Origin of the sequence: Pseudomonas sp. YQ_6 (assembly GCF_043103245.1) — a bacterium.
In the GTDB taxonomy this organism is placed as follows: Bacteria; Pseudomonadota; Gammaproteobacteria; order Pseudomonadales; family Pseudomonadaceae; genus Aquipseudomonas; species Aquipseudomonas alloputida.
This window is the reverse complement of sequence record NZ_JBICJR010000002.1, coordinates 1-55854: the sequence shown is the minus strand read 5'-3', so window position 1 is coordinate 55854 and position 55854 is coordinate 1. Positions and strand designations below refer to the sequence as shown.

Below are 55854 nucleotides of genomic sequence, written 5' to 3'. Positions count from 1 at the left end.
GCGACAACGCGCCTATGGCGTACGTCGAGCTGGTTGATCGTCCGGTCGGCGGTGCTGTAGAAGCTGCTGAGTAAGACGTTCTGTCTGCTACAGAAAACCGGGCCTAGTGCCCGGTTTTTTGTTTGTACATCTATTGTTTATCTCTATTGATGTAAGTCATGTAATGAATTTGTCCCTGTAATCTTGCTCGTCAATACTCTTTCTACAGCCGATTAGCCGGCCCTTGAAGAACGAAAAGGAGAGCCCATGAGCAAGATTCTCACCACCGCTAGCGGTGCACCTGTAGCCGACAACCAGAACTCCCGCTCCGCCGGCCCGCGCGGTCCGCTGCTGCTCGACGACTTCCACCTGATCGAGAAGCTCGCCCATTTCAACCGCGAGAACATTCCTGAGCGCCGCGTCCATGCCAAAGGCTCGGGCGCCTACGGTACCTTTACCGTTACTCACGATATCACCGGCTATACCAGCGCCAAGCTGTTCGAAGAGGTCGGTAAACAAACCGAGACTTTCTTACGGTTCTCCACCGTTGGTGGCGAGCGCGGCTCTGCAGATACCGAGCGTGACCCGCGTGGCTTCGCGGTGAAGTTCTACACCGAAGAAGGTAACTGGGACATCGTCGGTAACAACACGCCAGTGTTCTTCATTCGTGATCCACTGAAGTTCCCGGACTTTATCCACACCCAGAAGCGCCACCCGCAGTCCAACCTGAAGAATGCTCAGATGATGTGGGACTTCTGGTCGCACTCCCCAGAAGCGCTGCATCAGGTCACCATCCTGTTTTCCGACCGTGGCATTCCGGACGGCTACCGTCACATGCATGGCTTTGGCAGCCACACCTACAGCCTGATCAATGCAAAGGGTGAGCGCACTTGGGTCAAGTGGCACTTCAAGACCCAACAAGGCATCAAGAACCTCACCCCGGCAGACGCTGCACGCCTGGCAGGTACCGACCCGGACTACGCTCAGCGCGACCTCTTCGAGGCCATCGAGCGTGGCGACTACCCGCGCTGGACTGTCTGCATTCAGGTGATGAGCGAAGCCGAGGCTGCCAGCCGCGATGAGAACCCATTCGACGTGACCAAGACCTGGTCGCAGAAGGATTATCCGCTCATCGAGGTGGGTGTACTGGAGCTCAACCGTAACCCGCTCAACTATTTTGCGGAGGTCGAGCAGGCCGCGTTCGGGCCGAGCAATATGGTGCCCGGCGTCGGTCTTTCGCCGGACCGCATGCTGCAAGGCCGTGTATTCGCCTACGCCGACGCGCACCGCTATCGCGTGGGTACCAACCACCAGCAATTGCCAGTCAACGCGCCACGCTGCCCGGTGAACAGCTACCAGCGTGACGGCTCGATGGCCACCGGCAGTTACGGTAGTGCACCGAACTACGAGCCAAACAGCTACAGCGATGCCCCGAAACAGTCGCCACGTCATGCTGAGCCAGCATTGGCCATGAATGGTTCGGCTGATCGCTACGATCACCGCGAGGACACCGACTACTTCAGCCATGCCGGCGCTTTGTTCCGTTTGATGAACGATGAGCAGAAGGCCCTGCTGATCAGCAACATCGCCGGTACCATGGCGGGCGTCAGCGAAGACGTGATCCAGCGTCAGTTACAGTACTTTTTCAAGGCGGATCCGGCCTACGGCGAAGGAATTGCCAAGGCTTTGGGCATCAATCTCGCCTAAGTCGAAGTGATAAGAAGAACCGCCCTCATTTGGGCGGTTTTTCAATGAATATCACTACTGTTTAACCGATTTTTTGCGTCTAATTGCGCGTTTTTCAGTGACCATAGACAAAAGCTGGTTCACACTATGTGGCATAGACGTTTTCACATGGAGAATCAGGGCGATGCAAGGCCACCCGGATGTAATCAACTATCTCGTCACGCTGCTGAAGGGCGAACTGGCGGCACGCGACCAGTACTTCATTCATTCGCGCATGTACGAAGACTGGGGCCTGTCCAAGCTCTACGAGCGCATCAACCACGAGATGGAGGAAGAGACGCAACACGCCGATGCCCTGATGCGCCGTATCCTCATGCTCGAAGGGACCCCTGACATGCGAGCGGATGACCTGGAGGTCGGCAGCACCGTGCCGGAAATGATCGAGGCGGACCTCAAGCTCGAATACAAGGTGCGCGGTGCGCTTTGCAAAGGCATCGAGCTGTGCGAATTGCACAAGGACTACGTCAGTCGTGACATCCTGCGTGCGCAGCTGGCCGACACCGAAGAAGATCACACCTACTGGCTTGAGAAGCAGCAGGGCCTGATCAAGGCCATCGGGCTGGAAAACTACCTGCAGTCGCAGATGTAAGTTATCCACAGACTCAAGTAAAAGCCCCTGGCACCATCGGTACCAGGGGCTTTTTCATTGCGCTGGCAATACTCAGGCCCTATCCCGCTCCAGCAATGGTTTCAGGTAATGGCCGGTATATGACTGCTTCATCTCGCTCAGCTCTTCTGGTGTACCGCAGGCAATGATCTGCCCACCCTTGGAGCCGCCCTCAGGCCCCAGATCAACCAGCCAGTCGGCGGTCTTGATCACATCCAGGTTATGCTCGATCACCACCACGGTATTGCCGTGGTCGCGCAGGCGATGCAACACGTCCAGCAGTTGCTGGATATCGGCAAAGTGCAGGCCGGTGGTAGGTTCGTCGAGGATGTACAAGGTCTTGCCGGTATCGCGCTTGGACAGTTCGCGCGACAGCTTTACCCGCTGCGCCTCACCGCCGGACAACGTGGTCGCTGATTGCCCCAGTTTGATGTACGACAGGCCCACATCCATCAATGTTTGCAGCTTGCGCGCCAGCGCCGGCACTGCATCGAAGAACTCGCGGGCATCCTCGATGGTCATTTCCAGCACCTCGTGGATGTTCTTGCCCTTGTACTTGATCTCCAGGGTTTCTCGGTTGTAGCGCTTGCTCTTGCACACGTCACACGGCACGTAGATGTCCGGCAGGAAGTGCATTTCCACCTTGATCAGGCCATCGCCCTGGCAGGCCTCGCAACGGCCACCCTTGACGTTGAACGAGAAACGCCCCGGGCCATAACCACGCGAGCGTGACTCCGGTACACCGGAGAACAGCTCGCGGATCGGCGTGAAGATGCCGGTGTAGGTGGCCGGGTTGGAGCGCGGCGTGCGGCCGATCGGGCTCTGGTCGATATCCACCACCTTGTCCAGGTGCTGCAGGCCGTCCATGCTGCTGTGCGGTGCGGCTTCCAGGCTGCTTGCGCCATTGAGGGCGGTGGCGGCCAAGGGGTAAAGGGTATTGTTGATCAGCGTCGATTTACCCGAGCCGGATACACCGGTCACGCAGGTCAGCAGGCCGATCGGTACTTCCAGGTCGACGTTCTGCAGGTTGTTGCCACGTGCGCCCTTGAGCTTGAGCTGCAGCTTCTTGTTGCGCGGTGTGCGCTTGGCCGGCACGACGATCTTCTTGCGCCCGGACAGGTACTTGCCAGTCAGCGAATCGGGATGGTCCATGACCTCCTGGGGCGAGCCCTCGGCGACGATCTGCCCACCGTGAACACCGGCGCCCGGGCCGATATCGACCACGTAGTCGGCCAGCCGAATGGCGTCCTCGTCGTGTTCCACCACGATCACCGTGTTGCCCAGGTCGCGCAAATGGTTAAGTGTGGCCAACAGGCGGTCGTTGTCGCGTTGATGAAGGCCGATGGACGGTTCATCGAGGATGTACATCACCCCCACCAGACCGGCACCGATCTGGCTGGCGAGTCGGATACGTTGCGCTTCGCCACCGGACAGGGTGTCGGCGCTACGATCCAGGGTCAGGTAGTCGAGGCCGACATTGACCAGAAACTGAAGTCGTTCGCAGATTTCCTTGAGGATTTTTGCCGCGATTTCGCCACGTCGGCCAGTAAGGGTCAGTTGACCAAAGTAGTTGCTGGCTTCACCGATCGGCATATTGGTTACAGCCGGCAGGGTCTTCTCGCCCACCCACACATGGCGCGCCTCGCGGCGCAGGCGCGTACCCCGGCAATCCGGGCACGGTTGCGTGCCAAGGAATTTGGCCAGTTCTTCACGCACGGTGGCCGATTCGGTTTCGCGGTAGCGACGCTCAAGGTTTGGCACAATGCCTTCGAACGGGTGCGATCGCTTGACGATGTCGCCTCGGTCGTTGAGGTACTTGAAATCGACACTCTGCTTGCCGCTGCCCTGCAGGATCACTTTCTGGTGTTCGGCTGACAGCTCGCCGAAAGGCTCCTCCAGGCTGAAGCCGTAGTGCGCAGCCAACGAACCGAGCATCTGGAAGTAGTACACGTTACGCCGGTCCCAGCCGCGGATCGCGCCTTCGGCCAAGGTCAGTTCGGTGTTGACCAGGCGTTTGGTGTCGAAGAACTGCTTGACCCCCAGGCCGTCGCAGGTCGGGCAGGCGCCAGCCGGGTTGTTGAAGGAAAACAGCTTCGGTTCCAGCTCGCTGATCGCGTGGCCGCACACCGGACAGGCGAAGCGCGCGGAGAAGATCGTCTCTTCGCCTTGTTCGTCGTCCATCGGTGCCACCAGGGCAATACCATCGGCCAGCTTCAACGCGGTTTCGAACGATTCGGCCAGGCGCTGTTGCAGGTCGGCGCGGACTTTGAATCGGTCCACCACCACATCGATGCTGTGCTTCTTCTGCTTGTCCAGCTTGGGCAACTCATCAAGCTCGTAGAGCTTGCCGTTGACCCTGGCCCGCACGAAGCCCTGGGCGCGAAGCTCGTCAAACACCGCCAGGTGCTCGCCCTTGCGCTCGCGCACTACCGGCGCAAGCAGCATCAGCTTGCTGCCTTCCGGGCGCTCCAGCACCAGGTCGACCATCTGGCTGATCGTTTGCGCCTCCAGCGGGATATCGTGGTCCGGGCAGCGTGGAGTACCGACGCGGGCGTATAGCAGGCGCAGATAATCGTAGATTTCGGTAATGGTGCCGACCGTGGAGCGCGGGTTGTGCGAGGTCGACTTCTGCTCGATCGAAATCGCTGGCGACAGGCCTTCGATGGTGTCGACGTCGGGCTTTTCCATCATCGACAGGAACTGCCGGGCGTAGGCCGACAGCGATTCCACGTAGCGGCGCTGGCCTTCGGCGTACAAGGTATCGAACGCCAGGGACGACTTGCCGGAACCGGACAAGCCGGTGATCACGATCAACTTGTCCCGGGGCAGGGTCAGGTCGATGTTCTTCAGGTTGTGGGTACGTGCCCCACGAATAAGGATCTTGTCCACTGCGGCCTCGCTTGGCGGGCATAAACAAGGAAGTATACGGCGCGCCAGTATGACGCGGCAAAGCGTCGCGTTGATGCCGTCAAGCTGTCGGACTGATAGAATCGCCGCCGGTTCACACGAGGTTAATCCATGCACGACACCCACAACGAGCGTATGAGTAGCGGCGAAACCCGCGCCGCTGGCGGCCTTGCCCTGGTCTTTGCCTTTCGTATGCTGGGCATGTTCATGGTCTTGCCGGTACTGGCCACCTACGGCATGGACCTGGCTGGCGCCACGCCTGCCCTGATCGGCCTGGCCATTGGTGCCTATGGCCTGACCCAGGCGATATTGCAGATCCCGTTCGGGATGATTTCCGACCGCATCGGTCGTCGGCCGGTGATTTATCTGGGGCTGGTGATCTTCGCCCTGGGCAGTGTACTGGCGGCCCAAGCCGACTCTATCTGGGGCGTGATTGCCGGGCGCATCCTGCAGGGCGCGGGGGCAATTTCTGCTGCGGTCATGGCACTGCTGTCGGACCTCACCCGCGAACAACACCGGACCAAGGCCATGGCCATGATCGGCATGAGCATCGGCCTTTCGTTTGCTGTCGCCATGGTCGTCGGCCCATTGCTGACAAGTGCCTTTGGTTTGTCAGGTTTGTTCCTGGTCACGGCTGGGCTTGCCCTGGTCGGCATGCTGTTGATCGCGTTTGTCGTGCCCAACACCCACAGTATTTTGCAGCACCGCGAGTCGGGTGTGGCGCGCCAGGCCATCGGCCCGACCCTGCGCCATCCGGACCTTCTGCGCCTGGACGTCAGCATTTTCATCCTGCACGCCGTCCTCATGGCCAGCTTCGTTGCGCTGCCGCTGGCGTTCGTCGAGCGTGGCGGCCTGCCCAAGGAGCAGCATTGGTGGGTGTACCTGACCGCGCTGTTCATCTCATTTTTTGCAATGGTCCCGTTCATCATCTACGGCGAAAAAAAGCGCAAGATGAAACGTGTGTTGGCCGGCGCGGTCAGTGTCCTGCTGCTGACGGAGATATACTTCTGGGAGTGGGCTGACGGTTTGCGCGGACTGGTGATTGGCACCGTGGTATTCTTTACCGCATTCAACCTGCTGGAGGCTTCGCTGCCTTCTCTGGTGAGCAAGGTGTCGCCTGCCGGTGGCAAGGGGACGGCAATGGGGGTGTATTCCACCAGCCAGTTCCTCGGTGCAGCGTTAGGCGGGATTCTTGGCGGCTGGCTGTTCCAGCACGGTGGGCTGAACACGGTGTTCCTCGGTAGCGCGGTGCTGTGTGCTATCTGGCTGATCGTCGCCTTGCGCATGAACGAGCCGCCATATGTGACCAGCCTGCGCATGCCCCTGACGCCTGAGGCGGTCCGGGAGGCCGGCCTGACCGAGCGCCTGATGGCCGTGCCGGGTGTGACCGACGCTGTGGTGGTGGAAGAAGAAGCCGCCATCTATATCAAACTGGATACGAAAATTTTGGACCGTGCGACCCTCGAGCGACTGGTGAATCCAGCCTCTTCGGCGTGCGAAGCCTAGGAGAACGTTATGGCCCGTGGGGTTAACAAAGTCATTCTGGTCGGTACCTGTGGCCAGGATCCCGAAGTCCGCTACCTGCCCAACGGTAACGCCGTGACCAACCTGAGCCTGGCCACCAGCGAGCAGTGGACTGACAAGCAGTCGGGCCAGAAGGTCGAGCGTACCGAGTGGCACCGTGTGTCGCTGTTCGGCAAGGTTGCCGAAATCGCTGGCGAATACCTGCGCAAGGGTTCGCAGTGCTACATCGAAGGCAAGCTGCAGACCCGCGAGTGGGAAAAAGACGGCATCAAGCGCTACACCACCGAGATCATCGTCGATATCAACGGCACCATGCAGCTGCTCGGCGGTCGTCCGCAAGGCCAGCAGCAGGGCGGCGACCCGTACAACCAGGGTGGCGGCAATTATGGTGGTGGCCAGCAGCAACAGTACAACCAGGCACCGCCACGCCAGCAGGCCCAGCGCCCGCAACAGGCCCCTCAGCGCCCAGCGCCGCAACAGCCTGCGCCGCAGCCGGCGGCTGACTTCGACAGCTTCGATGACGATATTCCGTTCTAATTCCCACCAGAGACCTTTTTGTTAGGTTTCTCCTCAAAACCCCCGCATAGCGGGGGTTTTTTCGTTTTTGGTCTGTAAAAATTTTATTGACGAGATTTCTCAACAATCCTACCTTGAATTTACGTTAGGAATTCGAGGTGTTCATGGAGTTAGCGATCAGACGGTTTAACGGGGAGTTCGGAGAGAGGTTCTCGATCTTGGTCGATGAATCCGGCATGCCTCTTTACTACCCAGCGCTCTACGCTACTGCCGAATTGCGTGGAGCCTCCCTTTCGATCAATACCATCCATAGCGCCTTGCAGGCGATCAAATCGGTTTACGCGTGGCAGGAATACTACGGCATCGATTTGGAGTCGCGCTTCAAGCGAAGCGAGCTGCTTCAGGCCCATGAAATCCATTCGCTACGGGATTTCATGCAGAAGCCCATGGACAGCATGGTGCCTACAAAAGAAACGGTAGTGGCCATCAATCGTCGCCAGAAAAGGGTTTCGAAAGATACTCAGTACAACCGCATGACGGTTACTGCAGGCTATGTCGGATTTCTCGCCGGCAGATTGCACCCAACGACTGCGGTCAGTGCCAAGGAAATTTCTGCCATGGTCGCTCGCATCAAGGCTAACCGTCCTAAATTCGGCGACAAAACCGAAGCAGATCGATCAGATGCCAGTCTGGAAGACGGTGTACTTGATGCGATTGAAAAAATGCTAACGCCAGGTAACGAGTCGAACCCTGTAGCTGATATCGGTCTGCAGTATCGGAATGCCTTGATGTTCACCATCCTGCGCGTAACTGGCATGCGGCGCGGTGAACTGCTGAACCTAAAGATGGAAGACTTCGATTTCGCAAGATACACCGTCAAAGTCGTGCGCCGGGCTGACTCCGAGGGCGACCCTAGAGCTTACCAACCGCTTACTAAGACTAGGGAAAGGACGATTCCGCTGATACCTGAGTTAATGGACAAAATCCATAGCTACATAACCAAGTACCGTGGTGGTGTCCCAGGTGCTCGTAAACATGGCTATCTCTTTGTTGTCCACCGTCCAGGCAAGACACTGGGGTGGCCTATCTCAGGCTCGGGTTTTAGTAAGTTCATTGAAACAATATCCAACCTCGCCGATGAATTTACTGGGTTTCATGCTCATGCTCTCCGGCACCAATGGAACTACGTTTTCTCCAAGAGATGCGAAGAAAATGGATGGACGCCGGAGAAAATAGAAAAAATGAGGTCTTATCTCATGGGGTGGAGTGAGACTTCGGGAACAGCGAAAACGTATAACAAGAAATTTGTTAAAGAGGCTGCAGGTCAAGCCGTGATGGATATGCAGAAAAAATACATGAGGAAAGCGTCTGATGATCGCTGATAAAGATCAAGTGCTTGCGCAATTCGAGCGCCAAGAATTCTTTTCCAAGGATGGTTACAAAGTCTCTATCTTTTCTGATTATTGGCGGCTGAATAAAGATCATGCTATTAACTTCGGCATATCCGACTGGGTAGGTGATGATCTGAACAGGTCTTTTCGGCAGGTACTGGCTATCTACGGTGAGACGTGTTCGGCTCAATATACCGCTAGTACCTATGGCCGATTTAAAAAATACTTGGAGCTTACTCAGGGCTCCGACCCGTTCAGCCCAGAATCCCTAATTTCCTATCGTGACACTTTAGGTAAGAAGGATGAATGGCAGCTCAGTCCAATCCGTGCCTTTATTCGGACGTGGGTCAGTCTTGGTTATCCGGGCATTCCCGTCGGAACCATGCCTATGCTTGAAAAGTGGCGGATTAAGGGTAACGAAAAGGGCTACGCAGTACAGTCCATGTGTCCAGAGAGTGGCCCGTTCACTGATATCGAGATGGATGGAATTGTCTCTGGGGTTTTGGAGTGCTACGCATCGGGCAAGTTGGAACTGCGGGATGCATGTTATGCGATGATCCTGGCGATGACTGGTCGCCGGCCAGTTCAACTGGTTTCGCTGAAAGTCAAGGATCTGATTTTCGTCAATGGGAAGTACTATATAAACTTCCCTCGCGGTAAGCAGAAATATGCCGAATGGCGCAGTACGTTTTCGAAATTTGAAATTATTGAGGATCTGTGGATTCTTCTTCAAACTCAAGCAAGCGCTGTCAAGTCGTCTTTTGAAAAGGTAATTGGAAAGGCGCTTCAAGACAGGCTTGTAGGTGAACTGCCGCTTTTTCACACCTTCCATAGGTACAATGCCTCAGAGGACTTGCAGTCCCAGTTGGAGGGCGACTTTCTGCACGCAAGAGTGCTTGAAGTTAACGAGACTATGAAGTCCATTAGAGAAGTTGTCGGGATGGTCAGCGAGCGAACAGGCACAGTTCCAAGTTTGAATGCCTACCGCTTCCGCTACACATTGGGTACAAACCTGGCCCGAGAAGGTCGGGGTGAATATATCATTGCTGAGGCGCTTGATCACTCTGACATCCAAAACGCAGGCGTTTACGTTAAGAACATTCCTGACATCGTCAAACGCATCGACAAAGCTGTGGCCCTGCAACTGGCACCTATCGCACAAGCTTTCCAGGGGGTGATTGTCAGGGATGAGTCGAAAGCACACCGTGGTAAGGATCGCTCCAGCCGAGTATGTAGCGCAGGCGGCAATGTTGGCACATGCGGCAGCTATGGTTTCTGCGGCGCCCTTGCACCGATTGCCTGTTACACCTGCTCTCACTTCCAGCCATGGCTGGACGGCCCCCATGAGCTGGTTCTGGATGACCTGATTCGTGAGCGCGACAGCATCCGCGATATCACTGGCGACCTGAAGATCGCGTCAGCTAATGACCGACTCATCCTTGCCGTCAGCAATGTCGTAGCCCGCTGCAATGCAATGAAGAGCGATATTGCCGATGTCTAACGTCTTTCTTTTTGTACCCAAAACCCAGCTCACCAGTCGGGAAAACTTGGATGAGTTCATTCTCATGTGCCGTGACCGGCTGACTGTGTTTGGTGATGACCTCGATTGGTATAGCAATGCATGGCCCGGTGTAGGGAATTTCACAAAGAAGGACGCCCCATCTCGCGGGTATACGCAGGAGCAACTGCTGGATGCTGAGATCATCCCTTTCGCTAAAGCGTTTGTTCGGTATCAGCAAGGCCACAACCCGAGCCAGCTGAAGAATGAGTTCAAAGCTATCCGATGCATAGAGGCCGCGCTCCTGGAGATCAAGGGATGCGCGGATATAACTCAGACGGACATCAGCGTGCTTAACGAAGCTGCTCAGGTTGCGCGTTCATACGACGCCACTTCTTATCAGGCAGGCATCAGCCTAGTGAGGCTCGTCGATTTTCTGAATGAAAGCGGGATTGTCCGGGCGCCTATTGTTTGGAAAAACCCGATCAAGAAGCCAAAGGAGATCCATCGTACAGATGCCGTGGCCAAGCAACGGCGGCAGGAAAAAATGCCAGCTGAGTATCTGCTCGACTCAATGGCAGAGATCTTCAGTAATGATCTACTTGGCGCACGGGATCGCTTCACTTCATCGATTTTTGCATTGTGCATGTGCGCACCGTCCAGGATCACGGAGGTACAGGATCTTCCGGTTAGCTGCTTGCACCGTGGACTCGACAGCGAAGGTGTGATGCGTCTTGGGCTGAGGTTCTACGCTGGTAAGGGCTATGAGTCAGATATTAAATGGCTACCTACGCCGATGGAGCAAGTGGCTGAAGAAGCCGTGCGGCGCCTCACTGAGATGTCCGAGCCAGGTCGCAAGCTCGCCAAGTGGCTTGAAACCAACCCTGATGAGTTCTATCGCCACGAAAACTGCCCAAACGTGGGTGAAGATCAAGCGTTGACGGATGCGCAGGCATGCTTAGCGATAGGTTTTGATCCGGGAGACTCGCCAAGTGTTGCCCGTCACAGGCTCAAGCTTGGGATGAAGTCATACAAACCGTTTCCGGTTTTTTACGCGGAGCATGGTTACGTGACGCTACGTTTTCTCAATGGCTACATGCACAGCATGCTGCCTAAAGGCTGGCCGTGGATGAATAAGGAGCGACACATCAAGTATTCCGACGCTCTGTGCTGCTTCCGTCAAAACGAGTTGCGAATGGATATGCCGCCTCGCCCGATCATTGTCTGGAGCCCAGGTAAGAGTACGTTCACAACTGACATAAACTACATTGACGGTCAGGAACGCAGCATCTGGGAGCGCAACGGCTACAAGAATCCTGATGGAAGTCCTATTTCGATGTCGTCACACCAGATTCGTCACTACTTGAATACTCTGGCTCAGCGCGGCGCCATGGGGCAGTTGGATATTGCGAAATGGTCGGGGCGGGCGAACATTCATCAGAACGCCACCTATAACCACATGACAGACGACGAGCATGTCGAAATGGCTCGGGAGGCCGGAATCGGAGTCGCGCTGACTAAGATCCGAGAGAACGTTCCGGTCACGCTAGCAGACCTTGATGCGGTAGGTGAGGGGATTGCTCACATCACCATTTTTGGCTTTTGCGTGCACGACTATTCGATGCTGCCATGCCAAAAACACCGCGATTGCCTCAACTGCACAGAACAAGTCTGCGTGAAGGGTGATGACGGCAAGCTTCAGCGCCTCAAGAGCCATCGTGATGCGATCCGTGTCCAGCTCGCGAAAGCTCAGGCCGCGAACGAAGACGGCATCTACGGGGCAGATCGCTGGAGTCAGCATCAGATCAAGACTCTGGAGCGTGCTGATCAACTGATCCAGATCCTTGAGTCGACAGACACCCCAGACGGCACAATTATCCGTCTGAGTAATGACCAGGAGTTCAGCCCCCTGAAGCGTGCCATCGCAGCTCGTTCGGCGGCACCGAGCCTGCCTGCACCAAAAAAAGAAGAGCCGGATCTAGATGAGATCCGCGCCCTGATGGGAATGTAAGTAATGGCCAGGCACCTGAGTGATAGAGATGTAGATCTGGTCGTAGGACTAATCGATAGCTGGGAGGGCAAGCTCAGCTGGGACGCTCTTAGCGATGCTGTTGAGCCTTTGATCGGGATACGCCCGGCACGGCAAACGCTGGCTCTGCAGGAGAGGGTCAGGAGCGCCTTCGAACACTACAAGGAAAGACAGAAGTCGGGGTATGTAAAGGTAAAGCCCCCGGCAAGCTTGCGGATTGCTGAGCAACGAATTCGTCGGCTTGAGGCCGAGAACTCCCGGCTTGAGCATGAGAACGCTCGGTTGCTTGAGCGGTTTATCCGCTGGCAGTACAACGCCCATAAATTCAACGTTTCGGCTGAGAAACTGGACGCTCCGCTTCCATATGCTGATCGGGACTCTTCGGAGGCCAAGTCGTAATGGCTAACGGTCAGCAAATCGCTGAAGAAAACCTCGCCGCCTTTCTGGCTTGGTCGACATCAAAGTCTGATGGCGACTTCAGAGAGTACGTGCATCGGGGCAAGCTGAAGCGTTCCGAAATCGCGACTGAGTGCGGATTCGGGAAAAGCGCGCTTACGCAAAACCCAGCGATCCGCTCAGCCCTGGAGAACCTCGAAGGCGAGCTTCGAGCAGCAGGAATATTACCTCCCCTGGTCGCTTCCTTGCCGGTAGGTCAGCGCCCGGAGCCGGCGCTCAGAGACACTGAGGCCAAACAGCGTCGACAGGACGGTCAACGGCTTAACTCCTTGGAGCAAGAGAACGCCGCTTTGCGAGCAGAACTGCAAGCTGCAAAGCAGATGCTTGATCGCCATGCCCTGATCAGCGAGTTTCTTGAAGAGACGGGACGGATGCCACGATGAATGACGTCGTTCCATCTTTGATCAATGTCAGCGTGCGGGTTACGAGTATCCGTTCTGCGAACCGGAAGGGCTGCATTGCGTTCGGCCATCGAATGGACGTTATTCGAGGCGTCAATGACCGGTCTAGCCCGGTCGTCATCCGGGTTCCGGAAGCGATTGCCAAGCTCTCTGATATCGCAGTAGGTGCGATTTTTGAGGTCTACGGCGAAGTTTGCTCGGTTCTGCGCACCCATGGCGCCTTTGCGATTAACGAGATGACTGTCGACGTTCAGGATGTTCGCCTCGTCCGGCCAAGCGGCTCACAGGTCATACAGTGGCTAGGCGATAACGTGCAGGGGATAGGTGAGGTCAAGGCTACTCGGATGTGGGATGCCTTAGGTGAGCGGCTCTACGATGCGCTTGATAGTGCAGACCACACTGCAATCAACATGATCATTCCGACCGAGGAAGTCCGGGAGCGCTTGTTCAAGCGTTGGTTGGAAGACGGCGATGCCAAGACCCTTCGGTTCGTACAAGACAAGTGCATCCCGCTGGACATAGCGCGCAAAGCAATTAGGTTTCACAAGAAAAACACCATCGCGGCACTTACGAACGACCCGTATCGGTTGCTTAGCTTCGCCGGTGCTTGGTCAGTCGTAGATAAGATCGCCAGGGAAAGCTTTGATGTCAGTGTGGACGATCCACGTCGCCTCACGGCGGCATTGGAGGAGTCTCTGTACCAGGCCTCAGAAAAAGGCCACACCTGCAGCTCGTTGACGGATCTGCAGAGTAATGTGGCCTCTCTGATCAAGCCGCACGCAGCCCCAATTTCCGCGATGTCCAAGGCATTGTTCGCCGGCGCCGCAGTGGGCCAGTTCGTCTGCAAAGAGCTTGGTGATCTGGGCATCATGCTGTTTGCGCCCGGATCTTGGCTCATGGAACGCCGCTGTGCTCAGTTTGTTCGCGATCTGATTCTGAACCCAACACAACAGCCGCAACTTTTTCCCGTGGACATCAACGAGGTCATCACTCGCTTCGAAGTGTCGGAGCGTGTTCATCTTGGCCTCCCTACTTTCGGCCTGAACCACGCCCAACGTAGCGCGGTTGCTACATCGTTCTCCAACCGATTCAGCGTCATTACGGGTGGTGCTGGAGTGGGCAAAACCACTGTACTCAAGGCTCTCTATAAAGCCCTGGATACAACTGGCAGGCCCAGGTTTCAGATGGCTCTATCAGGCCGGGCCACGGCCCGAATGATCGAAGCAACGGGCGAAGAGGCGCGAACTATCGCGGGCTTCTTGCGCAAGGTGACTGAAAAGGACATGGGCCAGGCACCGGTCATCGTGATCGATGAGGCGTCGATGCTCGATCTCGTCACGTTCTATCGGCTTGTTCAGAAGCTTCCTGCAGGGTGCCAGGTGATATTGGTGGGTGACCCCTACCAGCTACCACCCATTGGGGCCGGGCTGATCCTGCACGTGCTGTGCGGTATGGCCGGCGTTCCTACCACCGAGCTCATTGAGGTCAAACGCCAAGCTAAAGGCTCTGCTATCCCGTTGGCGTCTCGTGAAATTCGCGACGGCTGGTGTCCCGATTTCAGCTCAGACGAACGCGATGACATTGTGTTTCTCCCATGTCCGGACGATCAGATCATCCCCACAGTGATCAGGCTCTATGAGCAGGATCGCGAGAACACTCAGATTCTTTCGGCCACCAAGTCGTGCGCTTTTGCCGGCGTGGCGGCACTGAACAGGACATGCCACCAGAGGTATGCCGATCACAGCCAACCGTTGCTGGCTGAGAACCCTGAAACCGGTGAGGTCGAAGCCATCGGCATGTGCGTTGGCGATCTGGTGATGTATACCGCAAACGACTGGGGTAGAAACCTCCAGAACGGCTCCCTGGGCCAGATCGACGAGATCTTCGACAAGCCACGCTCCGTGGATTTGGGGGATGATGAGAAGTCCCGTATCTGCATCGCTCTGGGAATGGCAACGTTCGACGGGGTGACGCATTACATTCTGGACACTGACATCGACTCGCTGGAGCTTGCGTACTCGATCACGGTTCATAAAGCCCAAGGCTCACAGTTCAGGCGTGTGATCATCCCGGTGCGTAAATCACGCATCCTCGATAGAACCTTCGTCTACACAGCCGCTACCAGAGCACAGGTTCAGGTGATCTTTGTTGGTGACAGGGCTGCGGTAGAGGAGGCCATAACTCTCCAGCCCAAGGCATTCTCCCGCAAGGTAGGTCTCCGGGCTCTCCTGGAGAGTGAGCTGGCAGGGCTCTGAACAGAGCCTTGCTACCCCCATCGGCAGTCAAACAATGGTGACGAAACTACCGTTCATCGGTTTTCCTGCGCCTGGAAAGCGCCCGGTGTTTGGAATTTGTGAGTAGGATTTCTGTTAGTTTTTGAGCCACCGCTGGAGCCATTTTGCGGAAAGTTAACGAAAAAACGGACGGCAATTTTTATGGTTTAGGCCTTGAATCGTGCGGTGCCTGCGATTTTTCGGGGCTTTCACTCACTCACTCGGTGGTCTGCTCGGCTTTTCGGTGTTCATAACCGTTCTGATCAGAGCGGTAGGGCGTTCAGCAAGACGAAACCCAGGGCAGTTGCCCTGGGTTTTTTTATGGGCAGCACCGCGTATCTGGCATCGCTTTCAGTAGAACAACCGGGGCTCTGGCGAATCCAGCAGGCTTGCCAGCTTGGTCAGGGCAAAGCCCAGTGCCTGGCGGCTGGGTGCCATCAGGGCGATGCGCACACCGCTGGTGGCGTGGCTGCGTTCAGGCAGGAACTGGCTGCCGCTGACCACCGTTACGCCGTTGTCACGAGCCAGGTTGGCAAACTCGTCGCTGGTCCACGGTTCTGGCAGCTCCAGCCAGATATGGAAGCTGTGGGGCTGACTGCGGATCTTGTATTGGCCAAGAATCTCCCGGGCCATGTGCTGGCGCGCGGCCGCCTCCTGCTGCTGCATACGCACCAACTGGTCGGCCTTGCCGCTGTTGATCAGGTTACTGGCCAATTGCGCCATCAGAGGCGATGGCATCCACACGCTGCTGCGTACCATCGATGATAACCGCGACAGGGTTTGCGGCGGGGCGTACAGGTAGCCGATGCGCAGCGCCGGCAGCACGCTTTTGGACAGGCTGGTGAGGTATACCGAGCGTTCAGGCGCATACGCTGCAAGCGGCTTGTAGTCCGGGCTGGGCTCGAGAAAACCATAGATATCGTCATCTACGATGAACAGGTCGAACTCACGGGCGATCTCGGCGATAGCCTGGCGCCTTGCTGGGGGCATGATCGAGTTGGTCGGGTTCTGGTGCGTGGTGACGCACACCAGCAGGGAAGGGCGGTGTTCCAGGCAGGCCGCGCGCAATGCCTCCGGGATGAGCCCGTGTTCGTCCATGGCGACGCCGCGCAGGCGCCGGCCCAGGCTGTGGGCCAGGGATATGATGCCCGGGTAGCAGAGCGACTCGCACAGCACCACATCGTCACTCTTCGACAGGCTGCTGATGGCCACCAGCAGCCCATGTTGGGCGCCAGCGGTCAGTACTACCTGCTGCCAGCGAGCATCAGGCAGCCAGCGCTGTATCCAGGTCGCACCGGCTTGTTTGTGGGAGGTGTGACCACCCTCTGTCACATAGTCGAGTACCTGCCCCAAGTTCGAGGAGGAGGCCAGTTCGCTGATAGCCGTGCCTAGCCACTCGCTCATGTGAGCGTCGTTGGGCTTGATGATCGAGAGGTCGATCTGGTTACTCTCGCCGGCAACGGATGTGGGTACCGACGGGGCGGGTAATGGCTGCCGCAGTTGCCTGACAAATGTGCCCCGCCCTACCTCGCCAGCCACCAGACCACGCTTGGCTGCTTCGTCGTAGGCCCTGCCAACAGTGCCGGGGGTTACATTCAGCGCCTCGGCCAGGTCCTTGAGCGTGGGTAAGCGATCGCCTTCTGCAAGCCGACCACTTTCGATGTCCTGTTCAAGGGCATCAGCGATCATCAGGTAAACCGGCTGTGTTTGATGGCTGTATTGGGGGACCCACATGGAGATGGCACCAGGCTTTGCAAGAGCGCGAAAGCCTAGCATGAAAGCTCGGATGCAGGTAATGATGGTAATTGGCGAAATTGAGTTGAATTTATTTTAGATTGAATCGATTCAATTTTTGAAATTACAATCATCGCACCGATCAGGCCGGCCACACTCGGGCTTTGCCTGGCATAACGCTCCACTGGATGGACATCGCTATGGAAATGTTGGGCTCTTACTGGGCGGAGCACTGGTTGCTGGCAGTCCTCATACTTGGCGCGATCGCCTTCGTTGCGGGCTTCGTCGATAGCATTGCCGGTGGTGGTGGTTTGTTTCTGGTGCCGGGTTTTCTGCTGGTTGGCATGCCGCCCCAGGTGGCACTGGGTCAGGAAAAACTGGTCAGTACCCTCGGCACGCTGGCGGCTATCCGCAACTTCCTGGCCAACAGCAGGATGGTCTGGCAAGTAGCGTTGGTCGGGGTGCCGTTTTCGCTATTAGGCGCCTACCTGGGGGCTCACCTGATCGTGTCGATCTCGCAGGAAACGGTGGGCAAGATCATCCTGGCACTAATCCCCCTCGGCATTCTCATTTTCCTTACCCCCAAGGATCGTCCGGTCGAGGAGCGCAAACTGTCTTCGCGAATGCTGTACACGGTAGTGCCGTTGACTTGCCTGGCCATTGGCTTCTACGACGGCTTCTTCGGCCCCGGTACCGGCAGCATGTTCATCATCGCTTTCCATTACCTGCTGCGCATGGACCTGGTCTCCAGTTCGGCCAACTCCAAAACCTTCAACTTCGCTTCCAACATCGGTGCTTTGGTGGCGTTCGTCAGCGCAGGCAAGGTCGTCTACCTGCTGGCATTGCCACTTGTGGCCTGCAACATCCTTGGTAACCACCTGGGCAGTTCCCTGGCCTTGCGTAAAGGCAACGACGTGGTGCGCAAGGCGTTGGTGTTCTCGATGCTCTGCCTGTTCACCAGCCTGGGCGTGAAGTACCTGACCTGAGCCATTGATAGGAGATAACGAATGAAAACCGCATTTGTAACCGGTGCTTCCTCAGGCTTTGGCCGCGCCATCTGCTGCACCCTGATCGGCAAAGGCTACCGTGTGATCGGTGGAGCCAGGCGCATGGACAAACTGAAAGCACTGGAGGCCGAACTGGGCGTAAATTTCATTCCGCTGGCGCTGGATGTCACTGATTCAATATCGCTCGAGAAGGCGGTCGAGCAGATGCGTGAGGCGTCGCTGCAGATCGATCTGCTGGTCAACAACGCGGGGCTGGCGCTGGGCGTGGACCGTGCCCAAACCAGCAGTGCCGCAAACTGGCAGCAGATGATCGATACCAACATCACCGGCCTGGCCATGGTCACCCACAAGATCCTGCCGCAGATGGTGGCAGCCGATAGCGGCATGATCATCAACATCGGCTCGATCGCCGGCACTTACCCCTACCCGGGCGGTAACGTGTATGGCGCCAGCAAGGCGTTCGTCCGCCAGTTCAGCCTCAATCTGCGTGCCGACCTGGCTGGCACCCGGGTGCGGGTGAGCAACATCGAGCCGGGGCTGTGCTCCGGCACGGACTTCTCGGTGGTGCGCCTCAATGGCGACATGGACGCCGTGCAGGCTTTGTATCGGGATGTAGAGGCCCTTCTGCCGGAGGACATCGCAGCAACGGTAGCCTGGGTTGCCGAGCAGCCGGCGCACGTGAATATCAATACCATCGAGATCATGCCTGTGGCGCAGAGCAGTGCGGCGCTGAATGTGGTGCGTAACCTGCCACGTGCCTGATCGGGGCCGCACCACTGACCCAGGTCATCGCAGCTTCTGGATTCTTGACTAGTCTTATCCACTGGCGGCCATCAATTGGCCGCCACCGTGACTACCAAGAGGCGCCGGCAATGTTCCGCGCGTCCACCACCTGATCAGGAGTGCACGATGGACCTGAACCGTCGGCAGTTCTTCAAGGTCGCCGCCGTCGGCCTTGGAGGCTCGAGCCTTGCGGCGTTGGGCATGGCCCCAACGCCGGCATTCGCCGAGCAGGTGCGTCACTTCAAGCTGGCGCATACCAAAGAAACCCGTAACACCTGCCCCTACTGTTCGGTCGGCTGCGGCCTGATCCTGTACAGCCAGGGTGATGCGGGTAAGAACGTCAAACAGAACATCATCCATATCGAAGGGGACGCCGACCACCCGGTCAACCGCGGCACACTTTGCCCGAAAGGCGCCGGCTTGCTGGACTTTATCCACAGCCCGAGCCGCCTGCAGTACCCCGAAGTTCGCAAGCCGGGCAGCAAAGAGTGGGTGCGGGTCAGCTGGGACGAGGCGCTGGACCGCGTCGCCGACCTGATGAAGCAGGACCGCGATGCCAACTTCATCGAGAAGAATGCCCAAGGCCAAACGGTCAACCGCTGGCTCTCCACCGGTTTTCTTGCCGCTTCCGCCGCTTCCAGCGAGGCTGGCTACCTGACCCACAAGGTCATCCGCGCAACAGGCATGCTGGGGTTCGATAACCAGGCACGTGTCTGACATGGCCCGACGGTGGCAAGTCTTGCCCCGACGTACGGCCGTGGCGCCATGACCAACCACTGGTCCGATATCGCCAACGCGAATCTGGTTCTGGTGATGGGTGGCAACGCAGCAGAAGCGCATCCGTGCGGCTTCAAGTGGGTGACCGAGGCCAAAGCGCACAACAAGGCGCGGCTGATTGTGGTCGACCCGCGGTTTACCCGTACCGCTTCGGTGGCGGACTACTACGCGCCGATCCGTACCGGCACCGATATCGCCTTCATGGGCGGGCTGATCAACTACCTGCTCAGCAACGACAAGATCCAGCACGAGTACGTGCGCAACTACACTGACGTGTCGTTCATCGTCAAAGAGAACTATGGCTTCGAGGATGGGCTGTTCAGCGGCTACGACGAGGCCAAGCGTGTATACGCCGATAAGTCCGGCTGGGGTTACGAGCTGGGTGAGGACGGCTATGCCAAGGTCGACCCGACACTGCAACACCCTCGCTGCGTGTTCCAGCTGATGAAGCAGCATTACAGCCGCTATACCCCGGAACTGGCGAGCATGACCTGTGGTATGCCGCAGGACGCCATGCTGAAGGTCTGGGAAGAGATCGCCTCCTGCTCGGTTCCGGGCAAGACCATGACGATCCTTTATGCGCTAGGTTGGACGCAGCATTCGATCGGTGCGCAGATTATCCGCAGTGCGGCCATGGTCCAGCTGCTGCTCGGCAACGTTGGCATGCCCGGTGGCGGGGTCAACGCCCTGCGCGGACACTCCAACATCCAGGGCCTGACCGACCTCGGGCTGCTGTCCAACTCGCTGCCGGGCTACCTGACCCTCGCCGGTGACGCCGAGCAGGACTACGCCGCCTACATCGACAAGCGCGCTTCCAAGCCGCTGCGGCCTGGGCAGTTGTCGTACTGGCAGAACTACGGCAAGTTCCACGTCAGCCTGATGAAGGCCTGGTACGGCGCCAACGCCACGGCGGAAAACAACTGGGGTTATGACTGGCTGCCCAAACTCGATGTACCGGCCTACGACGTGCTGCGCATGTTCGAGATGATGGGCCAGGGCAAAGTCAATGGATATATGTGCCAGGGCTTCAACCCCATCGCCGCGCTGCCGGACAAAAACCGCGTCACTGCGGCACTGGGCAAGCTCAAGTGGCTGGTGGTTATGGACCCCTTGGCCACCGAGACCTCGGAATTCTGGCGCAACGCCGGGCCGTTCAACGATGTCGACACGGCCTCTATCCAGACCGAAGTGATCCGCTTGCCCACTACCTGCTTCGCCGAGGAAGACGGCTCGCTGGTCAACAGCAGCCGCTGGCTGCAATGGCACTGGAAGGGTGCAGACGGCCCGGGCGAGACGCGTACCGACGTGCAGATCATGAGCGAGCTGTTCCTGCGCCTGCGCCAACGTTACCAGGCCGAAGGGGGTGCCTACCCTGACGCAATAATGAATATCAGCTGGCCGTACAAGATCCCTGAAGAGCCCTCCCCGGAGGAGCTGGCCAAGGAGATGAACGGCTGGGCGGTGGCCGATGTCACCGACCCGACTGGCGCGGTGATCAAGGCGGGCCAGCAACTGGCGGGCTTCGGTCAGCTCAAGGACGACGGTAGCACCGCGTCTGGCTGCTGGATCTTCGCCGGTAGCTGGACCGAACAGGGCAACCAGATGGCTCGCCGCGACAACAGCGACCCGTATGGCATGCATCAGGTGCAGAACTGGGCCTGGGCCTGGCCGGCCAACCGCCGCATCCTTTACAACCGTGCCTCCAGCGACCCGCAAGGCAAACCGTGGGACCCGGAGAAAAAGCGCCTGGTATGGTGGAACGGCAAGGCCTGGACCGGCACCGACGTGCCGGACTTCAAAGTCGACTCGCCGCCCGAGGCGGGGATGAACCCCTTCATCATGAACCCCGAAGGCGTGGCGCGTTTCTTCGCCATCGACAAGATGGCCGAAGGCCCGTTCCCCGAGCACTATGAGCCCTTCGAAACACCGATCGGCATCAACCCGCTGCACCCGCAGAACAAGAAGGCCACCAGCAACCCGGCCGGGCGCATCTTCGATTCTGTGTGGGACACCCTCGGCACGCACGATGAGTTCCCTTATGCGGCGACCACCTACCGGCTGACCGAGCACTTCCACTTCTGGAGCAAGCATTGCCGGCTCAACGCCATTGCCCAGCCCGAGCAGTTCGTCGAGATAGGCGAGGTGCTGGCCAACGAGAAAGGCATCAAGGCCGGCGACCGGGTACGGGTGTCGAGCAAGCGTGGGCATATCGATGCGGTGGCGGTGGTGACCAAGCGGATTCGCCCGCTGCAGGTCAACAATCAGACCGTGCACCAGATCGGCATTCCGTTGCACTGGGGCTTCACCGGCGCTACCCGGCATGGCTACCTGACCAATACCTTGGTGCCGTTCCTCGGTGACGGCAACACGCAGACGCCAGAGTCCAAGTCGTTCCTCGTGAAAGTGGAGAAACTCTGATGGCCAGCCAAGACATCATCGCCCGCTCGGCCACCACTACCGTGCCGCCCTCGGTGCGTCAGCAGGAGGAGGTCGCCAAGCTGATCGACACTACCAAGTGCATCGGCTGCAAGGCCTGCCAGGTGGCGTGCTCGGAGTGGAATGAACTGCGTGACGAGGTTGGCCACAACCACGGCACCTACGACAACCCCCTGGACCTCACTGCCGAGACCTGGACACTGATGCGCTTTACCGAGCACGAGCGCGACGACGGCAACCTGGAGTGGCTGATCCGCAAGGACGGCTGCATGCACTGTGCCGACCCAGGTTGCCTGAAGGCCTGCCCGAGCCCGGGTGCGATCATCAAGCACGCCAACGGTATCGTCGATTTCAACCAGGACCACTGCATCGGCTGCGGCTATTGCATCACCGGCTGCCCGTTCAACATCCCGCGCATTTCGCAGAAAGACCACAAGGCGTACAAGTGCACCCTGTGTTCCGATCGCGTGAGCGTGGGGCTGGAGCCGGCGTGTGTGAAAACCTGCCCGACCGGGGCGATCGTGTTCGGCAGCAAGGACGAGATGAAAGTGCATGCAGCCGAGCGCATCGTCGATCTGAAGTCGCGAGGCTACGACAAGGCCGGGCTGTACGACCCGGACGGCGTCGGTGGTACCCACGTGATGTACGTGCTGCACCATGCCGACACGCCGAAGCTGTATGCCGGCCTGCCGGACCAGCCAGTGATCAGCCCGTTGGTGGGGTTGTGGAAGGGCTTCACCAAGCCGCTGGCGCTGTTGGCCATGGGCGCGGCGGTGCTGGCGGGGTTCTTCCACTATGTGCGGATCGGCCCACAGCGTGTCGAGGAGGATGAACACCCGACACCGCCGGACGAAAGCGTGCATCAAGTGGACCCGTCGGTCCATGTCTATGATCCGAAGCAGCCCGGTGGGCAAGGGGAGCAGCGGCCATGAACGACAACAAACCCATCCTGCGCTACAACGCCAACGAGCGTAGCAACCACTGGGTGGTGGCGATCCTGTTCATCCTGGCGGGGCTGTCGGGGCTTGCGCTGTTCCATCCGGCGCTATTCTGGCTCAGCAACCTGTTCGGCGGCGGGCCGTGGACGCGCATTCTGCATCCCTTCATCGGGGTAGCGATGTTCGTGTTTTTCCTCGGCCTGGTATTGCGCTTCTGGCGGGCCAACTTCATCACCGCCAATGACCGCCTGTGGCTGCGCCGGGTGGACCGGGTAATGCGCAACGAGGAGGAGGGCGTACCGCCGATCGGCAAGTACAATGCCGGGCAGAAGCTGCTGTTCTGGACCCTGCTGGTGTGCATGCTGGTATTGCTGGTCAGTGGCGTGGTGATCTGGCGTGCATACTTCAGCCATTGGTTTGGCATCGATGCCATTCGCTTGTCTGCGCTGCTGCATGCGCTGGCGGCCTTCGTGCTGATTCTCAGCATCATCGTGCATATCTACGCCGGCATCTGGATCAAGGGCTCGATCGGCGCCATGCTGCATGGCTGGGTCAGCCGCGCCTGGGCCCGCAAGCATCATGAGTTGTGGTACCGCGAAGTGACCGGCGACAAGACGCCGGGTGATCACGGACGAAAAGAAGGATAAGCGCTTGAGCACCCTACTCGAACCCGGGCAGATCGAAGCGTCGGCAGTCACGCCGCCATTTCTGCACCTGCCTGCCGCCAACCTGTTTGAACTGCGCGCCGCCCGCCTGGAGTATCTGGCCGAGGGCAACGCGCTTGGCGATTACCTGAGGCTGATTGCCCGTTTATGCCGCATCCAGCAGCAGCTTGTGGATAACCCGCCCAGCGGCTTGCCCGTGGCCGAGGAGCGTCAGCGCCTGTGCATGGATCATGGTTTGCCGCCGCTGGCGGCTGACAGCCTGGTGCGTGAAGGGCCGTGGCTGGTCTGGTTGCAGGCACTGCTAGAGCACCTCAGCGGCGAACGCAGTGGCCCGCTGGGTGAGGCGCTGCAGGTGCTACGAGGCAGTGATGACAATCAGCGCAAGGGCTGGGGCATTGCTTTGCTGGCAGGCCAGTACAATGGTGTGCCAGCAGCACTGGTGCCGTTCCTCGGGGCCGCGCTGCAGGCGGCCTGGTCCAGCTGGTTGCTGGCGCTGCCCGCACACCAGCTCGAGCCTGCCGGCAGCCTGGCCCAATGCCCGGCTTGTGGTTCGCCGGCGATGGCCGGGGTGGTGCGCAACCGTGGAAAGCACAACGGTTTACGTTACCTGGCCTGTTCGTTGTGTGCCTGTGAATGGCATGTGGTGCGGGTCAAGTGCGTGTACTGCGAGTCGAGCAAGGACTTGCGTTACACCAGCCTTGAGGATGATCGCCATGCGCCAGGCAAAGCGCCGCTACGCGCGGAATGCTGCCCCGGGTGCGACAGCTACCTGAAGCAGAACTACCTGGAGAACGATGCGGCGGCCGAGCCGCTGGCCGATGACCTGGCCACCCTGGCCCTGGATATACGCCTGGACGGGGAGGGGTTCCATCGCCTGGCGCCCAACCTGATGCTCGCCCCGGGTAGTGGCTGAGGGTCTACACTGAAACACCGACTTGCCTTCGTACCTACAGGTAATTGCGCCAACCTTCCGGATCACGCTGTACTTGTAGGAGCGGGTTCACCCGCGAATGGGCCAGCACAGACAACGGATCAGTCCAAGGTAGTACCGCATGTCCAACAGCCTTGCCAGCGACACCCCACGCCTGCCGTCCATCGATACCCTCCTTCGCCACCCGGCTTGCCTCCCTCTGATCGATCGCCACGGCCGTGACGCCGTGCTGAATACCCTGCGCCAGTTGCTCGATGACCTGCGCGAGCCCGCCCGTAATGGCGAACTCGGCAGCGCCGAACTGGCTCCGGAAATACTCCTTGGCCGCAGCGGCGAACGCCTCGCCCTCCAGCAACGCAGCCAGGTTCGCCGCGTGTTCAATCTCACCGGGACCGTGCTGCACACCAACCTGGGCCGCGCCTTGCTGCCGGATGAAGCCATCGAGGCCATGCAGACCGCCGCTCGTTACCCGCTCAATCTGGAATTTGACCTGGCCACCGGCAAACGTGGCGACCGTGATGACCTGATCGAAGGCCTGATCCGCGAGCTGACCGGCGCCGAAGCCGTCACCGTGGTCAACAACAATGCCGCCGCCGTGCTGCTAGCGCTCAACAGCCTGGGCGCGCGCAAGGAAGGCATCATCTCTCGCGGCGAGCTGATCGAGATCGGTGGTGCTTTCCGTATTCCCGACATCATGGCCCGTGCCGGCGTGAAGCTGCACGAGGTTGGCACTACCAACCGTACTCACGCCCGCGACTACGAGGCCGCCATCGGCCCGCGCACTGGCCTGCTGATGCGGGTGCATTGCAGCAACTACAGCATCCAGGGCTTCACCACCCAGGTACCTACTGCCAAGCTGGCACGTATCGCCCACCAACATGAATTGCCGCTGCTTGAAGACCTGGGCAGCGGTAGCCTGCTCGACCTTACCCGCTGGGGCCTGCCCGCCGAACCTACGGTACGCCAGGCCCTGGCCGATGGTGCCGATATCGTCACTTTCAGTGGCGACAAACTGCTGGGCGGGCCGCAAGCCGGGATTATCGTCGGCCACAAGGACTTGATCACCCGGATCAAAAAAAATCCGCTCAAGCGTGCCTTGCGCGTCGACAAGATCACCCTCGCTGCACTCGAAGCGGTGCTGGCGCTGTACCGCAACCCCGATCGCCTGGCCGAGCGCCTGCCCAGCCTGCGTCTGCTGACCCGCAGCCAGGCCGAAATCCAGGCCCAGGCCGAGCGCCTGGCGCCTGAGCTCCAGGCGCGCCTCGGCGAGCAATGGGCCATCCGTGTAGAGCCTGCGTTGGGCATGATCGGCAGTGGCAGCCAGCCGGTTGCACGCTTGCCCAGTGCCGCGCTGTGCCTGCGCCCGCAAGTGTCCAAGAAGTTGCGCGGGCGCAGCCTGCATGTGCTGGAGCGGGCCCTGCGCGACCTACCGGTGCCGGTGCTGGGCCGCATTGACGACGATGCCCTGTGGCTGGACCTGCGCCAGTTGGATGACGAAGCCCAGTGGCTGGCCCAGTTGCCAGCCCTGCAGCTGGGGCCGGTGCAGTGATCGTTGGCACCGCTGGCCACATCGACCACGGCAAGACCGCACTGCTGCTGGCGCTGACTGGCCAGGCCGGCGACCAGCGGCAAGAAGAGCGCGCCCGCGGCATGACCATCGACCTTGGTTACCGCTATGTGGCGCTGAGCGAAGGCGCGCCGCTGACCGGCTTCATCGATGTGCCGGGCCACGAGCGTTTTATCCACAACATGCTGGCCGGTGCCCATGGCATCGACCTGGTGCTGTTGGTAGTGGCGGCCGACGACGGGGTCATGCCGCAGACCCGTGAGCACCTGGCGATCATCGAGCTGCTGGGCATTCCCCAGGCCTTGGTGGCGATCAGCAAATGCGACCGGGTCGAGCCGTCGCGTCTGGCCGAGGTGCAGATGCAAGTCAGTGAATTGCTGGCGCCTGGGCCGTATGCCGATGCGCGGCAGTTTCCGCTGTCGAGCATCAGCGGGGAGGGTGTGGAAGCGTTGCGCCAGGCCCTGCTGGAGGCCGAAGCAGGTACACGGCAACGCAGTGTGCACGGTGGTTTTCGCCTGGCCGTCGACCGTGCCTTTGCGGTTACCGGCGCCGGAGTGGTGGTCACCGGCACGGCACTGGCCGGGCGGGTCAGTGCGGGTGATACGTTGTTGCTGGGCAAGGCCGGCAAGGTGGTGCGCGTGCGTGGCCTGCATGCACAGAACCAGGCCGCGTTGGTGGCAGAAGCAGGCCAACGGGTGGCGCTGAACATCGCTGCCGAGCGCCTGGCCGTGGAGCAGGTGCACCGGGGCGACTGGCTGGTGCCTGAATGGTTGCATGCGCCCAGTGTTCGGGTGGATATCGAGCTGAACCTGTTACCTGACGAGAAGCGTGCTTTCGAACATTTCAGTGCTGTGCATGTGCACCTCGGCACCCAGGATGTAACGGCCCGGGTCGCCTTGCTCGAAGGCGAAAGCCTGGCTGCCGGCCAACGCATGTTTGCCCAGTTGTTGCTCAATGCGCCGTTGCAGGCCGTGCACGGCGACCGCCTGGTGCTGCGCGATCAGCGCGCCCAACGCACACTGGGCGGCGGCAAGGTGCTCGACCCGTTCGCCCCAAGCCGCCAACGCCGCAGCGATACCCGTCTGCAGCAGTTGCAGGTGCTGCGCGATGCAGCGGATCTGGAGCAGGCACTGCCAGCACTGCTCGCCAGTGCACCGGGCGGCATTAGCCCGCAGCGGCTCGAGCGGCAGTTCAACCGCCTGCGGGAAACCTGGCAGTTACCGGACGATGTGCGGGTGGTGGCCACCCGGCAGGGCCAACTCCTGTTCGCCAACGCTCAATGGCAGGCGCTCAAGCAGCAGGTCCTGGAGCAACTTGCGCGCTTTCACGAGCAAGAGCCCGACCAGCTTGGCCCTGACCGTGATCGCTTGCGGCGATTTGTAGCCTTGCCCCTGGAACGGCCGGCTTTCGTCAGTTTGCTGGATGAACTGCTCGACGACAGCGCCATCGCCAGCAGCGGGCCATGGCTGCATCTGCCCGATCACAAGGTACAGTTGAGCGAAGCCGACAGTGCATTGTGGGCACGTCTGCAGCCGAAGTTGATCGCAGGGCAATTTGACCCACCCTGGGTCAGGGCGCTGGCGAGTGAGGAGAACCGTGCCGAAGCCGATGTGCGCCTGTTACTGCGCAAGTTGGCCCGGCTGGGCCTGGTGCATCAGGTGGTGCGCGACCTGTTCTATCCAGAGGCGACGCTACAGCGCATGGCAGCGTTGATGCTGGGGCAGGCCAGCGAAACGACGATAGTGCAGGTTGCCGCGTTTCGCGATATGTTGGGCATCGGTCGCAAGCGCAGTGTGCAGATTCTGGAATACTTCGACCGCATCGGCCTGACCCGGAGGGTGGCCGACCAGCGTCACATCCGCGCCGACAGCGCCCTGGCTCAACAGCACGCCAGGCACTGAGTTCAAGGAAGGCAATCGCGCCCGGTGGCGCGGCCGGGCTTCAAACCCGGTTGGGGACGGCAGCCGTTCCCGGGCAGGTTCGACTCCCGCTGCCTTCCGCCATTTTTTCACCCTTTAGGGCCTCTTCGCGGGTGAACCCGCTCCTACACAGGAAACGCTATCGTCGTAGCGAAGAGGCCCACAAGGGCGCTGATCAAGCCCGCTCGCCACACAAATCCAGGACAAACCAGCGGTCTGCTGCGTCAGCATCCAACCCTGCGCCCAGTAGCGCCATCATCTTGCCCAGCGCCGCTTCACGGGTCATGCCACCGCCACTGACCAGCCCGGCCCCGCGCAAGCGGTTGCCCGCTGCATAGGTGTCGAACACCACCGAGCCTTCCGGGCACTGGCTGATAGCCGCCAGCATCACGCCGCGCTGGCGCGCTGTGCTCAGCACATTCAGCAGCGCCTGGTCATCCGACGGCCCGGTACCGCTGCCGTAGCACTCCAGCAGCAAACACTGCACACCACTGTCGATCAAGGCCTGCAAATGCCCGGCCTGAAGCCCCGGGAACACCGGCACAACCGCCAGGTTGACCGGTTTGCGCGGTTGCTTGTAGCCCAGCTCGGCAGGGATCGTATCGGCCCGCTCAGCGTCACGATGGCGCGGCAGCTCAGCAAAGGCATCGAACGCTTCGCTACGCAGCTTCGACGCCCGGCAGCCATGCAGCAGCTGACCGTGGAAGTACAGTTGCACGCCATCTTCCAGGCCGTGCTCGAACTGGCGCAATGCGCCGCACAGGTTGTCCCAGGCATCGCTGTCCGGGGCACCTGCCGGCAGCATCGAGCCGGTCAGCACTACCGGTGCTGGCAGGCCCAGCAACAGGAACGACAAGGCTGCAGCGCTGTAGGCCATGCTGTCGGTACCGTGCAGCACCAGCACGCCATCGTGGCCCGCTACATCCACCGCCGCGACGATGGCATCGCGCATCGCCAGCCAGTTGTGCTGTTGCATGTTGGCGCTGTCGAGCAGCGGGTTCAGCTCGTGCAGTGTCCATTGCACCTGGGGTGCATTGGCCATCTGGGCAAAGTGTTCACGCATCCGCGCGTCAAAACCACCGGCCGGTGCCAGGCCTTCGGGGGTTTCGAGCATGCCGATGGTGCCACCGGTATAGAGAACGAGAAGATTCTTTACTGCGCGCATGGAAAGCATCCGTAGCGGTGAGCGGACAAAGAAAAGCCGCCCGCGGAAGGGGCGGCTGGGCAGGGGAGGATATCAGCGCTGCGTCTGAACTTGGCCGACTGCTTTGTCAGTGGCTGTTTCCACCTGAGGATTGGCAGGCCAGGCATTGCGGTCCAGGTCCAGGTCGGCAAACTTGGACGAGTCGAACACAGGCTGCTTTACACCGGCCTTGCGCTGCTCGTCATAGTCGCGCATGACTCGCAGGCCGACCTTGAACAGCAGGGCCAGGGCCACCAGGTTGACGAAGGCCAGGCAGGTCATGGTGATGTCGGCGAAGGCGAACACGGTCGACAGGTCTTGCATCGAACCCCACACGACCAGTGCCAGTACCAGGCCACGGAACACCATCAACACTACGCGGTTACGGCTGAGGAACTGCAGGCTGTTCTCGCCGAGGTAGTAGTTGTAGAGGATGCAGGTAAAGACAAACAGCGACAGCGCCACGCTGACGAACACGCGACCCCAGTCACCGACTACGGCGGCCAGCGAGTTCTGGGTCAGGACAATGCCGTCGCCCTCGAAGCCCGGGGTGTAGAAGCCCGAAAGCAGGATCAGCAGTGCGGTGCAGGTGCAGATCAAGAAGGTGTCGAGGAACACGCTGAAAGCCTGGACCACGCCCTGCGCGCCCGGGTGTTTCACCGCGGCCACGGCAGCGACGTTCGGTGCACTGCCCAGGCCTGCTTCGTTGGCGAACACGCCACGTTTCACGCCCATGACGATGGCGCTGCCGAGCAGGCCGGCAAACGCCGGATCGAGGCCGAAGGCGCTCTTGAAGATGGTTTCCAGCATGGCTGGCACGTGTTCGATCTGGGTGCCGATCACGTACAGGGTCACGCCGATGTAGGCCAGGGTCTTGACGGGTACCAGCAGGTCCGACACTGCCGCGATGCGCTTGATACCGCCGATGAAGGTGATGGCCAGCAGCACGGCCAGGACAATACCGGTGTGGCTTGGGTCAAAGGCAAAGGCATTCTGCAGCGAGTGGGTTACGGTGTACGACTGCAGGCCGATGAAGGCGAAGCCGTAGGTGACCAGCAGCAAGATCGAGAACACGATGGCCATGCTCTTGCGCTTCAGCCCGTGCTGAATGTAGTAGGCCGGGCCGCCACGGTACAGGCCGTCGCCATCAGCGCGCTTGTACACCTGGGCCAGGGTGCATTCGAAGAAGCTGCTGGACATGCCCACCAGTGCGGTGACCCACATCCAGAACACGGCACCTGGGCCGCCAAGAGTCACTGCGATACCGACACCGGCGATGTTGCCGGCGCCCACGCGGCCGGCCAGGCTCAGCATCAGGGCCTGGAAGGAGCTCAGCTGGCCTGCCTGGCCACGCAGCGATTCCTTGAACACGCTGAACATATGGGTGAAGTGGCGGAACTGGACGAACCGGGAGCGGATGGTGAAGTAGCTACCCAGCCCTACGATCAGCACGATGAGGAGTTTCCCCGAAAGGAAATCGTTGATTACTTCGAGCATTGGAAAATGACCTCGATTCTTATTCTTCGTGTGGAAAGACCAGCGGACGGCAGGCGCACCGCTATTCGTTGGGGCGCATGGTTGGCTATGACAAGAGTGGTTACAATTTCGCGGATTGCTCTGACTTGATGCGACTTGATGCTACAATGGCGTCATTCGCGTCACCTGGACTCCGTATATGAGCGATCACTTCGCCACAAACCTCAAACTTGCCTGTAGCCACTACCGCTCTATTTCCGAAGTTTGCCGCCAGCTGTCGATCAACCGCGCGCAGTTCAACAAGTACCTGAGCGGGCAAAGCCGTCCGACGGCTTTCAACCTGAAACGTATCGGCGACTTTTTCGGTGTCGAGGATTACGAACTGAACCTGCCCGCCGAGCAGTTCGCCCGTCTGATCGGTGCGCGGGTATCGCCCCAGGCCCAGCAGCCCAGTGACCCGATCAGCGAGTTGTTCCGCCCGTTGCACGAACATGGCGGTAACCTTTCGCGCTATTGCGGTTACTACTTCGAGTACTCCAACTGCATGTCGGTGCCCGGCACGATCCTCGTGTCGCTGGTGCACCTGTGGGAAGAACGCGGCCGTTTTCTGTTCGAGCGCCAGGAACGGCAGGAGCGCTCCAGCGCCACCGATCAGCATGCCGAGGTACGCTGCCGCTACCTGGGGGCGGCGTTCCAGCTGCAGGACCGGATGTTCCTCATCGACTACGAGTCGCTGACATTCAACGAAATGAGCCAGACCATCCTCATCCCCAGCTTCAAAAGCCGCATTACCCGGCTGAATGGCCTGAAGGCCGGCGTATCCAGCGGCGACCGGCGCAACCCGGCCTGTACCCGAGTGGTGTGGGAGTACCTGGGCGAGGAGATCAATCGCATCAATGCGTATCGACAGGTGAAACTCTACCGGCCGGATGATCCGCGCATAGATGACGATGTGCGTGAGCGATTGAGCGTGGCGCCATTGCGCAATGGTCTGTTCGAGATCGAGTAATGCTAAACGCCTTAAGCATTGTCGAGGATGAACGTTGCGACCGTGTCGGCAACCTGGTCCGCTATTGCCGGAGTACTGCGCAAATGTGCCGCGATGCCATGGTCGCAGTCGGTAAGAAACAGGCATTGCAAACGTGACGCTGGAACTGCTCGCATCAAGGCGAGGTTAACTTCTTCAGGAATCGGGCTATAGCGTTCAGTGCCGGCAAGCCACAGGTTGCCCGCGCTGGTGCCGGGGCCTTTGCCGAATCGCTGGGAGTTGAGCCCGTCGTACTCACCGATCACCATCAATACTCTTCCGCGAAACTGGTTGAGGAAGGTATAGCTATCGCTCTCCAGAAAACCGAAAGGCTTGTTGATGGCCGCAGTGAATGCCGGGCCGAACGGCGCCTGGTGGGCATGGTCTGGATAAACTGCGGGGCAGATCAATACGATGCTGTCCACTTGTGGCAACTGCGCTGCGAGCTTAAGCGTAATTGCCGCGCCAAGGCTGTGGCCTATTAGCGTTCGGCATTGAGGCGCGATATGCGCATGGAAACGCTGTGCTTCATCAAGGTTCGTAGCCAGTGACGGCGCCATTGCGCCTGGCTCGCTGGCGAGGCTATGACCTGACAGATTGCCAGTGAGTGAACCAATGCCCGCGGCTTGCAGGCGATAAAGCAGGGGGTTGAGCCGGGTAAAGTCGGAACGCGCGCCCCCCAAAACGAATGCGGGAGCTGCGCGCTCGATATCAGGTACCAGCAATCGCGCCTGTTGCTGGTAGTTTCCAAAGACTTCATTGATGAACAGTTCTTTGCCCGGGGCGGGCTCGTCAAACTGCCACTTCACGCGCTGTGGGGAAGCCTTTTGAATGTGCATGGTGCTCTCTAGAAGAACTGGTTGAGCCATTCGCCGAGCGGGTTGCCGGTATCGAGCAGCAGTTTGAGTGCCATGATGCAGCAGACGCTGACCAGCAGCGGTTTTATGAGGCGAGAGCCGAAGCGAACTGCGCAGCGAGCCCCCAATTGTGCGCCCATAAAGGCGGCGAGCGCCATTGCCAGCGCCAGCGGCCAGATGATCGCCCCGCTGAGAGAAAAGACTGATAATGCGCCCAGGTTACAGGCCGCGTTCAAAAGCTTGCTGGTGCATACGGCTTGAATGAGGTGCTGGCCCAAGAGGACCACGCAGGCCAGCATGAAGAACGAGCCGACTCCAGGGCCGAAGATGCCGTCATAAAAGCCAATGATCGGTGCAGCCGTCACGCAGAATAGGCTAGTCGATACCTTTGCCTTGCGCGCTTGTTCATTCGGCTTTGGACTGAAGGCAAAGTAGGCGGCGATCAGGATCAGCAGTGGTGGTACGCACGCCTGCAAAACGCTTTTGGGGACGTAAGTTATCGACAAGGCCCCCAGCGCCCCACCGATAAACGCCATGACAGCCATGGGACTGCCTCGTCTCCAGTCGATCATGCCTTTGCGGGCGAAGGCGCACGTAGCCGAAACCGTAGCCGAAGCTGCCTGGAACTTGTTAGTGGCAATAGCTGCCAAGGGCTCTACACCGGCAATAAACAACACCGGGAGCGTGATAAGGCCACCGCCGCCGGCGATAGCATCAAAAAAGCCGGCCATCAGTGCAACCAGTGCGAGTAGCAGAACAAACGTCAAGTCGATTTCGATCATGGAGTATTTTCCTGTGCTCAACCACGGACCAGCAGCGGGTCTTCAGCGAGCACCAACGGTACGGCGAAGGGGGAGTATCCGAATTGACGGATAAGCAGGCGCCGGTTGTCCTGGACCTTGTCGCGGCCGTGCAAGGCTCGGCTGTTGTTGATCAACAATGCACTGTCAGGTTGCAGGGCAAACGTCAGCGGTTGTGCAGTGCTCAGTGCTTTTTGAAAGGCGTTGAACGCGCGCGCCGCAGCGCTGCAGGCACGTTCATTCAGACTGAAGCGATAGCTGTTGTATCGAACAGAGAAACCGCCATTGGGCTCGAACTGCAGCATTGAAACTGCTTTGCCAGCACTGCCCTGTCCCTGAGCGAAGCAGTCACTGCGTGTGAAGTCGAAAGACTTTGAAGTCAGCGCAAGTGTGTCCAGGCTACTCAAGCGTTCGATGATTTCCCGGAGTGGGAAGACATTCGTAGGTTCATTGGCTGGGTTCCAGCGCGCAGTGAGAATCAGTGCTGAGGGAGCAGGGGAGTGAGCGTTGCTGGCGTTTGTTGAGCAGTTGTAAGGTGCTTCAGTGTGTGGCCCTAAGCGCAAGCCCGCATGCGAGCTGGTTTCAACCTCCAGGCAGGGATCTTCGTCGGGTCGCGGGACGCGGCCACCGCCCTTGAAGTTGCCGACCAGGCGGACCTGTTTGCCATCGTTGTCGATATCGAAGGCGAAACTGCGGTGGCGTACGAGCTCCAGCAGGAGTTGATTGCGCGAGGCAAGGTATTGGCAGCGAGGGCTTTGCGCCAGGGCGGTAATGTCGGGTAGGTATTCTGGTATTGGCTCGTTGGCACAGTGCATCTGCCTGTACATCAAGGCAGATAGATGGCCTTCACTGAAGCGCAGTAGGAGCGCACGCTGTTCTTCACTCAAGGCTTTTTCGAGTTGATCGGCGAATATACGAGCCTGAAGTGCTACTCCTTTAGCCTCCGGTCCACCCAAATCAGCAAGGGTCTGGCTTGCAAAGGTTATGGCCTGGCTTTGTTCTGGGTAGAAATCCAGGTAGGCAGCTTCCGAATGAGGCATTGAACGTTCCTTGTCGTTTTTGTGTGAAACTCCCTGGCCGGCAAGTGGGGAGTCGACTATTCAATGCAGTTATGCCGTGACGTGGTAGTCAGCCCATTCCTCGTATGTCGTAGGAAATTTCTGTCTGTGGCGGTATTGAGCGGTGAAACTGTGGAATCACGCCCTGTGGCATCGAACGGGTCCGGTGTTGGACTTCCCGGGCAGGAAACCGCAAAATGACTCTTTTTTCTCATCAACCTCTCCGGATCTGCTGACTCTATGCGTATGCGCCTAATGCTGTTGGGTGGTGGCAATGCCCTCGGGCAAGCGCTGATTCGTCTTGGGGCCGAGGAGGACATAGCATTCCTGGCACCGCGCCCGCCCGAGAACGGCTGGGCGCCCTCAAGCCTCACTCAGCTGCTCGATGACCATCGCCCCGACGCCCTGGTCAACCTGGCCTACTACTTCGACTGGTTCCAGGCCGAGTCGGTCAGCGAGCAGCGCCTGGCCCAACAGGAGCGGGCGGTGGAGCGGTTGGCAGAGCTGTGCCAGCACCATCAGATCACCTTGGTGCAGCCATCCAGCTACCGTGTGTTCGATGGTTCGCGGGCCACGGCCTATAGCGAAAAGGACGAGCCAGTGCCGCTGGGCATGCGTGGCCAGGCCCTATGGCGCATCGAGCAGAGCGTGCGTGCGGCCTGCCCGCAGCATGTGTTGCTGCGCTTTGGCTGGTTGCTGGACGAGAGCATTGATGGCGCATTGGGCCGCTTCCTGACCCGTGCCGAGCAACCACAGGAGCTGCTGCTGGCCGATGATCGACGTGGCAACCCGACGCCGGTCGATGATGCCGCCCGAGTGATCCTGTCGGTACTCAAGCAACTTGATTGCAATGCGCCGCTGTGGGGCACCTACCATTACGCCGGCAATGAGGCGACCACGCCGCTGGCGCTGGGCCAGGCAATCCTCGCCGAGGCCGGTCAATACCGTCAGCTGGCCGTTCAGGCCCCCACGCCGCAGGCCCATGCTGCGCGCCCGGATGCCAGCGAAGAGCCACAGCACGCGGTACTGGCCTGCAAGAAAATCCTTCATACCTTCGGTATCAAGCCGCGTGCCTGGCGCGCTGGCTTGCCACCTCTACTGGACCGGTTCTACCGCCATGGCTGACGCCCCCATCCTGATCACCGGCGGTGCCGGCTTCATTGGCTCCCACCTGTGCGATGCGTTGTTGGACAAAGGCTACGCCGTACGCATTCTCGACGACTTCTCCACCGGCCGGCGAAGCAATCTGCAGGTCGATCACCCACGGCTGGAACTGATCGAAGGTGATGTTGCCGATGCAGGGCTGGTCACTCAGGCGGCGGCTGGCTGCCGTGCTGTGGTGCATCTGGCAGCAGTAGCGTCGGTTCAGGCCTCGGTCGAAGACCCGGTGCGCACCCACCAGAGTAACTTCATCGGTACCCTCAACGTTTGCGAAGCCATGCGTGTGCATGGCCTGCGCCGGGTGCTGTTTGCCTCCAGCGCAGCGGTGTACGGCAACAATGGTGAAGGGGAGTCGATTTCCGAAGACACGCCCAAGGCGCCGTTGACCCCTTATGCCGTGGACAAGCTGGCCAGTGAGCAGTACCTGGACTTCTACCGTCGCCAGCATGGTCTGGAGCCGGTGGTGTTTCGCTTCTTCAATATCTTCGGGCCACGGCAGGACCCTTCCTCACCGTATTCCGGGGTGATCAGCATCTTCTGCGAGCGTGCTGTGCAGGGCTTGCCGATTACAGTGTTCGGTGACGGCGAACAGACCCGGGACTTCCTTTATGTGGGCGACCTGGTGCAGGTGATGGTGCAGGCACTGGAGCAGCCGCAGGTCGAGGAAGGTGCGGTGAACATCGGGCTGAACCAGGCGACCTCACTGAACCAGTTGCTGGCCGCGCTGGGGAAGGTTGTGGGGAGCTTGCCAGCGATCAGCTATGCGGCGGCGCGATCGGGTGATATCCGCCATTCGCGAGCAGATAACCAGCGGTTGTTGGCGCGGTTCGAGTTTGTGCAAGTGACGCCGATGGTTGAAGGCCTGGCAAAACTTCTCGGTAAAGGCTGAACCCCTCGGGGCTGCTCAGCAGCCCTGACATCACCCATGCCGCACCCTTCTGCGCTGGCAATCTTCGGGATGTAAAACCCGCCCATCCTGGCCACGGACCTGCAATATCTCAAGCGCCTGCCCCGTCACGCCGTCCACCAGCTCCGAACGCGCTTCACCCGCCTCGAACAGAAACCGCTCCCCCCACTGCCTCAAACCAACCACCACTGGAAACACCGACCGCCCTTTATCGGTCAGCACATACTCTTTGTAGGCACTGCCATCCGACGCCGGCTGTGTCATCAGCAACCCACTTTCCACCAACAGCTTTAGCCGCGAGGTGAGGATGTTCTTCGCCAGCCCCAGGTTCTTCTGAAATTCACTGAAACGCCGTAGGCCGTCGAAGGCATCGCGCAGGATCATCAGCGCCCAACGGTCACCCAGCACCTCCAGAGCCCGGGCCACGGGGCACTGCGCATTTTTTTCATCGAGCATGGGGCAAGCCTGTCTTGTTTATCTGGTTGCAGATTAAAACCACATTTGCTAAATAGCCAGCATGTGGTTTCAAATTAAAACCAGATTCCAGAGGCTTTGCCCGATGACACCTTCGCTGACACGCTGGATAACCCTGTTGCTTGCCACCACCAGCGCAATGGCGGTGGCGACGGTGTACTTCGCTCAACCGCTGCTTGAGTCGATGGCTGCTGGGTTGGGGGTGGCGCAGCAGCAGATTGGCTGGGTAGTCGGCGCGACCCAGGCGGGCTACGCCCTGGGGTTGCTACTGATTGTGCCGCTCGGGGACTTGGTCGACCGTAAACGTCTGTTGCTTGGCCAGTTGCTGTTCGCGGCGCTTGCGCTGGTCGGCGTTGGCATGGCGCCGAACTGGGCAATATTGCTGCTGGCTCTGGCGATCACAGGGTTGATGGCAGTCATGGTGCAGGTGATGGTGGCTCATGCGGCGAGCCTGGCCTCACCTGGCCAGCAAGGGCAGGCGGTAGGCACTGTCACCAGTGGTGTGGTGCTGGGCATTCTGCTGGCACGGCTGGCTTCGGGCGGGCTGGCCGACCTGGCCGGTTGGCGGAGTGTGTACCTGGTCGCCGCAGGGCTGTTGATGTTGCTGGCGCTGGTGCTGTGGCGCAGTCTGCCCGGCGGGCAGCCGATGGGGAGCCGGCCGGGTTACCGGGCGCTGATCGTGGCCCAGTTCAGCCTGTATCGGCACGACAGGTTGCTGCGCCAGCGCGGCGTGTTCGGTGTGTTGATCTTCGCCGCATTCAGCGTGCTGTGGAGTGCCATGGTCATGCCACTCAGCGCTGCGCCGCTGACACTGAGCCATACCGAGATCGGCCTGTTTGGCCTGGCAGGTGTGGCGGGCACGCTGGCGGCTTCGCATGCCGGTCGTCTGGCCGACCTGGGACGGGGTGAGCGTACGACCGGGGTGTCGTTGGCCCTGCTGACGCTATCGTGGCTGCCAACAGCGTTCGTCGAACATTCATTGCTGGCCTTCGTGCTGGGTGTGCTGATGCTGGACTTTGCCGTGCAGGCAGTGCATGTCACCAACCAGAGCCTGTTGCTGGCCGGGCGTGGTGCGATGGCTAGCCGTTTGATCGGCGCCTACATGTGTTGCTATTCGCTGGGCAGCGGTTTGGGGGCGGTGTTGGCGAGCTGGGTGTTTGCACACTGGGGCTGGGTTGCGGTGTGTGGGCTTGGCATGGGCATCAGTGCCGCCGCACTGTGCTACTGGCTATGGCTGCAACGCGCGAGGGCGGCCGAGGCCGCCCTGCAATGTTCAGGTCAGAACTTGTAGCCAAGGCCGACCATGTATACCCAAGGGTCGACGTCGACGTCGACCTTGGTCTTGCTGTAGCCAAGGGCGGTCGGGCCGTTGACGCTGGCCTTGGTGTCGATGTCGACGTACCAGACCGAGGCGTTTACCAGCAGGTTGTCGGTCAGCATGTAGTCCATGCCCAGTTGGCCGGCGATACCTACCGAATCCTGCAGCTTGAGGTTGCTGAAGCCTTGTTGCTTGCGTGCGCTGCTCAAATCTTCGTCAAAGAACAGGGTGTAGTTGATACCGACGCCAGCGTACGGCTGGAAGCGCGAATTCGGTTCCATTGGGTAGTACTGCAGCGACAGCGTCGGTGGCAGTTGCTTGATGTCTGCCAGCTTGCCGTCCAGCCCGCCGCCCAGACCTTTTACGCCGACGGTGTGCTTGAACGGGGTAGCTGCCAGCAGCTCCAGGCCGATGTGGTCGGTGAGCATGTAGGCAAAGGTCAGGCCCAACTGGGTATCGCTGTCCAGGGTCGCCTTGGTGCCAGACACCTTGTTACCGTCAAACTTGAGGTCGCCGCTGCTCTCGTTCGGGGCGGTGGTGATGGCGCCTGCGCGCAGGATCATGTCCCCCGCCTGATAGGCGTGGGCGGCAGGGGCGGCGAGCGCAAGGGCCACAAGCGAGGCACCCAGCAAGGACTTGTTCATGGAAGCTCCCAAAGGACGTTATTAATCGAGTAGTCCAATGGTACGGAGCTGGTTAAACAGAAAGTTTGACCCAGCTCAAAGAAGCGTCTTCACGAATTCGAAACAGTTCTCATCTCAGCTCATAAGCGTAGATTTTCTCGGCTTCCATCTGGTAGCCGGCGTCGGCCAACTCGCTACTGGAAGCTCTAACCTGCATCTTTCCCTCGATCCAGTAGGGCTGGTAGAGGTCTTCGATGCGCACGCCCATCTCGCTGAAAATGTGCACGATCTGGTTCGGCGGTGGCGGCGGCACGTGGATGCACGCGCCATAGTAAGGGACCAGCAGGAATTCGGTGGTGCGGCCTTCTTCGCTGACCTCCAGTGGCACGATGTAGCCGGGTAGTTTGACCTGTTGGCCGTCGAGGCTTTTTACCACCGGCGCGTCGGGCGCCTGTTGGCGCGCGGGTGGGGCGGATTCGGCAGACAGGGCGTTGCTGAGCTGTGACATGTCGTGCAGCGGGGTGAGTTGCGGCGGGATGACCGGGGCACCTTCGGGGATCAGGGCGGGCCAGTCCAGCTCCTTGGGTTCGGCGGCCCATAGAGGCATCGCTACCAGCAACAGCAGGGCCAGCAGCATGTGCATTGCCGGCCTCTTCGCGGGCATGCCCGCTCCCACAGGTACTGCACAAGCTCCGAAGCCTGCGGGGCTCCCTGTGGGAGCGGGCGTGCCCGCGAAGCAGGCGGTGAGGTGTTTGATCATTACGCGCACTCAGAGGTGTATGGACAGGCCGTCGGCCAGCGATTGCCGGTAAGCCCGCCACGCCGGCACGCTGCCCATCAGCACCGCGGCCCCCAGGATGATAGCCAGCAAGGTCCATTCATGGGGACTCGGCAGAGCCAGTGGTAAATACAAACCATAGTTGGCCTGCACGTACCCCTGTGCCAGGGCGATACCCGCATATAGCAAGCCAAGCCCGGCCACGATCCCGACCGAGGCCAGTGACAGTGCTTCCAGTACCAGCAACCCCGCAATATGCCAAGGCCGGGCCCCGACCGAACGCAAGATCGCCATCTCCCGGCGGCGTTCGTTGAGGCTGGTGAGAATCGCCGTGAGCATGCCGATCAAACCGGTCAGCACCACGAATAGCGACACTACGAACAATGCCTGTTCTGCAGTGCCCATCAGGCTCCACAGCTCCTGCAGGGCGACCCCTGGCAGGATCGCCAGCAGCGGCTCGCTGCGGTACTCGTTGATCTCTCGCTGCAAACTGAAGGTTGCGATCTTGCTGTTCAGACCAAGCATGAACGCAGTGATGGCGGCAGGTTGCAGGTCCATCGTACGGGCCTGTTCGGCGCTGATGCGCCCGGCGCCACGGGCGGGTACGCCGTTGTGCCAGTCGATATGGATCGCCTCCATGCCGCCCAGGCTGATATGCAAGGTGCGGTCGACGGGGGTGCCGGTGCGCTTGAGTACGCCGACCACGGTAAACGGCTTGTCGTCATGCTTGACCAGACTGATTGCGGCCACGCCGTGGGCCAGCACCAACTTGTCACCCAGCTTGTAGTGCAATGCCTCGGCCACTTCGGCGCCGAGCACTACCTCGAACGGGTCGTTGGCAAACTCACGCCCTTGGCTCAGTTGCAGAGGCTGGCGGCGGCCGTACTGGTAATGGCTGAAGTAATCTGTGGTGGTGCCCATCACTCTGTAGCCACGGTGCGAGTCGCCCAGCGAGATCGGGATTGCCCACTTCACCCGTGGGTCCTGTGCATAGTGCTGGAAGCTGTCCCAGCGGATGTTATTGGTCGCATTGCCAATGCGGAACACCGAGTACAGCAGCAGGTTCACCGAGCCGGAGCGTGCGCCGACGATCAGATCGGTTCCGCTGATGGTGCTGGCGAAGCTGGCACGGGCTTCGGTACGGACCCGCTCAACAGCCAGCAGCAGGCACACCGACAGGGCAATGGCAAAGGCGGTCAGAAACGCAGTGAAGCGGCGGTTGGCCAGGCTGGCCAAGGCAAGGCGGAGCAGGTACATCAGGCCTCCCGGGGCTTGGCGGCGCGGTTCAGTTCGGCAAGCGACAGGTGGCGGTCGAACAGCGGTGCCAGGCTCTGGTCGTGGCTGACGAACAACAGGCTGGCACCGGCGGCCCGGCACTCATCGAACAGCAGGCGGATGAACGCTTCGCGGGTGTCTGCATCCAGTGCCGAGGTCGGTTCGTCGGCAATCACCAGTTCAGGCTGGCCGATCAGTGCGCGGGCGGCGGCGACCCGCTGCTGCTGGCCGATCGACAGGCTGTCGGCGCGGCGGGCGAGCATGGCAGGGTCGCCCAGGCCCAGGTGGGTCAGCAGCGTGCTGGCCGCCTGGTCAACACTGCCATGGCGCTGCTCGGCGCGCGCCTTGCGGCTGCGCGAGAAGCGGCAGGGCAGTTCGACGTTTTCACGTACCGAGAGGAACGGCAGCAGGTTGAACTGCTGGAAGATATACCCTGTGTGATCGACCCGAAAGCGGTCGCGGGCGCCCTGGCTCAGGCTGCCGAGGTCCTGACCGAGCAACTGGATGCGGCCCTGGACCGGCACGTTCACCCCGCCCAGCAGGCCCAGCAAGGTCGTCTTGCCACTGCCGCTAGGGCCCTTGAGGAACAATGCTTCACCAGCGTCCAGGCGCAATGCCGGAATATCCAGCAGCGGCGGGTGACCTGGCCAGGCGAACACCAGGTCATGCAGATCGATCAACGGCTGGTTCATTCAGAAGGCGACCGCTGCCTTGGCCGGCGTGGTTTCCACGCCTTTCTGGCCATTGGGGCCGATCAGTTGCACGTTGATTTTCTGGGTGGCGGGGAAGGCCTTGAACAGCGGCGCCAGGTCCAGCTCTGTCAGTTTGTCGGGGTTGGCGCAAGTCAGCTGATAATGGGCGCCGATGTCGCTGTGCTGATGGCCGTGCTCGTCACCCTCGTCGTCGGCCTTGGAGGCGTCACCGAAGAGAGGGCTTTCCAGTGCCTGCTGGTCTTCCTTGCAGCCTGCGGCGGCGGAAAGGCCGAACAGCTTCAGTGGTTGTTCAAGTTGCTGGCGCACGGCGGCGACTTTGGCCTTGTCGGCATCGCTGCTGGCGGCATGCTCGAAGCCGACCAGGTTCATTGCCGGGCTGTCCAGTTCCAGTTCCAAGGTATTGCCATCGAGCACTGCGTTGAGCTTGGCTACGCCATGCTCGTGGGCGCCGAGGGAGCCGTGGGCATGATCATGGTCATGGTCATGGTCATCGTGAGCATGGGCCACGGCCAGTGGCAGCAAAGCGAAGGGCAGGGCGAGCAGCAGGCGGCGCATGGACGACTCCGGAGCGGGCTGAAAGATCGAGTTATGTTATAACAACTTCTCGGCGTGCCGCCAGCCTGTGTGGCGCATGTTTCATGTTGCGGTAGCATGGCTGCATTGACTTGGGCTCAAGGAATGCATCATGAGAATTCGTGGACAGATTGGTGACTGGCCGGTGGACCTGACCATCGAGCTGACGCCTGAAGAGTGGGCGCAACTGGGGCGGCAGACCGAGGTGCCGATGGTAGCCCAGGCGGCCGCGACAGCTGCGGTGGTCGCGCCGCGCCAAGATGACGGTCAGTGGGCTGCGGCGCGTGATGTGTTGCGTCTGGCAGGACAGATGAGCGGGCCGGAATTGCTGGACCGGCTGGAAGGGTTGGCGGGGAGTACGGCGGCGGGTAAACGGTTGCTGGTGCGCTTGCGGCACAGCAGTGAGGTAAAGGTAGAAAGTGGCGTGGATGCGCCGATGTATCACTGGGTGGGGTGAGTGCTGTTTTCGCTGTTGGAGCCAAGCCTGCGCGCTCGCCTGTAGGAGCGGTTTTACCCGCGAACACCGGCAGAGCCGGTGCCCTCCACCGTGTTGCTTCCTTCGCGGGCATGCCCGCTCCCACAGGTCCAGCGTAGGTTTCAAGGTCACTCGGTACCTGCAGAAGCACCCGTCTTGCTCAAAATCTGAAAAGCCTGCGTGCTCGCCTGTAGGAGCGGGTTTACCCGCGAACACCGGCAGAGCCGGTGCCATCCACTGTGTCGGTTTCTTCGCGGGCATGCCCGCTCCAACAGGTCCAGCGCAGGCTTCAAGGTCACTCAGAACATCGCCGCCGACAGCTTGCGACGATAAACACCAACCAGCGGGTGATCGCCACCCAGCAACTCGAACACCTGCAACAGCGCCTTCTGCGGCAGCCCGTTCTCGTAGCCACGGTTACGCTGGAACAGCTTCAGCAGCCCCTCCAGTGCCGCCTCATACTGCTGGCGCGCCAGTTGCTGAATGCTCAGCTGATAAGCCGCCTCGTCGTCTTGCGGATTCTGCGCCAGACGGCTTTTAAGGTCAGCCACTTCCGGCAGGCTGGCAGCCTGGCGCAGGAAGGTCAGCTGGGCCTTGGCACCGGCCAGTGCAGCTTTGTGTTCGTCAGTCTTGACCGCATCCAGCACCACTTGCGCTTCGCCCAGCTCGCCACGCTCGGCCAGGCAGCGGGCATACAGGATCAGCGCCTCGACATTGCTGTTGTCCTCACCCAGTAGCGCCTGCAACAGCGCTTCGGTTTCGGCAAAACGGCTTTCGGCAAACAGCGCCTTTGCCTGCTCCAGTGGCGCGGCGGTGGGCGCGGCTGGCATTTGTACATGCGGCTCGAGCATGGCGCGGATCGCCGACTCCGGTTGCGCCCCGGCAAAACCGTCCACCGGCTGACCGTCCTTGAACAGCACCACTGTCGGCAGGCTACGGATGCCGAACTGGGCAACCACCTGTTGCTCGACATCGCAGTTGATCTTGGCCAGCAGCAGTTCGCCCTGGTAACCCTCGGCAATCTTTGCCAGCAATGGCATCAGCGCCTTGCACGGCGCGCACCACTCGGCCCAGAAGTCCACCAGCACCGGCTTGTGGAAGGAGTTCTCGATCACCAGTTGCTGGAAGTTGGTATCGGTGGCGTCGAAAATGTAAGGCGTGTCTTGGGTCATCGCGACTCTCGCAAACTCGTGTATGGCTCCACTATAAGGTGTCGCGGCTGGCGTGGTACAGGCTGACCCGGCGGAATTCGTGTGGCTCGGCCAGGTCCGGCAGGGTCAGTGCTTCGAGCACGCCCAATTGCTGGTACAACGGGTGGCGAAAGTCGCGTACCCGCGAGTCGGCCACCAAGGCCTGCCGACCGCGGCTCAGGAAGGCATCCAGCAGCGGCAGGTTGGCGCGGTCGTACAGCACATCGGCAACCAGGATCAGGTCGAAGCGGTCTTCCTCGGCAAAGAAATCGCTGCTGTAGCTTAATGTCACCCCGTTCAGTGCTGCATTCGCACGGCAGGCATCGAGGGCCAGCGGGTCGAGGTCGCAAGCCACCACTTCCCGTGCACCGGCGCGTGCAGCAGCAATGCCGGCGATACCAGAGCCGGCGCCAAAGTCCAGCACGCGCTTGCCTGCCACCCATTCCGGGCGTTCAGCCAGGTAGCGGGCCATTGCCAGCCCACTGGCCCAGCAGAAGCTCCAATAGGGAGGCTCTTCAAGAATGCGCCGGGTTTCTTCGCTGCTGAAGGCGCGATCCATATTCTGGTCGTCGATCAGCCATAGCTTCAGGTCACAGTCGGGCAGTTCGCTGACGATCAGGCGCGCTTCGCCGATCAGGCCGCTGAGGGCTTGTTGCAGGGCCAGCGGCATCACTTAAGGCGCCTTCTCGAAACGCAACGGGCCGGTGGCCTGGGTTTGTGCCTGGGTAATGCGCACCGGGGGCAGGTGCATGATCAGCTGGCCGGAGTTGCTGGCGCGGCCACGCAGTTCGACCCGGGCACCGGGCGGGAAGGCTTCGGGGTTGAAACGCAGGTGGTAGGGCAGCGCCTGGCCGGTGCCGGTCAGGTTGCTGCTGGCCAGCAGGCGCTGCGGGCGGTCGCGTTCGTCGATCACCAGCAAGGCCAGTTCCACCTCGGCACCCGCCGGGATTTCCAGCAAGGTGCCGCTCAGCTCGCGCTGGTAGGCCGGCAGCGGGCCCAGTACTTCGGCCTTGGCCGAGGGGGCGGGCGCGGGCACCGGGTTGTCGGTCTTTGGCCTGTTGCTGCCGCAGGCGGCAAGCAGAGCGGCGCAGCACAGCACGACGAGCGCTCGGTAGTGCATGGGGGAGTCCTTCACGGGCATATTTCCCATGGATGTTAACCCCTTTGGCTTGTCTTGCCAGTGCAATGCGCTACCATGGCCCTCCCTTTTTTTGTTGCCTGCCACCATGCACTGTCCCTTTTGCGGTGCCAACGACACCAAGGTCATCGACTCTCGCCTCGTCGCCGAGGGCGAGCAGGTGCGCCGCCGCCGTGAATGCGTGGCCTGCGGCGAGCGCTTCACCACCTTCGAAACCGCCGAGCTGGTGCTGCCCCGGCTGATCAAGCAGGACGGCACGCGCCAGCCCTTCGACGAAGAAAAGCTGCGCGCCGGCATGCAACGGGCCCTGGAAAAGCGTCCGGTCAGCGTCGAGCGCCTGGAAGCTGCGCTGGCGCACATCAAGAGCCGGCTGCGTGCCACGGGCGAGCGCGAAGTCAAATCGCTGGTGGTCGGTGAAATGGTCATGGCCGAGTTGCGCAAACTCGATGAAGTGGCCTATATCCGCTTTGCCTCGGTGTACCGGCGCTTCCAGGACCTCGACGAGTTCCGCGAAGAAATCGACCGCCTGGCCCGTGAGCCAGCTAAAGAGTGAACATGCCCAGCCAAGCTGCCATCCTTGACGCCCACTACATGGCCCGTGCGCTGGAGCTGGCGCGTAAAGGCCTGTACACCACCCACCCGAACCCGCGCGTAGGCTGCGTGATCGTGCGCGATGGCGAAGTGGTTGGCGAAGGCTGGCACGTGCGCGCCGGCGAGCCCCATGCCGAAGTGCATGCCCTGCGCCAGGCCGGTGAACTTGCCCGCGGTGCTTGTGCCTACGTCACCCTGGAGCCATGCAGCCACCATGGCCGTACGCCGCCGTGTGCCGAAGCGCTGGTCAAGGCCGGCGTGGCGCGTGTAGTAGCAGCCATGCAGGACCCTAACCCGCAAGTGGCGGGGCAGGGCCTGCGGCGCCTGGCCGAAGCCGGAATCGAAGTGGCCAGCGGGGTGCTCGAAGCCGAGGCCCGCGCCCTCAACCCAGGCTTCCTCAAGCGCATGGAGCACGGCCTGCCGTTCGTTCGCGCCAAGCTGGCCATGAGCCTGGACGGCCGCACCGCCATGGCCAGTGGTGAGAGCCAGTGGATCACCGGCCCGGCCGCCCGCTCAGCCGTGCAGCGCTTGCGCGCCCGCTCCAGCGTGGTGCTGACCAGCGCCGCCAGCGTGCTGGCAGACAACGCACGCATGACAGTGCGTGGTGCCGAGCTGGGCCTGGATGCCGAAACTACTGCCCTGGCTCTTAGCCGCACACCCTTGCGCGTGCTGGTCGATGGCCGTCTGCGCCTGTCACTGGCGTCGCCGTTCTTCCAGGCTGGCCCGGCTCTGGTGGTGACTGCTGTCGCAGATGACCCGCGCTATGCCGCTGCCGGCCACGAATTGCTCAGCTTGCCGGGCGACAATGGCCAGGTCGACCTGGGGGCGCTGCTCCACGCCCTGGCCGCCCGCGGCGTCAACGAAATCCTGTTGGAAGCCGGTGCCGGCCTGGTTGGCGCCTTCGCACGGCAAGGTCTGGTCGATGAGTATCAGCTGTTCGTCGCTGGCACCTTCCTCGGCTCTCAGGCCCGGCCGCTGCTGGACTGGCCGATGGACAAGATGAGCGAAGCACCACGGCTGAAAATTACCGAAATGCGCGCAGTGGGCGATGACTGGCGGGTCACGGCCATCCCCCTGCCAGCGCCCGGCGTATAATGCCGGGCTTGCCCCGTGCAAACCGTTTTTGAGGAAGACCCCATGTTCACCGGCATCATCGAATCCATCGGCACCATCCGCAGCCTGACTCCCAAGGGTGGTGACGTGCGCGTCTACGTAGAAACCGGCAAGCTCGACCTGGGGGACGTCAAGCTCGGCGACAGCATCGCGGTCAACGGTGTATGCCTCACGGCCGTAGAACTGCCGGGCGACGGCTTCTGGGCCGATGTCAGCGTCGAAACCCTCAAGCGCACCGCCTTCATCGACCTCAAGAGCGGCAGCAAGGTCAACCTGGAAAAAGCCCTGACCCCCACCACCCGCCTGGGCGGGCACCTGGTCAGCGGCCACGTCGACGGGGTTGGCGAAATCATTTCGCGCAGCGATAGCGCCCGCGCCATCCAGTTCCGCGTGCGTGCACCGAAGGAACTGGCCAAGTACATCGCCCACAAGGGTTCGATCACCGTCGACGGCACCAGCCTCACGGTCAATGAGGTCAATGGCGCCGAATTCGAGCTGACCATTGTCCCGCACACTCTGTCCGAAACCATCATGGCCGATTACCGTGCAGGGCGTCGGGTTAACCTTGAGGTCGACCTGCTGGCCCGTTACCTGGAGCGCTTGCTACTGGGTGACAAGGCCGCCGAGCCGAGCAAGGGCAGTGGCATTACCGAAAGCTTCCTGGCCGCCAATGGCTTCTTGAAATCCTGATTGAGAAGGGGGTGCCGCGTGGCGCTCAACAGCATCGAAGAACTGGTCGAAGACATCCGCCAGGGCAAAATGGTCATCCTGATGGATGACGAAGACCGCGAGAACGAAGGCGACATCATCATGGCGGCCGAATGCTGCCAGCCGGAGCACATCAACTTCATGGCCAAGCACGCCCGTGGCCTGATCTGCATGCCGATGACCCGCGAACGTTGCGAAACGCTGAAGCTGCCGTTGATGGCGCCGCGCAACGGCTCGGGCTTCGGCACCAAGTTCACCGTGTCGATCGAGGCCGCCGAGGGCGTCACCACCGGTATTTCCGCCGCCGACCGCGCACGCACTGTGCAGGCTGCCGCTGCCAAGGACGCCAAGGCCGAAGACATTGTCAGCCCTGGTCACATCTTCCCGCTGATGGCCCAGCCAGGCGGTACGCTGGCGCGTGCCGGCCACACCGAAGCCGCCTGTGACCTGGCGCGCATGGCCGGTTTCGAGCCAAGCGGCGTGATCTGCGAAGTGATGAACGACGACGGCACCATGTCGCGCCGCGCCGAGCTGGAAGTGTTCGCCGCCGAGCACGGCCTGAAGATCGGCACCATTGCCGACCTGATCCACTACCGCATGATCCACGAGCGCACCGTGCAGCGTGTTTCCGAGCAATCGGTGGAGAGCGAGCTGGGTGAGTTCAACCTGGTCACCTACCGTGACGCGGTCGAAGGCGACGTGCACATGGCCTTGACCCTGGGCAAGATCTGCGCCGAAGAGCCGACCTTGGTACGGGTACACAATATGGACCCACTGCGTGACCTGCTGCTGGTCAAGCAGCCCGGCCGCTGGAGCCTGCGCGCGGCCATGGCCGCAGTGGCCGAGGCCGGCAGTGGCGTGGTGTTGCTGCTGGGGCACCCGCTGGACGGCGACGTGCTGCTGGCGCACATCCGCGAAAGCGCTGGCGATGCACCGGCCAAAGCACCGACTACCTACAGCACTGTGGGTGCCGGTTCGCAGATCCTGCGTGACCTCGGTGTGCGCAAGATGCGCCTGATGAGTTCGCCGATGAAGTTCAACGCGATATCCGGATTCGATCTGGAAGTTGTAGAATACGTGCCCTCCGAGTGACTTGAGGCGGCATTGACGCCCTCTGCTCGAGTCCAGACCCCTGTCGAGGCCGCTTGTATGCGGCCTCGCTCTTGAAGATGAGAATATCGGAATGACCCTGAAGACCATCGAAGGTACCTTCATCGCCCCCAAAGGTCGCTATGCTTTGGTGGTTGGCCGCTTCAACAGCTTCGTTGTCGAAAGCCTGGTAAGCGGTGCCGTTGATGCCCTGGTACGCCACGGTGTCAGCGAAAGCGACATCACCATCATCCGTGCCCCGGGTGCATTCGAGATCCCGCTGGTGGCACAGAAGGTCGCCCAGCAAGGCGCCTACGACGCGATCATCGCCCTGGGCGCCGTGATCCGTGGCGGTACCCCGCACTTCGAATACGTGGCGGGCGAATGCACCAAGGGCCTGGCCCAGGTGTCCATGGAGTTCGGTGTTCCGGTGGCCTTCGGCGTACTGACCGTCGACTCCATCGAGCAAGCCATCGAGCGTTCTGGCACCAAAGCCGGCAACAAAGGTGCTGAAGCTGCCCTGTCCGCACTGGAAATGGTCAGCCTGCTGGCGCAGTTGGAGGCCAAGTGATTAGCGACGAAAGCGATCGTTTCAACCCGCGCGATCCAAAACCTGCGGATGCCGGCAAGCCCTCCAAGAGCGCCAAGCGCCGCGAAGCCCGCAAGCTCGCGACCCAGGCCCTCTACCAGTGGCACATGGCCCAGCATTCGCTGAACGAGATCGAAGCGCAGTTCCGGGTGGATAACGATTTCACCGATGTCGACGGTGCCTATTTCCGCGAGATCCTGCATGGGGTCCCGGCAATCAAGGGCGAAATCGACAAAGCGCTGGTGCCTTGCATGACCATCGCACTGGAAGAGCTCGACCCGGTCGAGCTGGCCGTGCTGCGCCTGTCCACCTGGGAGCTGATCAAACGCGTCGACGTGCCTTACCGCGTCGTGATCAACGAAGGTGTGGAACTGGCCAAGGTTTTCGGTGCCACTGACGGCCACAAGTTCGTCAACGGCGTACTGGACAAGCTCGCACCTGCGCTGCGTGAAGCAGAAGTCAAGGCGAACAAGCGCTGATCCTGGCGCTGCCTGGCCATGGGTGAGTTCGAGCTGATCAACCATTACTTCGCCGCAGCGCCCTGTGCGCAGGGCGGCGAGGGCGTGGCGCTGGGTATCGGCGACGACTGCGCCCTGCTGGACCTTCCCCCCGGTGAGCAACTGGCGGTGTCGACCGACACCCTGGTCGCCGGGGTGCACTTTCCTGCTGTCTGCGATCCGTTGCTGCTTGGCCAGCGTTCGTTGGCTGTGGCTGCCAGTGATCTGGCAGCCATGGGCGCGACTGCAATCGGCTTCACCCTCGCATTGACCCTGCCTGACGTTGGCTCTGACTGGCTGGCGGCCTATGCCGACGGCCTTGGTCGCATGGCCCACCGTTGCCGCATGAGCCTGATCGGTGGTGACACGACGCGCGGCCCCTTGAGTATCACCGTAACCGTGTTCGGCCGCGTGCCGGCTGGCCAAGCCTTGCGCCGCAGCGGTGCAAGGCCGGGTGATCTGTTGTGTGTCGGTGGTTCGCTGGGCAAGGCCGCCGGTGCCTTGCCGCTGGTGCTGGGTGAGCGCGAGGCGCCTGCCGCGCAGGCCGAGCCGCTGCTGGCTCATTACTGGTCACCGATGCCGCAGCTTACTCTCGGGGCTCTGCTGCGTGGCAAGGCCACTGCGGCCCTGGACATTTCCGATGGCCTGCTCGCTGATTGCGGGCATATCGCCAAGGCATCCGGCGTGGCGCTGGAGGTGAACCTGGCGCAGGTGCCAGTGTCTCCTGCCTTAGAGGCATTCCTCGGCCGCGAAGCGGCGTTGCAGGCAGCACTCACCGGTGGCGACGACTATGTACTGGCCTTCACCTTGCCGCCCGAAGCGCTGGCGCCCTTGGCTGGCCTCGGTTGCATCGAGGTACATATCATTGGTCGTGTGCTCGAAGGGCAGGGTGTGACCTTGCGCGACTCACAGGGCCAGGACATAACCCCCGTCCAGCGGGGCTATCAACACTTTAGGGAGAGACCGTGACCGATCACCCCAACCAGGTGCCTGCGGAGTTCGTTCCGCCTTCGGTCTGGCGCAACCCGTGGCACTTCATCGCCTTTGGCTTCGGTTCCGGCACTCTGCCCAAGGCCCCGGGTACCTGGGGCTCGCTGGTCGCCATACCGTTCATCCCCCTGTGGCAGTTGCTGCCCGACTGGGGCTACTGGTTGTTGCTCGGCGTGAGCATGCTGTTTGGCTTCTGGTTGTGCGGCAAAGTTGCCAATGATTTACGCGTACACGACCATGAAGGCATTGTCTGGGACGAGATTGTCGGCATGTGGATCACCCTCTGGCTGGTGCCGGAGGGCTGGCAGTGGCTGTTGGCAGGGTTCCTGATGTTCCGCTTCTTCGACATCCTCAAGCCGTGGCCGATTCGCTGGATCGATCGCCATGTGCACGGGGGCGTCGGCATCATGCTCGACGATATCCTGGCCGGCGTGTTTGCCTGGCTGGGCATGCAGGTTCTGGTGTGGGCGGTTGCCTGAAACAGGGAGTGCGTGAATGACCATAAGGACTGTACTGCTGGCAATGCTGCTGAGTATTGCCCCGTGGGTGACGGCTGCCGAGGGCATACCGAAACAGATCCATCTGGTTAGCGAGGAGTGGCTCGACTACACCAACGCCGACGGTACCGGGGTAGCCTGGGATGTGCTGCGCAAAGTGTTCGAGCCGGCCGGTGTCGAGGTAATTACCCAGAGCGCGCCCTACAGCCGGGCGGTTGGCCTGGTCAAACGCGGCGAGGCTGATGCCTGGGTAGGCTCGTACAAGGAAGAGAACGACGACAACCTGTACCCGCGCTGGCACTTCGATATGGACCATATCTATGCCCTGGGGCTGGCCAGCAAACCTGTGCCTACCCTGGAGACCATCGGCAAGTACCGGTTGGCCTGGGTGCGTGGTTATGATTACGGCAGCTACTTGCCCAATGTGCGCGAATTCCGCGAAATCCAGCGTCGCGAGGGCATTCTGCCGATGCTCGAGCATGACCGGGTGGATTACTACATCGACGCACTGACCGAGGTCGACTATGTGCTCGGGCAAACCTCTCAGCCAGAGCGTTTCCGCCGTACCCATGTGGCCGAGTTGCCGTTGTACCTGGCCTTTGCCCGTAACGACCAGGCCAAGGCTCTGTGCGAGCTGTTCGACAAGCGTATGAAGGAGCTGATACGTAGCGGCGAACTGAAGCCGATTTTCGAGCACTGGACACAGCCCTATCCGTTCAGCACGGATAGTCACCCGCACTAAAGCTGTATACACCAAGGTCTGTCGCGGCCCTCTGGGGCAGCGGGCTTGGGTTTGAGCGATGGCTTTTAATAATTATCGAACTTTTCGATCTTAAGCCACTGTATACAGCCAGCCCACATTCCCCAACCTGCTGATACAATCGGCCCACGAGAAATTTCCTACTTACTCCAGGAGCACAACGTGCCCGTCGTCTTTGTTGCCGCCTCTAAACTCCCGACGCCCTTCGCGACCTTCACCATGCATGGCTTTCTCGACGAAGCCACAGGCCGTGAGCATGTGGTGCTCAGCCTGGGTGATATCGCGGACGGCCAGCCGGTATTGGGGCGCCTGCATTCCGAGTGTCTGACCGGCGATGCACTGTTCAGCCAACGTTGCGACTGCGGCTCGCAGCTGGAAGCCGCGCTGCAGGCCATCGCCCGCGAAGGGCGTGGGGTGCTGCTGTACCTGCGTCAGGAAGGCCGTGGCATCGGCTTGCTGAACAAGATCCGCGCCTACGAGCTGCAGGATGGCGGCGCCGACACCGTCGAAGCCAACGAGCGCCTGGGCTTCGCTGCCGACCAGCGTGACTACGCCATATGCCTGCCGATGCTCGAGCACCTGGGCGTCAAGTCGCTGCGCCTGATGACCAACAATCCGCGCAAGGTCAAAGCCCTGACCGACATGAACATCGTGGTTGCCGAGCGTGTGCCGCTGCACACCGGGCATAACCCGCACAACCGCTACTACCTGGCGACCAAGGCCGGCAAGTTGGGCCACATGCTGGGCAACGAACACCAGGGCGAGGTGCCCCAGGCGTGACCCGCGCCGAGGTCAAGCGGCGGCTGGCGCTGGCCTGGTGGCAGTACCTGGCGGTGGGCCTGGTGCCGCTGCCAGTCATGGCTTGGGCCTTTGGGGGCGGTGATGCACTGATCCCGGTGTTGGCCATGCCACTGTTCATCGCCGGTGCGGCCACCATGTTCCTCAGCCTGCCGCGCTTCGGTGCCTACAAGCGCGCACTTATTGCCACCTCAAAGGTGCTCGGTACGGGCGAAGAAGCCACTGCCTGGATCGAACTGGCGCGGGTGCGGCGCATGGCCATGCTGTATGCCTGCTTCCCGGCTTGGGTCGCCGCATTGTCGGTGCTGGTCGGCCTGGAGGCAGTGCCGCAGATCCTCCTCGCATTGTCTACCGTCGTAGTGCTGTACCTCTATCGCATTCCGCGCCAGCTGGGCTGATGCGACTGCTACCTGGCCTGCTGGCGTTGTTAGCCTGCACCGTACTGGCTGCAGAACCGCTACGTGTCGTCAGTCTGGCCCCCTCGATGAGCGAGATCATGCTTGAACTGCAGGCCGACGACCTGCTGGTGGGCGTGCTCGATGGCGGCGAACGACCGGCTGCGCTGCGCCACTTGCCTTCGGTCGGGCGCCAAGGGCAACTGGACATGGAGCGCCTGCTCAGCCTGCGCCCCGACCTGTTGCTGCTGTGGCCAGGCAGCGTGCCGCCGGCCCAGCGCGACCAACTCAAGCGCCTGGGTATCGCCACCTTCAGCGCCGAACCCCATGACATCAGCCAGCTGATCGAGCAGATCGAGGCCATTGCCGAGCGTGTCGGGCGTGCCGAGCAGGGCCATTCATACGCGCGAGCCCTGCGTGAGCGGCTGCAGCAGCTGCGCCAGCAGTATCGGCGTGACGAACCCTTGCAGGTGTTTTATCAAGTCTGGGATCGGCCGTTGTACACGCTCGGTGGCCGCCAGGTGGTGACCGACGCCCTGGCCGTGTGCGGGGCGCGCAATGTGTTCGCCGACCTTGGCCAGCCGGCGCCACAGGTGAATGTGGAGTCCGTGCTGCTGCGTAATCCGCAGGTCATCGTGGCAGCTGATGAGGCGCAACTGGCCAACTGGAAGGCCTGGCCGCAGATTCGGGCGGTTGCTGATGGGCGTCTGCTGGTGGTGCCGGACAAAGGGCTGGAGCGCCCCAGCGGGCAGATGATCGAAGCCACCGCCCGCTTGTGTGCGTTGCTGGACGCTAAAGCGCCGGTGTCCAGGTGATGCTCAAGAGCACAGTGCGGCCCTCTTCGCGGTAAGGGTGATATGCACCCTCATAGCTGTAAAGGGCGCGGCTGTAGCTGCGGTCCAGCAGGTTATCCAGCTTGGCTTCGAGTTTCAGTTCGTCGCTAGCCGCCCAACTGCCGCGCAAACCCAGCAGACCATAGCCACCGATGCGGTTGCGGTTGGCCTCATCGTCATAACTGTTGCTGACCGCCTGCCAGCTGGCACCCACGCTGAAACGCCCGAACTCTCGGTCCAGGTCCAGGCTCAAGGTGCGGCGGGCGCGGCGGGCGAGGGTGTGGCCAGTGTCGCGGTCGCGTGGGTCGATCAGGGCCAGGCCAAGCTGGCTGTGCCAGGCGCCCCACTGCTGCGCCAGCGCCATTTCCACACCATTGATTCGTGCCGAGGCGACGTTACGGGGTATCGAGTCCTGGCCAAAGATGATCGCGTCGCGCAGGTCGGTGCGGTACAGCGAAGTCTCCAGGCGGCTCTCTGCAGTCAGCTGGCTGCGCCATTGCAGCTCGTAGCTTCTGGAGTGCTCTGGGTCCAGGTTCGGGTTGCTGAACTGTGGGTAATACAGGTCGTTGAACGTTGGCGCGCGGAAGCCTTCGCTGTAGGACAGCAGCACATCGTTGTTCGCGTTCAGCGGTACGGTCAGGCTGCCGCTCCAGGTGGTCTGGCCACCAAACTGCTGGTTGCGGTCATGGCGCACCCCCAGCTCAGTGGAAAACTGCTCGCCCCGGTAGCGGTGCTGGGCGAACACGGCACGGTTCCAGCGGCTGTCCTCAGTGAAGTCGGTAGTGCCGTGTACGCGGTCTTCGTACCAGTCGCCACCGATCAGTACGGTGTTCCGTTCGCCGAGGGCCAGGTCGTTCTGCCAGGTAGCCTGATCGCGGTAGGTGTTGAACACGAAGCGCTCAGCGCTGAGCTTGTCGCGTTTGTCGTCCCGGTTCTCGCTATGTGCCAGTTCAAGGCGTGAGTGCCAGGTTTCGGTGACCTGAACGTCAACGTAGCTGCCCAGGCTGCTGACGCTGAAGTCGGTGTAGGGTTGTTGACCGAAGCTCTCGAAGGTCACGGGGTTGAAGCCGCCGAACGGGTTGTCGTACTCGCTGCGACCACGGCTGTCGAGCAGGTTCAAGCCGGCCTCGAAGCGCTCACCGAAGGTGTGGCTCAGGCTCAGGTTCAACGCCTTGTTGCGGTAGGCGTCGTGGTCACCATCGCTGGCGAAGGATGGCCCGGTCGAGTCGATGCCGGCAGTTTCATCCAGGCTGGCGCCAAGGTTGAAGCGGGTCGAGTCGTTGCCGCCAGAAAGCCCCAGGCTGCGTTGGAATGTCTGGTTGCTGCCGGCGGCCATGCGCAGGCGTGGCTGCAGGCCGGGGCCACTGCTGCGTCGAGTGAAGATCTGGATCACCCCGCCAATGGCATCGCTGCCGTACACCGCTGAGCGCGAGCCTCGCAGTACTTCGATGCGCTCGATCTGGTCGATGTCCAGAAACTGCAGGCCGCTGTCGCCCGAGGTGGCGTTGGCAATGCGCACGCCATCGACCAGCACCAGGCTTTGCGCGGCCTTGGTGCCACGGATAAAGATCCCCGGCAGGCTGCCACGGCCACCGGTAGGTGCCACTTGCAGGCCCGGCACGCGGGAGAGCAAGTCGGTGACGCTGGAGGGTTGCAGGCGGTCGATGTCGGTGCGGGTGAAAACCGTATTGGCAGCACTGGTGGCGGTACGCGATTCGACTTGGCGGCTGGCGCTGATCAGCACGTCGGGGAGCTTTAGGGCGTCGTCGCGCTCAGCGGCCAGAAGGAATGTAGGGGCACAGAGAATCGTGGTACAGGCTAATTTTTTCATGGGCAGTTCCAAAGGATTTCCACAGCACTGTGCTGTCCCCGTAGGCGCGGGTT

General features: G+C 60.8%; 53 protein-coding genes and 1 tRNA gene (1 of these 54 only partly in view). 37 read left to right on the top strand and 17 right to left on the bottom strand.

The annotated features are described in order from the left end of the window. The 3 genes from rplQ to bfr form a co-directional block, all read left to right on the top strand. Positions 1-74: the 3' end of a 50S ribosomal protein L17 gene (rplQ, locus tag ACF8FG_RS00280; protein WP_003255451.1), read on the top strand. It extends 313 nt beyond the left edge of the window; 74 of the gene's 387 nt are visible here — the last part of the coding sequence; its start codon lies beyond the left edge, outside the window; it ends in the stop codon at positions 72-74. A 172-nt stretch (positions 75-246) separates the two neighbouring features. Then, positions 247-1686, top strand: a complete 1440-nt coding sequence (locus ACF8FG_RS00275; RefSeq protein ID WP_010951777.1) for a catalase — start codon at positions 247-249, stop codon at positions 1684-1686. A gap of 163 nt (positions 1687-1849) precedes the next feature. Beyond that, positions 1850-2314 (top strand): bacterioferritin, encoded by a 465-nt coding sequence (gene bfr, locus ACF8FG_RS00270; RefSeq protein WP_003255449.1) that lies wholly within the window; start codon positions 1850-1852, stop codon positions 2312-2314. A 72-nt stretch (positions 2315-2386) separates the two neighbouring features. Here bfr and uvrA read toward each other — a convergent pair whose 3' ends face one another. After that, the gene (uvrA, locus tag ACF8FG_RS00265) at positions 2387-5221 is read right to left on the bottom strand and encodes an excinuclease ABC subunit UvrA (protein WP_014589478.1); all 2835 of its coding nucleotides are present in this window, start codon (positions 5219-5221) and stop codon (positions 2387-2389) included. A gap of 129 nt (positions 5222-5350) precedes the next feature. Between uvrA and ACF8FG_RS00260 the strand changes: the two genes are divergently transcribed. The 8 genes from ACF8FG_RS00260 (at position 5351) to ACF8FG_RS00225 (ending at position 15309) form a co-directional block, all read left to right on the top strand. Then, positions 5351-6745 carry an MFS transporter gene (locus ACF8FG_RS00260; protein WP_119714200.1) on the top strand — a complete coding sequence of 465 codons (1395 nt, stop codon included), beginning with the start codon at positions 5351-5353 and terminating at the stop codon, positions 6743-6745. A gap of 9 nt (positions 6746-6754) precedes the next feature. Beyond that, entirely contained in the window at positions 6755-7300 is a 546-nt protein-coding gene (locus ACF8FG_RS00255; RefSeq protein WP_003255446.1) for a single-stranded DNA-binding protein, read from the top strand. 143 nt (positions 7301-7443) lie between these two features. Then, positions 7444-8661, top strand: coding sequence for a site-specific integrase (locus tag ACF8FG_RS00250; RefSeq protein WP_392518587.1), 1218 nt, complete (start codon positions 7444-7446; stop codon positions 8659-8661). Beyond that, complete coding sequence (locus ACF8FG_RS00245; RefSeq protein WP_392518586.1) at positions 8651-10171, top strand: site-specific integrase; 1521 nt, start codon at positions 8651-8653, stop codon at positions 10169-10171. Before ACF8FG_RS00250 ends, ACF8FG_RS00245 begins: the two co-directional genes overlap by 11 nt. Further along, entirely contained in the window at positions 10164-12179 is a 2016-nt protein-coding gene (locus ACF8FG_RS00240; RefSeq protein ID WP_392518585.1) for an integrase, read from the top strand. Before ACF8FG_RS00245 ends, ACF8FG_RS00240 begins: the two co-directional genes overlap by 8 nt. Positions 12180-12182: 3 nt before the next feature. Continuing rightward, positions 12183-12596 carry a hypothetical protein gene (locus tag ACF8FG_RS00235; RefSeq protein WP_392518584.1) on the top strand — a complete coding sequence of 138 codons (414 nt, stop codon included), beginning with the start codon at positions 12183-12185 and terminating at the stop codon, positions 12594-12596. After that, positions 12596-13036, top strand: coding sequence for a VPA1267 family protein (locus ACF8FG_RS00230; protein WP_392518583.1), 441 nt, complete (start codon positions 12596-12598; stop codon positions 13034-13036). Before ACF8FG_RS00235 ends, ACF8FG_RS00230 begins: the two co-directional genes overlap by 1 nt. Continuing rightward, positions 13033-15309 (top strand): ATP-dependent RecD-like DNA helicase, encoded by a 2277-nt coding sequence (locus tag ACF8FG_RS00225; protein WP_392518582.1) that lies wholly within the window; start codon positions 13033-13035, stop codon positions 15307-15309. Before ACF8FG_RS00230 ends, ACF8FG_RS00225 begins: the two co-directional genes overlap by 4 nt. Before the next feature lie 369 nt (positions 15310-15678). Here the strand turns inward: ACF8FG_RS00225 and ACF8FG_RS00220 are convergent, their stop codons facing one another. After that, a complete protein-coding gene (locus tag ACF8FG_RS00220; protein WP_019439163.1) occupies positions 15679-17061 on the bottom strand; it encodes a PLP-dependent aminotransferase family protein in 1383 nt (460 codons plus the stop codon). Positions 17062-17261: 200 nt separating this feature from the next. Here ACF8FG_RS00220 and ACF8FG_RS00215 point away from each other — a divergent pair, with 200 nt between their 5' ends. The 9 genes from ACF8FG_RS00215 (at position 17262) to ACF8FG_RS00175 (ending at position 28168) form a co-directional block, all read left to right on the top strand. Further along, positions 17262-18047 (top strand): TSUP family transporter, encoded by a 786-nt coding sequence (locus ACF8FG_RS00215; RefSeq protein ID WP_019439164.1) that lies wholly within the window; start codon positions 17262-17264, stop codon positions 18045-18047. Between the two features lie 21 nt (positions 18048-18068). Continuing rightward, on the top strand, positions 18069-18830 hold the full coding sequence (locus ACF8FG_RS00210) for an SDR family NAD(P)-dependent oxidoreductase (RefSeq protein ID WP_019439165.1): 762 nt from the start codon (positions 18069-18071) through the stop codon (positions 18828-18830). A 147-nt stretch (positions 18831-18977) separates the two neighbouring features. Further along, entirely contained in the window at positions 18978-22046 is a 3069-nt protein-coding gene (gene fdnG, locus ACF8FG_RS00205; RefSeq protein WP_144179856.1) for a formate dehydrogenase-N subunit alpha, read from the top strand. After that, entirely contained in the window at positions 22046-22996 is a 951-nt protein-coding gene (gene fdxH, locus ACF8FG_RS00200; RefSeq protein WP_076402481.1) for a formate dehydrogenase subunit beta, read from the top strand. Before fdnG ends, fdxH begins: the two co-directional genes overlap by 1 nt. Continuing rightward, positions 22993-23649 carry a formate dehydrogenase subunit gamma gene (locus ACF8FG_RS00195; RefSeq protein WP_011953329.1) on the top strand — a complete coding sequence of 219 codons (657 nt, stop codon included), beginning with the start codon at positions 22993-22995 and terminating at the stop codon, positions 23647-23649. Before fdxH ends, ACF8FG_RS00195 begins: the two co-directional genes overlap by 4 nt. A gap of 4 nt (positions 23650-23653) precedes the next feature. Further along, on the top strand, positions 23654-24580 hold the full coding sequence (gene fdhE / locus ACF8FG_RS00190; RefSeq protein WP_014589485.1) for a formate dehydrogenase accessory protein FdhE: 927 nt from the start codon (positions 23654-23656) through the stop codon (positions 24578-24580). Positions 24581-24719: 139 nt separating this feature from the next. Then, a complete protein-coding gene (gene selA, locus ACF8FG_RS00185; protein WP_019439166.1) occupies positions 24720-26147 on the top strand; it encodes an L-seryl-tRNA(Sec) selenium transferase in 1428 nt (475 codons plus the stop codon). Next, positions 26144-28066, top strand: coding sequence for a selenocysteine-specific translation elongation factor (gene selB / locus ACF8FG_RS00180; protein WP_119714300.1), 1923 nt, complete (start codon positions 26144-26146; stop codon positions 28064-28066). The genes selA and selB overlap by 4 nt, the downstream gene beginning before the upstream one ends. A gap of 6 nt (positions 28067-28072) precedes the next feature. Then, positions 28073-28168: transfer RNA gene (locus ACF8FG_RS00175), tRNA-Sec, on the top strand. Between the two features lie 91 nt (positions 28169-28259). Here the strand turns inward: ACF8FG_RS00175 and ACF8FG_RS00170 are convergent. Next, positions 28260-29258: an asparaginase gene (locus ACF8FG_RS00170; protein ID WP_119714199.1), complete on the bottom strand. Its 999-nt coding sequence runs from the start codon at positions 29256-29258 to the stop codon at positions 28260-28262. Positions 29259-29321: 63 nt separating this feature from the next. After that, complete coding sequence (locus tag ACF8FG_RS00165) at positions 29322-30764, bottom strand: sodium:alanine symporter family protein (RefSeq protein WP_014589489.1); 1443 nt, start codon at positions 30762-30764, stop codon at positions 29322-29324. 178 nt (positions 30765-30942) lie between these two features. Here ACF8FG_RS00165 and ACF8FG_RS00160 point away from each other — a divergent pair, with 178 nt between their 5' ends. Beyond that, positions 30943-31752: a helix-turn-helix transcriptional regulator gene (locus tag ACF8FG_RS00160; RefSeq protein WP_014589490.1), complete on the top strand. Its 810-nt coding sequence runs from the start codon at positions 30943-30945 to the stop codon at positions 31750-31752. A gap of 11 nt (positions 31753-31763) precedes the next feature. Here ACF8FG_RS00160 and ACF8FG_RS00155 read toward each other — a convergent pair whose 3' ends face one another. Genes ACF8FG_RS00155 through ACF8FG_RS00145 form a run of 3 tightly spaced genes read right to left on the bottom strand, consistent with a single transcriptional unit; the run spans position 31764 to position 34467 of the window. Further along, positions 31764-32609 carry an alpha/beta hydrolase gene (locus ACF8FG_RS00155; protein ID WP_014589491.1) on the bottom strand — a complete coding sequence of 282 codons (846 nt, stop codon included), beginning with the start codon at positions 32607-32609 and terminating at the stop codon, positions 31764-31766. 8 nt (positions 32610-32617) lie between these two features. Continuing rightward, the gene (locus ACF8FG_RS00150; protein WP_014589492.1) at positions 32618-33409 is read right to left on the bottom strand and encodes a TSUP family transporter; all 792 of its coding nucleotides are present in this window, start codon (positions 33407-33409) and stop codon (positions 32618-32620) included. Between the two features lie 17 nt (positions 33410-33426). Continuing rightward, positions 33427-34467: a TauD/TfdA family dioxygenase gene (locus tag ACF8FG_RS00145; RefSeq protein ID WP_076402483.1), complete on the bottom strand. Its 1041-nt coding sequence runs from the start codon at positions 34465-34467 to the stop codon at positions 33427-33429. Between the two features lie 258 nt (positions 34468-34725). Between ACF8FG_RS00145 and ACF8FG_RS00140 the strand changes: the two genes are divergently transcribed. Both ACF8FG_RS00140 and ACF8FG_RS00135 read left to right on the top strand, forming a co-directional pair. Beyond that, entirely contained in the window at positions 34726-35610 is an 885-nt protein-coding gene (locus ACF8FG_RS00140) for a sugar nucleotide-binding protein (protein WP_019439170.1), read from the top strand. Beyond that, a complete protein-coding gene (locus ACF8FG_RS00135) occupies positions 35603-36535 on the top strand; it encodes an NAD-dependent epimerase/dehydratase family protein (protein WP_014589495.1) in 933 nt (310 codons plus the stop codon). The genes ACF8FG_RS00140 and ACF8FG_RS00135 overlap by 8 nt, the downstream gene beginning before the upstream one ends. 30 nt (positions 36536-36565) lie before the next feature. Here the strand turns inward: ACF8FG_RS00135 and ACF8FG_RS00130 are convergent, their stop codons facing one another. Then, positions 36566-37009 carry a helix-turn-helix domain-containing protein gene (locus ACF8FG_RS00130; protein WP_014589496.1) on the bottom strand — a complete coding sequence of 148 codons (444 nt, stop codon included), beginning with the start codon at positions 37007-37009 and terminating at the stop codon, positions 36566-36568. A 103-nt stretch (positions 37010-37112) separates the two neighbouring features. Between ACF8FG_RS00130 and ACF8FG_RS00125 the strand changes: the two genes are divergently transcribed. Next, a complete protein-coding gene (locus ACF8FG_RS00125; RefSeq protein ID WP_392518581.1) occupies positions 37113-38318 on the top strand; it encodes an MFS transporter in 1206 nt (401 codons plus the stop codon). Here the strand turns inward: ACF8FG_RS00125 and ACF8FG_RS00120 are convergent. The 5 genes from ACF8FG_RS00120 to ACF8FG_RS00100 form a co-directional block, all read right to left on the bottom strand. Further along, positions 38306-38989: an OmpW family protein gene (locus ACF8FG_RS00120; protein WP_014589498.1), complete on the bottom strand. Its 684-nt coding sequence runs from the start codon at positions 38987-38989 to the stop codon at positions 38306-38308. The genes ACF8FG_RS00125 and ACF8FG_RS00120 overlap by 13 nt on opposite strands. Positions 38990-39098: 109 nt before the next feature. Continuing rightward, complete coding sequence (locus ACF8FG_RS00115; protein WP_014589499.1) at positions 39099-39611, bottom strand: DUF3299 domain-containing protein; 513 nt, start codon at positions 39609-39611, stop codon at positions 39099-39101. Between the two features lie 126 nt (positions 39612-39737). Further along, positions 39738-41003 (bottom strand): ABC transporter permease, encoded by a 1266-nt coding sequence (locus tag ACF8FG_RS00110; protein ID WP_019439172.1) that lies wholly within the window; start codon positions 41001-41003, stop codon positions 39738-39740. Next, positions 41003-41713, bottom strand: a complete 711-nt coding sequence (locus ACF8FG_RS00105; RefSeq protein WP_010951796.1) for an ABC transporter ATP-binding protein — start codon at positions 41711-41713, stop codon at positions 41003-41005. The genes ACF8FG_RS00110 and ACF8FG_RS00105 overlap by 1 nt, the downstream gene beginning before the upstream one ends. Next, positions 41714-42289 carry a DUF2796 domain-containing protein gene (locus ACF8FG_RS00100; RefSeq protein WP_019439173.1) on the bottom strand — a complete coding sequence of 192 codons (576 nt, stop codon included), beginning with the start codon at positions 42287-42289 and terminating at the stop codon, positions 41714-41716. Between the two features lie 130 nt (positions 42290-42419). Here ACF8FG_RS00100 and ACF8FG_RS00095 point away from each other — a divergent pair, with 130 nt between their 5' ends. After that, positions 42420-42764 (top strand): hypothetical protein, encoded by a 345-nt coding sequence (locus tag ACF8FG_RS00095; protein WP_003255407.1) that lies wholly within the window; start codon positions 42420-42422, stop codon positions 42762-42764. Between the two features lie 317 nt (positions 42765-43081). Here ACF8FG_RS00095 and trxA read toward each other — a convergent pair whose 3' ends face one another. From trxA to ACF8FG_RS00080, 3 genes are read right to left on the bottom strand one after another with little or no spacing between them, the layout of a single operon-like run. After that, positions 43082-43954, bottom strand: coding sequence for a thioredoxin (gene trxA / locus ACF8FG_RS00090; RefSeq protein WP_014589503.1), 873 nt, complete (start codon positions 43952-43954; stop codon positions 43082-43084). 31 nt (positions 43955-43985) lie between these two features. Then, on the bottom strand, positions 43986-44642 hold the full coding sequence (locus tag ACF8FG_RS00085) for a methyltransferase (RefSeq protein WP_014589504.1): 657 nt from the start codon (positions 44640-44642) through the stop codon (positions 43986-43988). Positions 44643-44645: 3 nt separating this feature from the next. Continuing rightward, positions 44646-45092: a YbaY family lipoprotein gene (locus tag ACF8FG_RS00080; RefSeq protein WP_014589505.1), complete on the bottom strand. Its 447-nt coding sequence runs from the start codon at positions 45090-45092 to the stop codon at positions 44646-44648. Positions 45093-45198: 106 nt separating this feature from the next. Between ACF8FG_RS00080 and nrdR the strand changes: the two genes are divergently transcribed. The 12 genes from nrdR (at position 45199) to ACF8FG_RS00020 (ending at position 53952) form a co-directional block, all read left to right on the top strand. Next, a complete protein-coding gene (gene nrdR / locus ACF8FG_RS00075; RefSeq protein ID WP_003255402.1) occupies positions 45199-45663 on the top strand; it encodes a transcriptional regulator NrdR in 465 nt (154 codons plus the stop codon). Between the two features lie 2 nt (positions 45664-45665). Then, positions 45666-46796, top strand: coding sequence for a bifunctional diaminohydroxyphosphoribosylaminopyrimidine deaminase/5-amino-6-(5-phosphoribosylamino)uracil reductase RibD (ribD, locus tag ACF8FG_RS00070; protein WP_014589507.1), 1131 nt, complete (start codon positions 45666-45668; stop codon positions 46794-46796). A 42-nt stretch (positions 46797-46838) separates the two neighbouring features. Continuing rightward, positions 46839-47504, top strand: coding sequence for a riboflavin synthase (locus tag ACF8FG_RS00065; protein ID WP_012312508.1), 666 nt, complete (start codon positions 46839-46841; stop codon positions 47502-47504). Positions 47505-47522: 18 nt separating this feature from the next. After that, positions 47523-48614, top strand: a complete 1092-nt coding sequence (gene ribBA, locus ACF8FG_RS00060; protein ID WP_003255398.1) for a bifunctional 3,4-dihydroxy-2-butanone-4-phosphate synthase/GTP cyclohydrolase II — start codon at positions 47523-47525, stop codon at positions 48612-48614. A 91-nt stretch (positions 48615-48705) separates the two neighbouring features. Next, positions 48706-49182 (top strand): 6,7-dimethyl-8-ribityllumazine synthase, encoded by a 477-nt coding sequence (gene ribE / locus ACF8FG_RS00055; RefSeq protein WP_003255395.1) that lies wholly within the window; start codon positions 48706-48708, stop codon positions 49180-49182. Further along, on the top strand, positions 49179-49679 hold the full coding sequence (gene nusB, locus ACF8FG_RS00050; protein ID WP_003255393.1) for a transcription antitermination factor NusB: 501 nt from the start codon (positions 49179-49181) through the stop codon (positions 49677-49679). Before ribE ends, nusB begins: the two co-directional genes overlap by 4 nt. A gap of 18 nt (positions 49680-49697) precedes the next feature. Next, entirely contained in the window at positions 49698-50666 is a 969-nt protein-coding gene (thiL, locus tag ACF8FG_RS00045) for a thiamine-phosphate kinase (RefSeq protein WP_014589508.1), read from the top strand. Beyond that, on the top strand, positions 50663-51166 hold the full coding sequence (locus ACF8FG_RS00040; RefSeq protein ID WP_010951803.1) for a phosphatidylglycerophosphatase A: 504 nt from the start codon (positions 50663-50665) through the stop codon (positions 51164-51166). The genes thiL and ACF8FG_RS00040 overlap by 4 nt, the downstream gene beginning before the upstream one ends. Before the next feature lie 16 nt (positions 51167-51182). Next, positions 51183-51926, top strand: coding sequence for an ABC transporter substrate-binding protein (locus tag ACF8FG_RS00035; RefSeq protein ID WP_014589509.1), 744 nt, complete (start codon positions 51183-51185; stop codon positions 51924-51926). Between the two features lie 180 nt (positions 51927-52106). After that, positions 52107-52724, top strand: coding sequence for a GTP cyclohydrolase II (gene ribA / locus ACF8FG_RS00030; RefSeq protein ID WP_003255389.1), 618 nt, complete (start codon positions 52107-52109; stop codon positions 52722-52724). Then, positions 52721-53140 carry a hypothetical protein gene (locus ACF8FG_RS00025; protein ID WP_014589510.1) on the top strand — a complete coding sequence of 140 codons (420 nt, stop codon included), beginning with the start codon at positions 52721-52723 and terminating at the stop codon, positions 53138-53140. Before ribA ends, ACF8FG_RS00025 begins: the two co-directional genes overlap by 4 nt. Continuing rightward, positions 53140-53952 (top strand): cobalamin-binding protein, encoded by an 813-nt coding sequence (locus ACF8FG_RS00020; RefSeq protein ID WP_144179858.1) that lies wholly within the window; start codon positions 53140-53142, stop codon positions 53950-53952. The genes ACF8FG_RS00025 and ACF8FG_RS00020 overlap by 1 nt, the downstream gene beginning before the upstream one ends. Here ACF8FG_RS00020 and ACF8FG_RS00015 read toward each other — a convergent pair. Continuing rightward, positions 53930-55801, bottom strand: coding sequence for a TonB-dependent receptor domain-containing protein (locus ACF8FG_RS00015; RefSeq protein ID WP_318077513.1), 1872 nt, complete (start codon positions 55799-55801; stop codon positions 53930-53932). The genes ACF8FG_RS00020 and ACF8FG_RS00015 overlap by 23 nt on opposite strands. Positions 55802-55854 lie beyond the last annotated feature (53 nt).

Excerpts from the sequence above, each read along its gene's own strand:
- ACF8FG_RS00145 (WP_076402483.1), bottom strand. The coding sequence starts at position 34,467 with ATGCCTCATTCGGAAGCTGCCTACCTGGATTTCTACCCAGAACAAAGC.
- ACF8FG_RS00035 (WP_014589509.1), top strand. The coding sequence starts at position 51,183 with ATGACCATAAGGACTGTACTGCTGGCAATGCTGCTGAGTATTGCCCCG.
- ACF8FG_RS00115 (WP_014589499.1), bottom strand. The coding sequence starts at position 39,611 with ATGCACATGCTGCTGGCCCTGCTGTTGCTGGTAGCGATGCCTCTATGG.
- ACF8FG_RS00245 (WP_392518586.1), top strand. The coding sequence starts at position 8,651 with ATGATCGCTGATAAAGATCAAGTGCTTGCGCAATTCGAGCGCCAAGAA.
- ACF8FG_RS00015 (WP_318077513.1), bottom strand. The coding sequence starts at position 55,801 with ATGAAAAAATTAGCCTGTACCACGATTCTCTGTGCCCCTACATTCCTT.
- ACF8FG_RS00170 (WP_119714199.1), bottom strand. The coding sequence starts at position 29,258 with ATGCTTTCCATGCGCGCAGTAAAGAATCTTCTCGTTCTCTATACCGGT.
- ACF8FG_RS00255 (WP_003255446.1), top strand. The coding sequence starts at position 6,755 with ATGGCCCGTGGGGTTAACAAAGTCATTCTGGTCGGTACCTGTGGCCAG.
- ACF8FG_RS00120 (WP_014589498.1), bottom strand. The coding sequence starts at position 38,989 with ATGAACAAGTCCTTGCTGGGTGCCTCGCTTGTGGCCCTTGCGCTCGCC.
- ACF8FG_RS00220 (WP_019439163.1), bottom strand. The coding sequence starts at position 17,061 with ATGTGGGTCCCCCAATACAGCCATCAAACACAGCCGGTTTACCTGATG.
- ACF8FG_RS00165 (WP_014589489.1), bottom strand. The coding sequence starts at position 30,764 with ATGCTCGAAGTAATCAACGATTTCCTTTCGGGGAAACTCCTCATCGTG.
- ACF8FG_RS00135 (WP_014589495.1), top strand. The coding sequence starts at position 35,603 with ATGGCTGACGCCCCCATCCTGATCACCGGCGGTGCCGGCTTCATTGGC.
- ACF8FG_RS00125 (WP_392518581.1), top strand. The coding sequence starts at position 37,113 with ATGACACCTTCGCTGACACGCTGGATAACCCTGTTGCTTGCCACCACC.
- ACF8FG_RS00210 (WP_019439165.1), top strand. The coding sequence starts at position 18,069 with ATGAAAACCGCATTTGTAACCGGTGCTTCCTCAGGCTTTGGCCGCGCC.
- ACF8FG_RS00215 (WP_019439164.1), top strand. The coding sequence starts at position 17,262 with ATGGAAATGTTGGGCTCTTACTGGGCGGAGCACTGGTTGCTGGCAGTC.
- ACF8FG_RS00160 (WP_014589490.1), top strand. The coding sequence starts at position 30,943 with ATGAGCGATCACTTCGCCACAAACCTCAAACTTGCCTGTAGCCACTAC.
- ACF8FG_RS00085 (WP_014589504.1), bottom strand. The coding sequence starts at position 44,642 with ATGCCGCTGGCCCTGCAACAAGCCCTCAGCGGCCTGATCGGCGAAGCG.
- nrdR (WP_003255402.1), top strand. The coding sequence starts at position 45,199 with ATGCACTGTCCCTTTTGCGGTGCCAACGACACCAAGGTCATCGACTCT.
- ACF8FG_RS00240 (WP_392518585.1), top strand. The coding sequence starts at position 10,164 with ATGTCTAACGTCTTTCTTTTTGTACCCAAAACCCAGCTCACCAGTCGG.
- ACF8FG_RS00130 (WP_014589496.1), bottom strand. The coding sequence starts at position 37,009 with ATGCTCGATGAAAAAAATGCGCAGTGCCCCGTGGCCCGGGCTCTGGAG.
- ACF8FG_RS00080 (WP_014589505.1), bottom strand. The coding sequence starts at position 45,092 with ATGCACTACCGAGCGCTCGTCGTGCTGTGCTGCGCCGCTCTGCTTGCC.
- bfr (WP_003255449.1), top strand. The coding sequence starts at position 1,850 with ATGCAAGGCCACCCGGATGTAATCAACTATCTCGTCACGCTGCTGAAG.
- fdxH (WP_076402481.1), top strand. The coding sequence starts at position 22,046 with ATGGCCAGCCAAGACATCATCGCCCGCTCGGCCACCACTACCGTGCCG.
- ACF8FG_RS00065 (WP_012312508.1), top strand. The coding sequence starts at position 46,839 with ATGTTCACCGGCATCATCGAATCCATCGGCACCATCCGCAGCCTGACT.
- ribD (WP_014589507.1), top strand. The coding sequence starts at position 45,666 with ATGCCCAGCCAAGCTGCCATCCTTGACGCCCACTACATGGCCCGTGCG.
- thiL (WP_014589508.1), top strand. The coding sequence starts at position 49,698 with ATGGGTGAGTTCGAGCTGATCAACCATTACTTCGCCGCAGCGCCCTGT.
- ACF8FG_RS00100 (WP_019439173.1), bottom strand. The coding sequence starts at position 42,289 with ATGCGCCGCCTGCTGCTCGCCCTGCCCTTCGCTTTGCTGCCACTGGCC.
- ACF8FG_RS00260 (WP_119714200.1), top strand. The coding sequence starts at position 5,351 with ATGCACGACACCCACAACGAGCGTATGAGTAGCGGCGAAACCCGCGCC.
- ACF8FG_RS00230 (WP_392518583.1), top strand. The coding sequence starts at position 12,596 with ATGGCTAACGGTCAGCAAATCGCTGAAGAAAACCTCGCCGCCTTTCTG.
- ACF8FG_RS00225 (WP_392518582.1), top strand. The coding sequence starts at position 13,033 with ATGAATGACGTCGTTCCATCTTTGATCAATGTCAGCGTGCGGGTTACG.
- ACF8FG_RS00105 (WP_010951796.1), bottom strand. The coding sequence starts at position 41,713 with ATGAACCAGCCGTTGATCGATCTGCATGACCTGGTGTTCGCCTGGCCA.
- ACF8FG_RS00235 (WP_392518584.1), top strand. The coding sequence starts at position 12,183 with ATGGCCAGGCACCTGAGTGATAGAGATGTAGATCTGGTCGTAGGACTA.
- ACF8FG_RS00275 (WP_010951777.1), top strand. The coding sequence starts at position 247 with ATGAGCAAGATTCTCACCACCGCTAGCGGTGCACCTGTAGCCGACAAC.
- ACF8FG_RS00110 (WP_019439172.1), bottom strand. The coding sequence starts at position 41,003 with ATGTACCTGCTCCGCCTTGCCTTGGCCAGCCTGGCCAACCGCCGCTTC.
- ACF8FG_RS00140 (WP_019439170.1), top strand. The coding sequence starts at position 34,726 with ATGCGTATGCGCCTAATGCTGTTGGGTGGTGGCAATGCCCTCGGGCAA.
- trxA (WP_014589503.1), bottom strand. The coding sequence starts at position 43,954 with ATGACCCAAGACACGCCTTACATTTTCGACGCCACCGATACCAACTTC.
- ACF8FG_RS00195 (WP_011953329.1), top strand. The coding sequence starts at position 22,993 with ATGAACGACAACAAACCCATCCTGCGCTACAACGCCAACGAGCGTAGC.
- selA (WP_019439166.1), top strand. The coding sequence starts at position 24,720 with ATGTCCAACAGCCTTGCCAGCGACACCCCACGCCTGCCGTCCATCGAT.
- ACF8FG_RS00020 (WP_144179858.1), top strand. The coding sequence starts at position 53,140 with ATGCGACTGCTACCTGGCCTGCTGGCGTTGTTAGCCTGCACCGTACTG.
- ACF8FG_RS00095 (WP_003255407.1), top strand. The coding sequence starts at position 42,420 with ATGAGAATTCGTGGACAGATTGGTGACTGGCCGGTGGACCTGACCATC.
- ACF8FG_RS00250 (WP_392518587.1), top strand. The coding sequence starts at position 7,444 with ATGGAGTTAGCGATCAGACGGTTTAACGGGGAGTTCGGAGAGAGGTTC.
- ACF8FG_RS00155 (WP_014589491.1), bottom strand. The coding sequence starts at position 32,609 with ATGCACATTCAAAAGGCTTCCCCACAGCGCGTGAAGTGGCAGTTTGAC.
- ACF8FG_RS00150 (WP_014589492.1), bottom strand. The coding sequence starts at position 33,409 with ATGATCGAAATCGACTTGACGTTTGTTCTGCTACTCGCACTGGTTGCA.
- ribE (WP_003255395.1), top strand. The coding sequence starts at position 48,706 with ATGACCCTGAAGACCATCGAAGGTACCTTCATCGCCCCCAAAGGTCGC.